At 70.8% G+C, this 54269-nt stretch carries 59 protein-coding genes, 1 tRNA gene and 1 pseudogene (1 of these 61 running past the window's edge); 34 read left to right on the top strand and 27 right to left on the bottom strand.

What is annotated here, in order from left to right:
• Together L107_RS03855 and L107_RS03850 are read left to right on the top strand one after the other, a co-directional pair.
• Positions 1–574, top strand: the 3' portion of a protein-coding gene (locus L107_RS03855; protein WP_159816532.1) for a hypothetical protein. It extends 20 nt beyond the left edge of the window; only the last 574 of its 594 coding nucleotides appear in the window; the start codon falls outside the window, past its left edge; the stop codon is at positions 572–574.
• Between the two features lie 52 nt (positions 575–626).
• Positions 627–1379 (top strand): hypothetical protein, encoded by a 753-nt coding sequence (locus tag L107_RS03850; RefSeq protein WP_159816531.1) that lies wholly within the window; start codon positions 627–629, stop codon positions 1377–1379.
• A 24-nt stretch (positions 1380–1403) separates the two neighbouring features.
• Here the strand turns inward: L107_RS03850 and kaiC are convergent, their stop codons facing one another.
• The 3 genes from kaiC to L107_RS03835 form a co-directional block, all read right to left on the bottom strand.
• Positions 1404–2948, bottom strand: a complete 1545-nt coding sequence (gene kaiC, locus L107_RS03845) for a circadian clock protein KaiC (protein ID WP_106220338.1) — start codon at positions 2946–2948, stop codon at positions 1404–1406.
• A 104-nt stretch (positions 2949–3052) separates the two neighbouring features.
• The gene (kaiB, locus tag L107_RS03840; protein ID WP_106220339.1) at positions 3053–3412 is read right to left on the bottom strand and encodes a circadian clock protein KaiB; all 360 of its coding nucleotides are present in this window, start codon (positions 3410–3412) and stop codon (positions 3053–3055) included.
• A 9-nt stretch (positions 3413–3421) separates the two neighbouring features.
• Positions 3422–4267, bottom strand: a complete 846-nt coding sequence (locus L107_RS03835) for a circadian clock protein KaiA (RefSeq protein WP_159816530.1) — start codon at positions 4265–4267, stop codon at positions 3422–3424.
• Positions 4268–4416: 149 nt separating this feature from the next.
• Between L107_RS03835 and rplU the strand changes: the two genes are divergently transcribed.
• Positions 4417–4809 (top strand): 50S ribosomal protein L21, encoded by a 393-nt coding sequence (gene rplU / locus L107_RS03830; protein WP_159816529.1) that lies wholly within the window; start codon positions 4417–4419, stop codon positions 4807–4809.
• Positions 4810–4861: 52 nt separating this feature from the next.
• The gene (rpmA, locus tag L107_RS03825) at positions 4862–5128 is read left to right on the top strand and encodes a 50S ribosomal protein L27 (RefSeq protein WP_159816528.1); all 267 of its coding nucleotides are present in this window, start codon (positions 4862–4864) and stop codon (positions 5126–5128) included.
• Here rpmA and L107_RS03820 read toward each other — a convergent pair.
• Entirely contained in the window at positions 5125–5886 is a 762-nt protein-coding gene (locus tag L107_RS03820) for a queuosine precursor transporter (protein ID WP_159816527.1), read from the bottom strand. The genes rpmA and L107_RS03820 overlap by 4 nt on opposite strands.
• Before the next feature lie 12 nt (positions 5887–5898).
• On the opposite strand from L107_RS03820, the gene truB reads away from it, so the two are divergent.
• Together truB and L107_RS03810 are read left to right on the top strand one after the other, a co-directional pair.
• Positions 5899–6822: a tRNA pseudouridine(55) synthase TruB gene (truB, locus tag L107_RS03815; protein ID WP_159816526.1), complete on the top strand. Its 924-nt coding sequence runs from the start codon at positions 5899–5901 to the stop codon at positions 6820–6822.
• 18 nt (positions 6823–6840) lie between these two features.
• Positions 6841–7617, top strand: coding sequence for a YebC/PmpR family DNA-binding transcriptional regulator (locus L107_RS03810; RefSeq protein ID WP_159816525.1), 777 nt, complete (start codon positions 6841–6843; stop codon positions 7615–7617).
• 20 nt (positions 7618–7637) lie between these two features.
• Here the strand turns inward: L107_RS03810 and L107_RS03805 are convergent, their stop codons facing one another.
• Both L107_RS03805 and L107_RS03800 read right to left on the bottom strand, forming a co-directional pair.
• Positions 7638–8390 carry a glucosamine-6-phosphate deaminase gene (locus L107_RS03805; protein ID WP_159816524.1) on the bottom strand — a complete coding sequence of 251 codons (753 nt, stop codon included), beginning with the start codon at positions 8388–8390 and terminating at the stop codon, positions 7638–7640.
• A complete protein-coding gene (locus tag L107_RS03800) occupies positions 8387–9688 on the bottom strand; it encodes a SpoIID/LytB domain-containing protein (RefSeq protein WP_370515358.1) in 1302 nt (433 codons plus the stop codon). The genes L107_RS03805 and L107_RS03800 overlap by 4 nt, the downstream gene beginning before the upstream one ends.
• 114 nt (positions 9689–9802) lie before the next feature.
• On the opposite strand from L107_RS03800, the gene rnz reads away from it, so the two are divergent.
• Both rnz and psbV read left to right on the top strand, forming a co-directional pair.
• On the top strand, positions 9803–10750 hold the full coding sequence (gene rnz, locus L107_RS03795) for a ribonuclease Z (protein WP_159816522.1): 948 nt from the start codon (positions 9803–9805) through the stop codon (positions 10748–10750).
• 96 nt (positions 10751–10846) lie between these two features.
• A complete protein-coding gene (gene psbV, locus L107_RS03790) occupies positions 10847–11404 on the top strand; it encodes a photosystem II cytochrome c-550 (protein ID WP_159816521.1) in 558 nt (185 codons plus the stop codon).
• 67 nt (positions 11405–11471) lie between these two features.
• Here psbV and L107_RS03785 read toward each other — a convergent pair whose 3' ends face one another.
• The 4 genes from L107_RS03785 to serA all read right to left on the bottom strand — a co-directional run bounded on the left by L107_RS03785 (position 11472) and on the right by serA (position 14925).
• The gene (locus tag L107_RS03785) at positions 11472–11873 is read right to left on the bottom strand and encodes a hypothetical protein (RefSeq protein WP_159816556.1); all 402 of its coding nucleotides are present in this window, start codon (positions 11871–11873) and stop codon (positions 11472–11474) included.
• A gap of 79 nt (positions 11874–11952) precedes the next feature.
• A complete protein-coding gene (locus tag L107_RS03780; protein WP_015110648.1) occupies positions 11953–12252 on the bottom strand; it encodes a ferredoxin in 300 nt (99 codons plus the stop codon).
• Positions 12253–12394: 142 nt separating this feature from the next.
• The gene (locus tag L107_RS03775; protein ID WP_159816520.1) at positions 12395–13339 is read right to left on the bottom strand and encodes a 50S ribosomal protein L11 methyltransferase; all 945 of its coding nucleotides are present in this window, start codon (positions 13337–13339) and stop codon (positions 12395–12397) included.
• Complete coding sequence (gene serA / locus L107_RS03770; protein WP_159816519.1) at positions 13339–14925, bottom strand: phosphoglycerate dehydrogenase; 1587 nt, start codon at positions 14923–14925, stop codon at positions 13339–13341. Before serA ends, L107_RS03775 begins: the two co-directional genes overlap by 1 nt.
• Positions 14926–15012: 87 nt before the next feature.
• Here serA and L107_RS03765 point away from each other — a divergent pair, with 87 nt between their 5' ends.
• From L107_RS03765 to L107_RS03745, 5 genes are all read left to right on the top strand, one after another.
• A complete protein-coding gene (locus tag L107_RS03765; protein WP_159816518.1) occupies positions 15013–15516 on the top strand; it encodes a hypothetical protein in 504 nt (167 codons plus the stop codon).
• A gap of 13 nt (positions 15517–15529) precedes the next feature.
• Positions 15530–16303: a photosystem II S4 domain protein gene (locus L107_RS03760; protein WP_159816517.1), complete on the top strand. Its 774-nt coding sequence runs from the start codon at positions 15530–15532 to the stop codon at positions 16301–16303.
• Positions 16304–16499: 196 nt separating this feature from the next.
• Positions 16500–16571 (top strand) — tRNA-Val (locus tag L107_RS03755).
• Positions 16572–16678: 107 nt separating this feature from the next.
• Entirely contained in the window at positions 16679–18097 is a 1419-nt protein-coding gene (gene murD / locus L107_RS03750) for a UDP-N-acetylmuramoyl-L-alanine--D-glutamate ligase (protein WP_159816516.1), read from the top strand.
• 12 nt (positions 18098–18109) lie between these two features.
• Entirely contained in the window at positions 18110–18577 is a 468-nt protein-coding gene (locus L107_RS03745) for an EVE domain-containing protein (protein WP_159816515.1), read from the top strand.
• A gap of 29 nt (positions 18578–18606) precedes the next feature.
• Here the strand turns inward: L107_RS03745 and L107_RS03740 are convergent, their stop codons facing one another.
• The 3 genes from L107_RS03740 to L107_RS03730 form a co-directional block, all read right to left on the bottom strand.
• On the bottom strand, positions 18607–18861 hold the full coding sequence (locus L107_RS03740) for a DUF2811 domain-containing protein (RefSeq protein WP_159816514.1): 255 nt from the start codon (positions 18859–18861) through the stop codon (positions 18607–18609).
• 294 nt (positions 18862–19155) lie between these two features.
• Positions 19156–19581, bottom strand: coding sequence for a DUF1818 family protein (locus L107_RS03735; RefSeq protein WP_159816513.1), 426 nt, complete (start codon positions 19579–19581; stop codon positions 19156–19158).
• A gap of 19 nt (positions 19582–19600) precedes the next feature.
• Positions 19601–19828 carry a DNA-directed RNA polymerase subunit omega gene (locus L107_RS03730; RefSeq protein WP_015110657.1) on the bottom strand — a complete coding sequence of 76 codons (228 nt, stop codon included), beginning with the start codon at positions 19826–19828 and terminating at the stop codon, positions 19601–19603.
• Positions 19829–19941: 113 nt separating this feature from the next.
• Between L107_RS03730 and L107_RS03725 the strand changes: the two genes are divergently transcribed.
• From L107_RS03725 to L107_RS03715, 3 genes are all read left to right on the top strand, one after another.
• Complete coding sequence (locus tag L107_RS03725) at positions 19942–21495, top strand: Hsp70 family protein (RefSeq protein ID WP_159816512.1); 1554 nt, start codon at positions 19942–19944, stop codon at positions 21493–21495.
• A 123-nt stretch (positions 21496–21618) separates the two neighbouring features.
• Complete coding sequence (locus L107_RS03720) at positions 21619–22446, top strand: hypothetical protein (RefSeq protein WP_106220356.1); 828 nt, start codon at positions 21619–21621, stop codon at positions 22444–22446.
• Between the two features lie 40 nt (positions 22447–22486).
• The gene (locus L107_RS03715; protein ID WP_159816555.1) at positions 22487–22705 is read left to right on the top strand and encodes a ferredoxin-thioredoxin reductase variable chain; all 219 of its coding nucleotides are present in this window, start codon (positions 22487–22489) and stop codon (positions 22703–22705) included.
• A 33-nt stretch (positions 22706–22738) separates the two neighbouring features.
• On the opposite strand, the gene pyrR is transcribed toward L107_RS03715, so the two are convergent.
• On the bottom strand, positions 22739–23299 hold the full coding sequence (gene pyrR, locus L107_RS03710) for a bifunctional pyr operon transcriptional regulator/uracil phosphoribosyltransferase PyrR (protein ID WP_159816511.1): 561 nt from the start codon (positions 23297–23299) through the stop codon (positions 22739–22741).
• Positions 23300–23498: 199 nt separating this feature from the next.
• On the opposite strand from pyrR, the gene gpmI reads away from it, so the two are divergent.
• From gpmI to msrB, 3 genes are read left to right on the top strand one after another with little or no spacing between them, the layout of a single operon-like run.
• Positions 23499–25061: a 2,3-bisphosphoglycerate-independent phosphoglycerate mutase gene (gpmI, locus tag L107_RS03705; protein ID WP_159816554.1), complete on the top strand. Its 1563-nt coding sequence runs from the start codon at positions 23499–23501 to the stop codon at positions 25059–25061.
• A gap of 31 nt (positions 25062–25092) precedes the next feature.
• The gene (gene secG / locus L107_RS03700) at positions 25093–25323 is read left to right on the top strand and encodes a preprotein translocase subunit SecG (protein WP_015110663.1); all 231 of its coding nucleotides are present in this window, start codon (positions 25093–25095) and stop codon (positions 25321–25323) included.
• 5 nt (positions 25324–25328) lie between these two features.
• Positions 25329–25832 carry a peptide-methionine (R)-S-oxide reductase MsrB gene (msrB, locus tag L107_RS03695; protein WP_159816510.1) on the top strand — a complete coding sequence of 168 codons (504 nt, stop codon included), beginning with the start codon at positions 25329–25331 and terminating at the stop codon, positions 25830–25832.
• Between the two features lie 84 nt (positions 25833–25916).
• On the opposite strand, the pseudogene L107_RS16585 reads toward msrB, so the two are convergent.
• From L107_RS16585 to groES, 7 genes and pseudogenes are all read right to left on the bottom strand, one after another.
• Positions 25917–26261, bottom strand: a pseudogene (locus tag L107_RS16585) (DUF4070 domain-containing protein); the annotation flags it as partial.
• 95 nt (positions 26262–26356) lie between these two features.
• Positions 26357–27193, bottom strand: coding sequence for a hypothetical protein (locus tag L107_RS16580; RefSeq protein WP_236550495.1), 837 nt, complete (start codon positions 27191–27193; stop codon positions 26357–26359).
• 337 nt (positions 27194–27530) lie between these two features.
• The gene (locus L107_RS03685; RefSeq protein ID WP_159816509.1) at positions 27531–27839 is read right to left on the bottom strand and encodes a hypothetical protein; all 309 of its coding nucleotides are present in this window, start codon (positions 27837–27839) and stop codon (positions 27531–27533) included.
• Between the two features lie 3 nt (positions 27840–27842).
• The gene (locus L107_RS03680; protein WP_159816508.1) at positions 27843–28109 is read right to left on the bottom strand and encodes a Txe/YoeB family addiction module toxin; all 267 of its coding nucleotides are present in this window, start codon (positions 28107–28109) and stop codon (positions 27843–27845) included.
• Entirely contained in the window at positions 28106–28381 is a 276-nt protein-coding gene (locus L107_RS03675) for a type II toxin-antitoxin system Phd/YefM family antitoxin (protein ID WP_159816507.1), read from the bottom strand. The genes L107_RS03680 and L107_RS03675 overlap by 4 nt, the downstream gene beginning before the upstream one ends.
• A gap of 215 nt (positions 28382–28596) precedes the next feature.
• Positions 28597–30234, bottom strand: coding sequence for a chaperonin GroEL (gene groL, locus L107_RS03670; RefSeq protein ID WP_015110666.1), 1638 nt, complete (start codon positions 30232–30234; stop codon positions 28597–28599).
• Between the two features lie 53 nt (positions 30235–30287).
• Positions 30288–30599, bottom strand: coding sequence for a co-chaperone GroES (gene groES, locus L107_RS03665; RefSeq protein ID WP_015110667.1), 312 nt, complete (start codon positions 30597–30599; stop codon positions 30288–30290).
• A gap of 247 nt (positions 30600–30846) precedes the next feature.
• On the opposite strand from groES, the gene atpD reads away from it, so the two are divergent.
• From atpD to L107_RS03650, 3 genes are read left to right on the top strand one after another with little or no spacing between them, the layout of a single operon-like run.
• The gene (gene atpD, locus L107_RS03660) at positions 30847–32313 is read left to right on the top strand and encodes a F0F1 ATP synthase subunit beta (RefSeq protein WP_106220361.1); all 1467 of its coding nucleotides are present in this window, start codon (positions 30847–30849) and stop codon (positions 32311–32313) included.
• Positions 32314–32326: 13 nt separating this feature from the next.
• Complete coding sequence (gene atpC, locus L107_RS03655; RefSeq protein ID WP_159816506.1) at positions 32327–32734, top strand: ATP synthase F1 subunit epsilon; 408 nt, start codon at positions 32327–32329, stop codon at positions 32732–32734.
• A gap of 31 nt (positions 32735–32765) precedes the next feature.
• A complete protein-coding gene (locus tag L107_RS03650) occupies positions 32766–33869 on the top strand; it encodes a rhomboid family intramembrane serine protease (protein WP_159816505.1) in 1104 nt (367 codons plus the stop codon).
• A gap of 18 nt (positions 33870–33887) precedes the next feature.
• Here the strand turns inward: L107_RS03650 and L107_RS03645 are convergent, their stop codons facing one another.
• Complete coding sequence (locus L107_RS03645; RefSeq protein ID WP_159816504.1) at positions 33888–36230, bottom strand: transglycosylase domain-containing protein; 2343 nt, start codon at positions 36228–36230, stop codon at positions 33888–33890.
• A 59-nt stretch (positions 36231–36289) separates the two neighbouring features.
• Between L107_RS03645 and L107_RS03640 the strand changes: the two genes are divergently transcribed.
• The 6 genes from L107_RS03640 to L107_RS03615 are packed head-to-tail and all read left to right on the top strand — an operon-like array spanning position 36290 to position 41445.
• A complete protein-coding gene (locus L107_RS03640; RefSeq protein WP_159816503.1) occupies positions 36290–36574 on the top strand; it encodes a hypothetical protein in 285 nt (94 codons plus the stop codon).
• The gene (locus L107_RS03635; protein ID WP_159816502.1) at positions 36571–37299 is read left to right on the top strand and encodes an FHA domain-containing protein; all 729 of its coding nucleotides are present in this window, start codon (positions 36571–36573) and stop codon (positions 37297–37299) included. The genes L107_RS03640 and L107_RS03635 overlap by 4 nt, the downstream gene beginning before the upstream one ends.
• Positions 37296–38651, top strand: coding sequence for a protein kinase (locus L107_RS03630; protein ID WP_159816501.1), 1356 nt, complete (start codon positions 37296–37298; stop codon positions 38649–38651). Before L107_RS03635 ends, L107_RS03630 begins: the two co-directional genes overlap by 4 nt.
• A 3-nt stretch (positions 38652–38654) precedes the next feature.
• Positions 38655–39392, top strand: a complete 738-nt coding sequence (locus L107_RS03625) for a VWA domain-containing protein (RefSeq protein ID WP_159816500.1) — start codon at positions 38655–38657, stop codon at positions 39390–39392.
• Positions 39389–40777, top strand: a complete 1389-nt coding sequence (locus L107_RS03620) for a protein phosphatase 2C domain-containing protein (protein ID WP_236550494.1) — start codon at positions 39389–39391, stop codon at positions 40775–40777. The genes L107_RS03625 and L107_RS03620 overlap by 4 nt, the downstream gene beginning before the upstream one ends.
• Before the next feature lie 5 nt (positions 40778–40782).
• Complete coding sequence (locus L107_RS03615) at positions 40783–41445, top strand: transaldolase family protein (RefSeq protein WP_159816498.1); 663 nt, start codon at positions 40783–40785, stop codon at positions 41443–41445.
• A 10-nt stretch (positions 41446–41455) separates the two neighbouring features.
• Here L107_RS03615 and L107_RS03610 read toward each other — a convergent pair whose 3' ends face one another.
• On the bottom strand, positions 41456–41938 hold the full coding sequence (locus tag L107_RS03610) for a 30S ribosomal protein PSRP-3 (RefSeq protein WP_094585638.1): 483 nt from the start codon (positions 41936–41938) through the stop codon (positions 41456–41458).
• Between the two features lie 48 nt (positions 41939–41986).
• Between L107_RS03610 and L107_RS03605 the strand changes: the two genes are divergently transcribed.
• Positions 41987–42784: a TIGR01548 family HAD-type hydrolase gene (locus L107_RS03605; RefSeq protein WP_201295797.1), complete on the top strand. Its 798-nt coding sequence runs from the start codon at positions 41987–41989 to the stop codon at positions 42782–42784.
• Here L107_RS03605 and L107_RS03600 read toward each other — a convergent pair.
• A complete protein-coding gene (locus tag L107_RS03600; protein WP_159816497.1) occupies positions 42756–44087 on the bottom strand; it encodes an aminopeptidase P N-terminal domain-containing protein in 1332 nt (443 codons plus the stop codon). The two genes, L107_RS03605 and L107_RS03600, sit on opposite strands and share 29 nt — an antisense overlap.
• 103 nt (positions 44088–44190) lie before the next feature.
• Between L107_RS03600 and L107_RS03595 the strand changes: the two genes are divergently transcribed.
• The 5 genes from L107_RS03595 to ald all read left to right on the top strand — a co-directional run bounded on the left by L107_RS03595 (position 44191) and on the right by ald (position 50041).
• The gene (locus tag L107_RS03595; protein ID WP_159816496.1) at positions 44191–45204 is read left to right on the top strand and encodes a CNNM domain-containing protein; all 1014 of its coding nucleotides are present in this window, start codon (positions 44191–44193) and stop codon (positions 45202–45204) included.
• Positions 45201–46538: a DUF697 domain-containing protein gene (locus tag L107_RS03590; protein ID WP_236550492.1), complete on the top strand. Its 1338-nt coding sequence runs from the start codon at positions 45201–45203 to the stop codon at positions 46536–46538. The genes L107_RS03595 and L107_RS03590 overlap by 4 nt, the downstream gene beginning before the upstream one ends.
• A gap of 23 nt (positions 46539–46561) precedes the next feature.
• Positions 46562–47131, top strand: coding sequence for a nicotinate-nucleotide adenylyltransferase (locus L107_RS03585; protein ID WP_236550491.1), 570 nt, complete (start codon positions 46562–46564; stop codon positions 47129–47131).
• Positions 47131–48849 carry an NAD+ synthase gene (locus tag L107_RS03580; protein WP_159816494.1) on the top strand — a complete coding sequence of 573 codons (1719 nt, stop codon included), beginning with the start codon at positions 47131–47133 and terminating at the stop codon, positions 48847–48849. Before L107_RS03585 ends, L107_RS03580 begins: the two co-directional genes overlap by 1 nt.
• Positions 48850–48928: 79 nt before the next feature.
• Positions 48929–50041 (top strand): alanine dehydrogenase, encoded by a 1113-nt coding sequence (ald, locus tag L107_RS03575; RefSeq protein WP_159816493.1) that lies wholly within the window; start codon positions 48929–48931, stop codon positions 50039–50041.
• A 23-nt stretch (positions 50042–50064) separates the two neighbouring features.
• Here ald and L107_RS03570 read toward each other — a convergent pair whose 3' ends face one another.
• From L107_RS03570 to L107_RS03560, 3 genes are all read right to left on the bottom strand, one after another.
• Positions 50065–50793 carry a bifunctional 2-polyprenyl-6-hydroxyphenol methylase/3-demethylubiquinol 3-O-methyltransferase UbiG gene (locus L107_RS03570; protein WP_159816492.1) on the bottom strand — a complete coding sequence of 243 codons (729 nt, stop codon included), beginning with the start codon at positions 50791–50793 and terminating at the stop codon, positions 50065–50067.
• A gap of 448 nt (positions 50794–51241) precedes the next feature.
• Entirely contained in the window at positions 51242–51853 is a 612-nt protein-coding gene (locus L107_RS03565; protein ID WP_236550490.1) for a YdcF family protein, read from the bottom strand.
• 551 nt (positions 51854–52404) lie between these two features.
• A partial coding sequence (locus tag L107_RS03560) for a bluetail domain-containing putative surface protein (protein ID WP_201295795.1) occupies positions 52405–54269 on the bottom strand: 1865 nt, incomplete at its 5' end.

Here is a 54269-nt window from a genome sequence, read left to right as displayed (position 1 = left end):
GTTGCGTCTGGCCGACAGCTCCCCGAGCCTGCGCAGGGCTGTCATCAGCAGCGAGGATTTCTGCTGTCTGGTGGAGAAGCCGGATGCGCTGCGTCGCCTGGAATCGACCCTCCGGCGGGAGGGACATACGTTGACCTGGGTGATGTTTCTGCGCCGCGTCGACGACTATTCGGAATCCCTCTACACCACCCTCTGGGGCTGTGGGGTGCGCCCCCGCTTCGGCTATCCGGGGTTCGTTCTCTCCATTCTGGCCTCGGGAAGATATCGACAGATGCAGCGATTCGGAGGTTCGGCCCATTACTTCGATTTTGTGGCCTTTGCCCGCCGCTGGCGCCAGCTGTCGGCCTCCCGGCTGCTGCTGCGCGACTACGATCAGGCCGTGGCCACGCAGGGCGTCCTGCCCTGTTTCCTGACCATTCTGGGTGCTCCTGAGGCCCTGATCGCCACCGCAGGCTCTGAACAGCCCCGCCTCAACAGCCGGTTGGAGCACGTCACTCGCCGCTACCGAAGGTGCCTGCGGCCGCTGTTGATGGCCCGCTTCCAGCGCGGCAATCTGGGTGTCATCAATGGCTGAACCATCCCCGGCATGACGCGTAGGATCGGGCCCCCGGCGCCATCCCCCGTCGATGCATCTGTTCCTCCATATCGGTGACCACAAGACGGGGAGCACATCCATCCAGGCCTTCCTCCGGCGGCGGGCGCCGGACCTCGGGGCCGTGGGCATCTACGTCCCGACAGCGGGAACCTATTCCGCGGAGTCCGGTCACCATCAGCTTGCTTTTGAACTGCTCGAAGACAGGCGCTCAAACCCGGCCCACGGCGGACTGGCGGAGCTCCTGGAGGAGTTGCGGCGCTGCCCGCTGCCCCGGGCGGTCATCAGCTGCGAGGATCTCAGTCTTCTGGTCGCGCGGCCCGATCGACTGAGACGGCTGGAGGCAAGCCTGCTTGCGGAGGGGCACACCGTGAGTTGGCTGATGTTTCTGCGTCGTGTGGACGATTATCTGGAGTCGTTGTACTGCGAGCTGAGGCGATCGGGGGTACGGGCCCGCCTGGGCTATCCCGGTTTTGCCCTCCCTTTTCTTCTGTGGGGAAGGCGTTATTCCAAGTTCTGCGATCATCGTGCCTTCGTTCGCAGGTGGCGACGCCTTTCGGATTCTCCCCTGCAGCTCCTCGACTATGACCGGGCGGTGGGAGAGGAAGGGTTGCTGCCCCGCTTCCTGCAGGCGATCGGAGCACCGGCATCCCTGATGGAGGGGCACCATGCCGCACCGGTCCTGAATCAACGCCGCGAACAGATCACGCGCCACTTCAGGAGCGTGCTGGGCCCCCTGCTGATGGCCCGCTTCCACCGCTCCAACCAGCGGGCGCTGTACGGCTGAGGAGGCGGGGCCGGCTGCGGCGGTTCAGCTCTCCCCATCCATGCTGCGCATGATCCGGCCCAGGTCCGCCCGTTCGTCGGTGGTGATGCGATGGGGGACGCCACTGATGATGCGCTCGAAGTTGGCGAAGGAATCCTTGATTTCCGGCCCGTTGCCGGTGATTACGAATTCCCGGATGCCCTTGTCGTGCCAGGAGCCGCGCATCTTGAACACATTCAGGGCCCGAGCCATTTCGCCGCGAATTTCCACATACTGCAGCAGCAGAATGGTGTCGGTGATGGTGGAGATGTGGGAATCGGTGATCGAATGGCTTCCCATGAATTCTTCCGACGTATTGGTGAAGAATCCAGCGATCTCCTCCTGTTTGGCATAGCCCGTCACCCCGATCACAAACTGCCGGAAGGCGTTGTGGCTGACACCCCGAGCCAGGGCGGAGAGGGAATCGATCGCCATCCGGGACGGCTTGAACTGGCTGATCTCGGTCTTGATGATCTGCAGGTGATCCTCGAGGCCGGTGGATTCCGGATAGGCGCAGATGATCTTGAGCAGTCCGTCCTGCTCCATCTGCTCGAAATCGATGCCCCAGCTGGTGGCGTTGCGCAGCAGCTGGGAGCGGGATTCCTCGTAGGCGAACAGGATCGCCCGCTCCTTGCTGCGGCAGGCGTCCTCCACGAACTTGCTGACCAGCAGGGTCTTGCCGGTGCCGGTGGCGCCGGTCGCCAGGATGATGGAGTCCTTGAAGAAGCCACCCCCGCACATCTCATCGAGCCGGGGCACGCCGGAGCTGAGGCGCACGTTGGAGGAACGCTGGGTGAGGCGCATCGCCCCCAGCGGGAAGACACTGATGCCGTGGCTGCCCATGGTGAAGGGGAATTCCCCCTTCATGTGGGTGGTGCCGCGCAGCTTGAGCACCTCCACCGTGCGCCGCCGCCGCTCCCCCTCCAGCACGTTGCGCAGGATCACCACGTTGTCGGAGACGAATTCCTCGACGCCGTAGCGGGCGATGGCCCCATACTCATCGACCCGTTCGGTGGTCATCACCGTGGTGACACCGATCTCCTTGAGCCTGGCGATCAACCGGAAGATCTCGCGCCGCACCACGGAGATGGCGTCGTACTGCTGGAAGACGGCGGTGATGGAGTCGATGGCCACGCGCCGCGCCTTGTATTTGCGGATCGCATAGTGGATCCGCTCGATCAGGCCGGAGAGGTCGAAGCTGCCGGACACCTCCTGGCCATCGGGATCCGGGGAGGCATCGAGAACGAACAGCTTGTTCTGCTCGACCATCTCCTGCAGGTTCCAGCCGAAGCTGGAGGCGTTGCGCAGGATGTCGAGGGGGGATTCCTCAAAGGTGACGAAGATGCCGTGTTCGTTGAACTGACGGATGCCGTTGCAGAGAAAATTCAGGGAGAAGACGGTCTTGCCGGTTCCTGATGTCCCGCTGATCAGGGTCGATCGGCCGATCGGCAGCCCGCCATGGCAGATGTCATCGAAACCTTCGATCCCGGTCGGAAGTTTCTGCATCTGCATCCGATTGGCAGCGGCGGCGTGGTCGTTGGGATCCTGCATCGAAGAGATGGAAGAGGGGCGTGGGGTCGGAAGGAAGTCGGAGTCGCGCCTGGGATCGCTGGCGGGGAGGGGGGCAGGGGCCTGCATCGGGCCCTGATCGGGGCTCAGGAGGATTCCGGTGTGGAGGGCACACCGCCGGCTTCGAGATCGTCGACGTCGAGCTGGAAATCCTCGGTGAGCTCTTCATAGAGGAGATCGAGGCCGATCAGCACCCGCTCCCGGTCGGAGAGATCGCCGATGATCCGGCGCACCGGCGGGGGAAGAATCTTGGCCAGGGTCGGGGTGGCCAGGATCTTGTCCTCTTCCGCCAGCTGGGGATTCTTGAGCACATCGATCACCTTCAGGGCGTAGACGCCTCGGAACTCCGACTCGAGGATGTCGCGCAGCGTCTTGAGGGCCCGCATCGAATTGGGCGTGTTGCCGGCCACGTAGAGCTTGAGGATGTAGGTCTTGCGGAAGGTCATGGCTCGGGCTCAGGTGGTGGGGCTGGAGGATTCGGCGGTGGCGGGTACGATCGGCAGGTCGGGAGGGATGGAGCGTCGATACATTTCGCAGAGGTGCGCCATGACATCGAGCAGGGCCAGACGGTAGTCCTGGAGAAAATCGTTCTTTTGTCCCTTGAGCATCAGCAGTTTGCGAAACTCCTCAATCAGATTCACGTGGATCTCGACCATCTTGGTGATCGGCAGGTCGGCGAAGAAGGCTGTGTTCACGAAGCTTTCAATCGCCTGATTGGCTGCCGCGGGGTTCTTGAAGTAGCTGATCAGCAGGTCCCGGTAGGTGCGCCGCAGGGAGTCCAGCAGCTCGTTCCGTTCCCCGTCCTCCAGGTTGCGCAGGAAGCGGGAGGGATCCCGCTTGTAGTAGACGCCCAGGTACCCGAGCCGCCCGTTGAGCCGGTTCGGCAGTTTCCAGCCCTCGTGCGTCGCCGTTTTGGCCTCGCTGTCGGCCGGCAGGGTGTTGCTGCGCAGGAATCGGGAGACGGCCGCGTCCAGGCTGTAGCTCAGCTGCTCCAGCTGGTCGGGGGGCAGGCGGACCTCCGCCTCGTGGAACTTCACCGCGCCGTCCACCGGGCCGATCAGCACGGCCGGCAGCTCCAGGCCCTGGTCGTGGAGGCTGCCGAAGAAGCTGCCATCGACGGCGCCCTCCTCCAGCAGGATGCCGTCGAAGTCCTCGCGGCGCTGCTCGAGCTGCTCAAGGGGGGCCGCGGCGGGGTCCACCGGCACCAGCTGGTAGCGACCGCCCCTGAGCCATTGCCCACAGGCCTCGGCGAGCGCCGGGGTCTGGATGAGGGACAGGATGTTGAGAACCGGCTGGGGCATCGACCGCTGCGGCGGGGAGCTCCCCTGACCGGGCTGATTCTTGACGGAAGGGAGGCCCGGACGGGAGGATCTTAGTTCTGTCTTTCGATTCCGTGCGTCCAGGCCCAATGGTGGCTTCCAGCCGCCAGCCTGGCCACGCCCCCTGAGCGATGACCCAAGCCCCCCAGAAGGAAGCTCCCCAGAAGGATCCCGTCAGCGCGGACGCCACCGGCGCCTACGCCATCGTCGAGGCGTCCGGCCAGCAGTTCTGGCTCCAGCCCGACCGCTACCTCGACCTCGACCGCCTCAACGCCGACGTCGACAGCACCGTGACCCTGGAGAACGTGCTCCTGGTCAAGGACGCCTCCGGCACCACCCTCGGCCAGCCCTACGTGGCTGGAGCCACGGTGGAGCTCAAGGTGATGGCCCATCGCCGCGGCCAGAAGATCATCGTCTACAAGATGCGCCCAAAGAAGAAGACCCGCCGCAAGAACGGCCACCGCCAGGAGCTCACCCGGGTGATGGTCCAGTCGATCAAGGTCGGCGGCAAGTCGATCGTCTGATCGGGCCCCAGCCTCCTCCTCCCCCCTCCCGTTCCCCCGTCTCCCCGTTCCCATGGCCCACAAGAAAGGCACAGGCTCCACCCGCAACGGCCGCGACTCCAACTCCAAGCGCCTCGGCGTCAAGCGCTACGGCGGTGAGTCCGTCAGCGCCGGCTCGATCCTGATCCGCCAGCGCGGCACCTCGGTGATCCCGGGCGTCAACGTGGGCCGCGGATCCGACGACACCCTGTTCGCCCTGGTGGATGGCGTCGTCAGCTTCGAATCGATCAAGCGCGGCCTGCGCAACCGCAAGCGCATCAACATCGCCGTCGGCGCCTAGTCGCCTGCCTGGGGGGCGTCCGCCAGTTCGGCGCCGTCCCCCGGCACCTCCAGATAGCGCCGGAGCCAACCCACCAGCAGGTAGAAGGGCAGGGTGTCGGCCAGGGCCGCCACCAGCTTGAACACGTAGCCGCTGGCGATGAACACGCCCAGCTGGGGCAGCACGGGCTCGTCCGGCCGGATCGGCAGCACATGGGCGGCGTAGTGGCTGATCAGCACCACCGCCGAGGTGTCCACCACCTGGCTGATCAGGGTGGAGCCGTTGTTGCGCAGCCAGAGGGCCTTGCCGTTGCTGACGCGCTTCCAGAAATGGAACAGGCGAACGTCGGTGAACTGGGCGGCCATGTAGGCGGCCATGGAGGCCCCCACGGCGCCGAAGGCCAGCCGGCGCACCTCGAAGAACACCGGCACCCCGGCGGCGTGGGTGTCGGCCGGCAGGCCCACCACCCCACCGAATCCGTCCAGGCCCGGCAGGATGCCACCGAGCCAGAGCACCAGGACGATCCAGCCGTTGAGCATCAGACCCACCCACACCACCTGGGAGGCGCGCCGTTCGCCCCAGATCTCGCTGATCAGGTCGGTGCACAGGAACGTGACCGGATACGGCAGGGCCCCCACCGCCACGATGATCGGGAACGACCCGATGCTGCCCAGGTGGAGGAACCGGGTCAGCCCCAGGATGTTGAGCATGCCCATGGTCCCCAGGAAGATGCCGGCCAGCACCAGAAAGGTGACCTCGCGCCGGTCCTGCAGCGTCATCGGCGCCTGAGCATGGGAGAAGGTCCCTCCAGGCTGCCGCCATCGCCTCCGTCGCGCCACGGCTGCGGCTTCCTGGTGCTCGACAAGCCCGCCGGCCTCACCTCCCACGACGGCGTCGCCCGGGTGCGGCGGGCCTACGGCCTGCGGCGGGTGGGCCATGGCGGCACTCTGGATCCAGCCGTCACCGGCGTGCTGCCGATCGCCCTCGGCCCCGCCACCCGGTTGCTGCCCTACCTGCCCGGCGACAAGACCTACCGCGGCACCGTCCAGCTGGGCGTGCGCACCGGCACCGACGACCTGGAGGGGGAGGTGCTGGAGCGCACGGCCGTGCCGCCCCTCGGCCCCGAGGACCTGGAGCGGGCCCTGGAGCGCTTCCGGGGCGAGATCCTCCAGGTGCCTCCCCAGGTCTCGGCGGTGCACGTGGAGGGCCAGCGGGCCTACGCCCGGGTCCGGGCGGGGGAGCAGCTGGCCCTGGCGGCGCGGCCGGTGCGGATCCATGGCCTCGACCTGCTGGGCTGGGACGCCGAGCACGGCCGGCTGGAGCTGGAGGTGCGCTGTTCCGCCGGCACCTACGTGCGGGCCCTGGCGCGGGACCTGGGGGACGCCCTCGGCTGCGGCGGCGCCCTGGCCAGCCTGCGCCGCACCGCCGCCCTCGGCTTCGGGCTGCACCAGGCCATCACCATGGAGCGGCTGGCGAGCGGCCCCCTGCCACCGCTGCTGGACCCCCTGGATGTGCTGGTGGACCTGCCGCGCCAGCGCCTCGACCCGGCCCAGCTGTCGCCGTGGCGCTGCGGCCGCTCCCTGCCCCGTACCGTGGAGCAGTTGCCTGAGGGGCCGGTCGCCGTGCTCACCCCGGATGGCAATCTGGCGGGCATCGCCCGGGCCGATGGCAAGGGCCTGCTCCTGCCCCGGCTGGTGTTCGACGCCGCCGGTTGACCCCCCTGCGACCTCGCGATGGCCGGCCACAGCAAATGGGCCCAGATCAAGCGCACCAAGGCGGTGGTGGATGCCCGGCGGGGGGCGCTGTTCACGCGACTGGGGCGGGAGATCACCGTGGCGGCCCGCGGCGGTGCCGATCCGGCCGGCAACTTCCAGCTCCGCACCGCCATTGAGAAGGCCAAGGTGGCCGGGCTCCCCAACGCCAACATCGAGCGGGCCGTGGCCAAGGGCAGCGGCCAGGGGGGGGGCGGGGCCGACCTGTTCGAGGCGGTGCGCTACGAGGGCTATGGCCCCGGGGGCGTGGCCGTGCTGATCGAGGCCCTCACCGACAACCGCAACCGCACCGCCGCCGACCTGCGGCTGGCCTTCGGCAAGCATGGCGGCAACCTCGGTGAGACCGGCTGCGTCAGCTACCTGTTCGAGCAGCGCTCCGTGGTGCGGCTGGCCCTGCCCGATGCCGATGAGGAGCGCCTCCTGGAGGACCTGCTGGCCCTCGAGGAGCGGGGAGGGCCGGCGGCGGCGGGCTACGAGATCGATGCCGAGGGCGTGGATGTGTTCGGCGCCTATGCCGACCTCGAAGCCCTCCAGGACGGCCTTCGGGACCTGCAGCTGCCGCTGGCCGGCTGGGAGCACCGCTGGATCGCCTCCCTGCCCTGCCGCCTCGAGGACGGCACGCTGCTGGCCGCCTGCCTGCGCATGCTTGATGTGCTCGAGGATCTCGATGACGTGCGCAGCGTCACCAGCAACCTGGAAGCGGACGAGGCCCTGATGGAGGCGGCCCTGCCCGGCTGAGGTTCAGCCCCGGCAGGCGCTCAGCCCATGGCCTCGGCGTCGGCGATCACCGTCAGGGCTGGATGGCGCTGCAGCCAGCTGGCGGGCAGCTCCGGCGTGGGGGGCTCCCCCAGGGCGCGGCGCAGGATCGCCGCCTTCGCCCCGCCGGTCACCACCAGCAGCACCCGGCGGGCCGCGAGGATCTCGGCCATCCCCGGGGTGATGGCCCGCCGGGGGACGGCGTTCGGGTCGCCGCCGAAGGCGCCGGCGTTCTGGCGGCGGGTGGGGGCGCTGAGGGCCACGCAGCGGCAGACCACCGCCGCGTCCGCGGGGGGTTCGTTGAAGCCCACGTGGCCATTGAGGCCCAGACCCAGCACCTGCAGGCCGATGCCGCCGGCGGCGCTCACCGCCGCGCCGTAGCGACGGGCCTCGGCCCCTGGATCGCCGGCCCGTCCATCGGGAAGCCGCACCCGCTCCGGGTCCAGGCCGAGGGGCTCCACCAGCTGGCGGCCCATGGTGGCGGCGAAGGAGGCGGGATCCTGGGGCCCCAGCCCCACGTACTCATCCAGGTTGAAGCTGCTCCAGCCCTGGCGCACCTGCGCCGCCAGGGCGGGCTCCAACCGCCCCAGCCGCCGGGCCAGGGTGGCATAGACGGGCTCCATGGTGCGGCCGGTGGCCAGACCCAGGGGCAGGGTCGGCCGCAGCCGATCGGCGAGCAGCAGGGCCGCCACCCGCTCCGCCACCGCCGCCGCATCGGCCAGCACCACCGGCGCGATGGTGGCGTTGGGCCTCAAAGGGAGGAATAGGGCTGGATCCGGGCCCCCTGGTAGTAGTGCTGGAGGATCTGCCGGTAGTCCTCGCCGCGCAGGGCCAGGGCGTAGGCGCCCCACTGGCTCATGCCCACCCCGTGGCCGTAGCCCCGGCCGCTCACCAGCAGGGTTGGTGCCGCCGGCGGCCGGGGGGTCGGCCAGGGTGCCTGCACCAGGCCGGAGGCCAGGGAGCGGATCCCCTCGGCGGTGAAGACGCCCTGCAGGGACGGCAGCGGCGGCGGGAAGGGGAGAGCCTGGGGCGGGGCCTCGAAGTCGAAGCGGGCCAGGGTGCTGCGCAGGCCCAGCCGCTGGCGCAGCTCGGCGCCGGAGAGCAGCAGCGAGCCACCGGGGCCCGTCACCCGGGCCTGGCGGATGCGGCCGGAGCTGGTGGTGGAGAGCACCTCGATGCGGAAGGCCCCGTCGATCTCCCGGAAGGCCCGGGCCAGCTTGTCGGGCTCGACCCGCAGCTGCCAGACGTGCACCGGGCTGGACTGGTCGAAATCGGGCACGCTCACCAGGTAGGGCAGCTGCTGGCGCCAGATCTCGCCGCTGTTCTCCGTGAGGCCGCCACTGCTGCTGTGGAAGACGGCGTTGATCAGGGCGGAGCCGTGCACCAGCACCTGGGAGCGGGTGCTGCGCACCGCTTCACGGGTGGAGTCGGTTTCCGCTTCCACCCCCTTGTACACCTGGCTGGCCACGGTGGCCTTGAGGTCGAAGGGCTCCGCCGGCCGCCGCTGGCGCAGGGCGTAGGTACGGGCCGCCACCGCCTGGGCCCGCAGGGCCGCCAGCGGCCAACTGGCCGGCATCTCGCTGCCCACCACGCTGGGCAGGTAGCTCTCGACATCGATCAGGTTGATCGCCTGCAGCCGATCGCCCTCGGCGCGCACAAGCAGCCGGCCGCGGTAGCGGCGCTGCTGCAGGGTCAGCAGGGCCTCACCGCCGGTCCCCCGTCCCGGTGCCGGATCGATCCAGGCCTGGCCTGAGGGCAGCGCCACCCGCCGGGGCGGGCCGGTCGGCCCCTCCAGCCGGGCCTCCAGGGTCGGCCCGCTGCGCATCAGCTGCAGCCGTGCCCCCGGGGCCAGCTCCGCCAGGGTGCGCCCCGTGGCGTCGCCGAGACGCAGCACGGTGCTGCCCGCCTCCAGCTCCAGGGTGGGGGCCTCCCGCAGCAGCACCCGCACGACGGGTGCCGGGGCCCTCGCCTCCGTGGGGACCGGCGCCGCGACGGCGGCGGGAAGCAGGGCCAGCGAGAGGCCGGCGCGCCATCCGAAACGGAGGAGGGTCACGAGGGTGCGCGAGCGACAACGGCTCATTCTGGACGGGTCATCCTGTCGATGCCACGGCGCCAGCCAGCGCACCGGCCGGCGCCGTGGCAGCATGCGCTCTGAGGCAGCCAGGGTGTGCAGGTCACCTTCCTGGGAACCAGCTCCGGCGTTCCCACCCGCGCCCGCAACGTCTCCGCCGTGGCCCTGCGGCTGCCGCAGCGGGCCGAGCTGTGGCTGTTCGACTGCGGTGAGGGAACCCAGCACCAGTTCCTGCGCAGCGACCTGCGGGTGTCCCAGCTGCGCCGGATCTTCGTCACCCACATGCACGGCGACCACGTCTTCGGCCTGCCGGGGCTGCTGGCCAGCCTGGGGCTGGCGGGCAGCTGCGGGGGCATCGACCTCTACGGACCGGACCCGCTGCGCGACTACCTGGAGGGCGTGATGCGCACCTCCTCGACCCGCATCGGCTACCCCCTGCGCACCCACCGGGTCAAGGAGGCCGCCGCCCGCGGCACCCTGGTGCTCGACGACGACGACATCACGGTGCGCTGCACGGCCCTCACCCACCGGGTGCCGGCCTACGCCTACCGGGTGGATCAGAAGCCCCGGGCCGGCCGCTTCGACGTGGAGCGGGCCAGGGCCCTGGGCATTCCCCCCGGGCCGGTCTACGCCGAGCTCAAGGCCGGCCGCAGCGTCACCCTCGACGATGGCCGGGTGATCCGAGGCGAGGCCCTGTGCGGGCCGCCCCGGCCCGGCTGCAGCGTCGTCTACTGCACCGACACCGTGTTCAGCGAGGCGGCGGTGGCCCTGGCCCGCGGCGCCGACCTGCTGATCCACGAATCCACCTTCTCCCACGGCGAGGCGGAGCTGGCCATCGCCCGCCAGCACTCCACCAGCACCATGGCCGCCCAGACCGCCCTGGAGGCGGGAGTGAAGCAGCTGGTGCTCACCCACCTCAGCCCCCGCTACGTGGCGGGGAACCCCATGACCCCCGATGACCTGGTGGCCGAGGCCCGGGCGATCTTCCCCGAGACGGTGGTGGCGAAGGACTTCCTCAGCCTCTCGGTGGGGACGGCGGGCTGAGCCTGCAACAGTTCGCGTGATTCCGTTCCGGGGGACCCGTCGCCCGTGATACAAGGTCTCAGTTGCGGTCCGACCGCCATTCCGCCGGCTTCTCCCATGGCCCCCCTCCTTCGCTCAGCCGCCCCGCTGTCAGCCGCCTGTCGCCCCGCTCCGCTTCGCACCGCCCTCCGTGCCGTGGCCCGGGCGCTGCTGATCCTCCCCCTGGCCCTGCTGGTCTGTTTCGCGGGCCCCGCGGCCGCGGCCCAGTGGAGCGCCGAGGACCTCACCGTGCCGGTCTCCCCCGACGGCACCCCGGTGACCTTCAGCGAGAAGGAGGTCAAGACCGGCCGCAAGCTCTTCAACGAAAGCTGCGGCACCTGCCATGCCGGTGGCATCACCAAGACCAACCAGAACGTGGGGCTCGATCCCGAGACCCTGGCCCTGGCCACGCCGGCCCGGGATTCGGTGGAGGCCTTGGTCGACTACATGAAGGACCCCACCTCCTATGACGGGGAATACAGCATCGCGGACGTGCACCCCAGCCTGCGCAGCAGCGACGTGTTCGTGAAGATGCGCGATCTGGATGACGAGGACCTGCGCCTGATCGCCGGCTACATCCTGGTGGCCCCCAAGGTCCAGGGCGTCCAGTGGGGCGGCGGCAAGATCTACTTCTGATCGCCCGGCCCATCTCCGCCGGCCGGCCCTGGGCCGGCCGGTTTTTTTGTGGCTGGACGCGGGCGGCTCAGGGGGCCGGGGCCGGGAGAGGTGGCGGCGGCGGTGGTGGAGGGGCCAGGTTGCCCGCCTCCAGCGACGCGGGCAGCTTGCTGTACCACCACTCCTGCAGGGCGGGGGCCAGACGCTGGGGGAACAGGGTGATCACGGTGCGGGTGGGGCGGGCCCCCGGCTGCAGCAGTTCCACGGCGTAGGAGGGGCAGCGGCGGGCGGCCAGGTCGGGCACGAAGCGGCGGCCGACCCGGCGCCAGCTGGGTTCCTTGCTGCGCCAGGCCAGCCGGCAGCACGGCCAGGGCAGCTCCTCCCGATCGAACAGGCGGCAGCAGGGTCCCAGGACCCGGTAGCTGTACTGGCCGCCGGGGCTGGGATGCTCGCTGCCGGAGGCCAGCACGGTGTCCACCTGAAGTGCCATGAAAAAGCCACCCCTGAGGGTGGCGGAGAAGAACGCGGGGTTCAAGGGGGTGATCCCACCGGACCGCCCGGCGAGGAGCTCAGTAGAGCTCTTCTTCGGTGTGGGTCTTGATGGTGCAGTCGGAGGTGGGGTAGGCGACGCAGGTGAGCACGAAGCCGGCCTCGATCTGGTCGTCGTCGAGGAAGCTCTGATCCGACTGGTCAACGGTGCCGGAGGTGAGCTTGCCGGCGCAGGTGGAGCAGGCGCCGGCGCGGCAGGAGTAGGGCAGGTCGATGCCCTGCTCTTCGGCGGCGTCGAGGATGTACTGGTCGTCAGGAACCTCGATGGTCTTGTTCAGGCCCTCGCTCTCATTGACGAGGGTGACCTTGTAGGAAGCCATGGAAGAGATTGGAGCTCACAGACACCCGGCAGCCAGGGCCTGTAGGACCCGCCCTTCCTACATCCGACAGGGGGCTTTCCCGGCGATCTTGGGCTCGCAGGCCGGGAAGCCCAATCAAAGCCAGGACACAGATCAGCGTGCCTTATGCAACATCCGATGCCGAACGGATCCGCAGCAGGCCCCAGCGGTCCTGTTCCACCCGCCCCTCCACCCGCCAGCCCGCTGCCGCCAGATCCCGCTCCAGGCCTGGGGCCTGATCCACCAGCAGGCCGCTGAGCAGGCCCACGCCGCCGGGGCTCAGCAGGTGCTCGAACCAGGGAATCAGGGCCTCGATCACCGGCGCCAGGATGTTGCACAGCAGCAGATCCGCCGGACGGCCGTCCAGCAGCGCCACCAGGGCCTCGGCCGACCCGGTGGTCACCGTGAGGCCGCGGGTGCCGTCCAGGCCGTTCAGGGCCGCGTTCTGTCGGGTCGCCCGCTCCGCCAGGGGGTCGGTGTCGGCGGCGGCCACGCCCGCCGCCCCCAGCCGCAGGGCGGCCAGGCCCAGGATGCCGCTGCCGCAGCCCAGATCGGCCACCCGCAGCCCCTCCAGGCCCGCCCCCCGCCCCGCCCGTTCCCGCTCAGCGGCGAGGGCCTCCAGGCCCTCGAGGCAGAGGCGGGTGGTGGGGTGGCTGCCGGTGCCGAAGGCGCTGCCCGGATCGATGCGGATCACCAGCCTCCCGGCCTGCTCGGGCGGCACCTCCAGCCAGGCCGGCAGCACCAGCAGCCGCTCCCCCACCGGATCGGGCCGCCAGTGGCTCTTCCAGCTCAGGCTCCAGTCCTCATCGGCCTGCCGCTGCCAGCGGATGGGTGGCAGCGCCATCGCGAAAGGCTCCCCCAGCGGCGCCAGGGCCCGCTCCAGCTCCCGGCGCTGGTCGGCGGGCCAGTCACTCTCCGGCAGCCAGGCCAGCAGCTGCCGCTGCTCCGGCACCTCGGGGGGGTGCTGGAGCGCCACCCGGGGCACGCCGAGGAGCGGCAGCTTCCAGAGCAGGGATTCCTCCAGTTCGGCCGGGGCGGCCATCTCCAGCCGCCACCAGACCAGGCCCATCAGAGGGTGACCGGGTGGGCGGCCTGGATGCCGTTGATGCCGTGGATCACCGCCAGCAGGCTGGGGGGGATCGGGTCATCGAGGCTCAGCACCATGACGGCGTCGCCGCGGACGATGCGGCGGCCCACCTGCATCGAGGCGATGTTGACGTTGTGCTCGCCGAGCAGGGAGCCCAGCTGGCCGATGATGCCGGGCATGTCCCGGTGGCGGGTGAAGAGCATGTGGCGGCTGGGCGTCACGTTCACCGGGAACTCGTCGATGGTGGTGATGCGCAGTTCGCCGTCGGTGAACACCGCCCCGGTGACGCTGTGGTTGCCCCGGGGGCTGCGGGAGCTGAGCTGGAGCGAACCGCCGGCGAAGTCGCGGCTGGCGTCGTCCTTCACCTCGAGCACGTGGATGCCGCGCTCCTTGGCCTCCAGGGTGGCGTTGACGTAATTGATGCTGTCGCCCAGGGCGGCCGAGAGGATGCCCTTGAGGGCGGCCACCACCAGGGGCTGGGCCGGGTGGGAGGCGAATTCGCCCTGCAGGCGCACCTCCAGCTCGCTGATCTGGCCACCGGCCAGCTGGCTGAGCAGCAGGCCCAGGGTTTCGGCCAGCTGCAGATGGGGCTTGAGCAGCTCCATCACCTCGGGGGTCAGGCCGGGGATGTTGACGGCGCTGCGGGCCGGCAGGCCGAGCAGCACGTCCCGGATCTGCTCGGCCACGTCGATGGCCACGTTCTCCTGGGCCTCCTCGGTGGACGCGCCCAGGTGGGGGGTGAGGATCAGCCGCTCCTTGACCAGGCGCAGGGGGGAATCGGCCGCCAGCGGTTCCTTGGCGTAGACGTCCAGCGCCGCTCCGGCGATGACGCGGTTCTCGACCGCATCGGCCAGGGCCTGCTCGTCGATGATGCCGCCGCGGGCGCAGTTCACCAGGCGGGCGGTGGGCTTCATCGTGGCCAGCAGCGCCGCGTTGACCAGGTTCTCGGTGTCCGGCGTGCGGGGCAGGTGCAGGCTGACGTAGTCGGCTTCGGCGAACAGCTGGGGCAGGGGCAGCAGCCGCACCTGCAGCAGCTGGGCGCGCTCGGCGGAGATGAACGGGTCGTAGGCGGCCACGTCCATGCCCAGGGCCCGGGCGACGCGGGCCACATGGGAGCCGATCTTGCCGAGGCCCACCACGCCGAGGGTCTTCTTGTAGAGCTCGTTGCCCACGTAGGTCTTGCGGTCCCAGCCGCCGGCCATGGTGCTGGCGTGGGCATGGGGCACGTGCCGCGACAGGGAGAGCATCAGCGCCAGGGCGTGCTCGGCGGCGGCGATGGTGTTGCCCTCCGGGGAATTGACGACGATCACGCCGCGGCGGGTGGCGGCGGGCACGTCGACGTTGTCGACGCCCACACCGGCCCGGCCGATGATGCGCAGACGGCTGGCGGCCTCGATCACCTCGGCGGTCACCTGGGTGCCGGAGCGGATCATCAGCCCCTCGTACTCACCGATGCAGCCCACCAGCTGCTCCGGGCTCAGGCCCGTGCGTACGTCCACCTGGGCGACCTGGGAGAGGATGTCGATCCCCGCCTGGTCGATGGGATCGGAGACCAGAACCTTCGTCATGTCCGGCAGCGGTGGGGAGGGCGGGGGGTGCGCCCCCAGGGGGGCAGGCCGGAGGTGCAGTGTAGAGAGCGGTGCGGAGACGAGCCCATGTCCCTGAGTGTGGTGGTCGTGCTGGACGACCGCGATCGCCTGCGGGCCCTGCAGGAGCGCTTGCTGGCGCTGGTGCCGCCCCCGACCCGGGTGCTGGCGATCGGCAAGGGCGAGGCGACCATGTCGGACGTGGAGCGGCTGGATCCGGCCACGGCCCGGCGGCGGCGCCAGCAATCGATGGTCCGCTGGCTGCTGCCCTTCGGGTTCCTGGCCGGGCTCACCTTCACCCAGATCACCGATCTGCACACCTTCAGCTTCGCCGGGGCCTACGGCGAGCCCCTGATCGGCGGCCTGCTCGGCATGGGCTCCGGCTGGATGGGCAGCTTCGCCGCCGCCGCCAGCGTCAGTTCCGAGGAGGACGACCGCATCCGCATCCTGCGCAACCGGCTCGATGAGGGCTGCTGGCTGCTGCTGCTCGAAGCCCCCGTCGGCCGGGAGATCCCCTGGACCACCATCCAGCTGGCGCGACCGACGGCGGTCGTGCGGCTGGACGACACCTGAGGCCGCAGGACCCATGCTTCCACGACGGGACCTGCTGGAGGGGAGTCGCCACCCGGAGGCGCTCGGGGCCCTGTTCAGCCTGGCGGAGACGGCCCTGCGCACCTGGGAGCCCCAGGTCAGCGGTTTTCTCGAGGCGGCGGTGCGGGAGGAGGCCGAGGACCGGCTCGGTGCCCTCAGCGAGCTGAGCCTCGCCAGTGAGGGCGGCCACCCCGGGGCGGAGCGCCGCTGCCTGCTGCTGGCACGAACCGGACAGGAGCCGGCGGCCCCCGCCCTGCTGGGGCTGGAGATCAGCGGCAACTTCCTCTTCGATCCCGCCTCGGCGGCCGACATGGCCGAGGGGCTGGCCCGCTCCGGGGCCATGCCCCAGGAGCGGGGAGACCTGTGGCTGCGGGGCGATCGGGGCGCCCAGGCGATCGTCAGCGAGGCCCTGGCCCGGCGGCTGGACGGCACCGAGGGCCTGGTGCGCACGGTGCCGGTGCGGTTCGAGGCCCGGCCCATCGAGGCCCTTCAGCTGCCGGCCCGCCGGTTGCCCCGCCAGCTCACGACGGTGGAGGCCTCCTTGCGGCTGGATGCCCTGGCGTCGGCCGGTTTCGGGCTGTCCCGCAACCGCATGGCCACCCTGATCCGGCAGGGGGCCGTCCGCCTCGACTGGACGGTGGTCAGCAGCCCCAGCCAGCCCCTGGCGGTGGGGGCGCGGGTCCAGCTGGAGGGGCGGGGGGAGCTGGAGGTGCTGGCGATCGAACCCACCAAGCGGGAGCGGTTCCGGATCCGGCTGGAGCGCCATTGAGGGCCGGCCGGTGCAAGTTGACAGGAGGGAAGGCCGGCGAGTAGGAAAACCCTGGGTGAAAACAGAATCCCGATCGTCCTCCCGTTGCAGTTCGCCTGTGACAGACCGGCATCAGGTGAAGGTTTTTGTCCTGGGGATGACCAGCCATCCCGATCACCACCTCCGAATTCGGTGCCGCTTCGGTGATGCCGAGCTCGGGCGATTAGCTCAGAGGTAGAGCACTACCTTGACACGGTAGGAGTCACTGGTTCGATTCCAGTATCGCCCATACATCGCGTCCATTGAAGATTGCTCAAATCCTGGATCTGAACTCCGTTGGGTGCAGTGGTCCCTTCACTGCTACCCTCACTCGATCCTGAACATGAGCCTGCCAGCGTGAGTCCCGCCGAGGCCGTCGCACCTCCCTCCAGCACGGTGGTGGTGGGTCTGGGCCGGTCCGGTCTGGGGGCCGCCCGTCTGCTGCAGTCCCGTGGTGAGACGGTGGTGGTGATCGAAAGCGCCGACACGCCGGAGCACCGGGCCCTGGCGGATCAGCTGGAGAGGGAGGCCATCGCGGTGCGGCTCGGCGTGCCCCTGAGCCTGGAGGCGTTCCAGGACCTCCCGCTGCCGCCGGCGGCCGTGGTGGTCAGCCCGGGCATCCCCTGGAACCACCCGGTGCTGGAAGCGCTCCGCACCCAAGGGGTGCAGGTGCAGGGGGAGATCGTGCCCGCCTGGCAGGCCAGCCGCGACGTGCCCTGGATCGGCATCACCGGCACCAACGGCAAGACCACCGTCACCTGCCTGGTGCAGCACCTGCTCCACCAGGCAGGCCGGGACGCGCCCCTGTGCGGCAACGTCGGCATCTCCGCCGCCGAGGTGGTGCTGCAGCGGCGTCTGGAGCAGGGGCCGCGGCCGGACTGGCTGGTGGTGGAGCTGAGCAGCTACCAGATCGAGGCCGCCCCCGCCGTGGCGCCGGCGATCGGCGTCTGGACCACCCTCACCCCCGACCACCTGGAGCGCCACGGCACCCTGGCCGCCTACCGGGCCATCAAACGGAGCCTGCTCGAGCGTTCCCGCATCCGCATCCTCAACGCCGACGACCCCGACCTGCGCCACCACGCCGCCAGCTGGGACGAGGCCGAGTGGATCACCGCCGGCCCCAGGGAGGCCCTGCCTCCGGGTCTCGATCCGCTGCTCTGGATCGACGCGGACGATCAGGTGCGGGGCCGCCAGGGCCCCCTGTTCCCGGCCTCCGCCCTGGCCATGCCCGGTGCCCACAACCGCCAGAACCTGCTGCTGGCCGTGGCGGTCGGGCTCCATGCCGGGCTGGAGCCGGCGGTGATGGAGGCCGCCTGCCGCTGTTTCCCCGGTGTCCCCCACCGGCTCGAACGCCTCCGCAGCCTCAACGGCATCACCTGGTTCAACGACAGCAAGGCCACCAACTACGACGCCGCCGAGGTGGCCCTGCGGGCCCTGGAGGGCCCCCTGGTGGTGCTGGCCGGTGGCCAGTCGAAGCAGGGGGAGGCCGGGGCCTGGCTGGAGCAGCTGCGGCAGCGGGCCGCGGCGGTGGTGCTCTACGGCGCGGCGCGGCAGGAGTTCGCCGCCCTGCTGGAGTCCAGCGGCTACGGCGGCGTGGTGAAGCAGGAGCAGGGCCTGGAGGGTGCGGTGGCCCTGGCCGCGACGCTGGCCCCCGCCCTCGGCTGCCGGGGGGTGCTGCTCTCCCCGGCCTGTGCCAGCTTCGACCAGTACACCAGTTTCGAGGCTCGCGGCGACCATTTCCGCCGGCTGGTGCTGGCCCTCGACACCGACAGCTGAGGCGGACGCTCCATGGCCTGGTGGTTGATGAAGAGCGAGCCGGACGTCTACGGCATCCACCATCTGCAGGCGGAGGGCAGCACCCTCTGGGACGGCATCCGCAACTACCAGGCCCGCAACTTCATGCGCGCCATGCAGATCGGTGATCGGGCCTTCTTCTACCACTCCAACACCAGCCCCCCCGGCATCGTCGGCCTGATGGAGGTGATCGAGACGGGGCTGGTGGATCCCAGCCAGTTCGATGCCGCCTCCAAGTACTTCGACCCGGCCTCGAAGCCGGAGGCCCCGCGCTGGGACTGCGTCCGCCTCGCCTACCGCGCCACCTTTCCGGCGATGCTGAGCCTGGAGGCCCTGCGGGAGCAGTTCAGCGTCGAGGACCTGGCGGTGGTGCGCCGGGGCAATCGCCTCTCGATCCTGCCGGTGAGCGATGCCAGTGCCGTCCGACTGTTCCGCCTGCTGGGGGTGGAGCCGGACGCCTGAGACCTGGACCTCCTGACGCGGGCCCGGCCTCAGGCCGCCGGCGCCGAGAAGGCCTGGTGGCCCGGAAACAGGTTGGCCAGGTAGCAGCGGGTCACCCCGCGGTTGCGGATCCCGTTCTGCACCAGAAACCCCGCCAGGGCGGCCTGGAACAGCCGGTACTGGTCCCAGTTGGGGTGCTGCTCGATGAACTCCCGCATGGCCTCCAGCAGCGGCGCGGGCACCTCCGCCCGCAGACTCACCAGAGACTCGGCCCCATCCAGTGGCAGTGTTCTCGGGTGGGGCATCGCGGGGGGCGGGCAGAGCGTGAGCCAGTTCTCCACACCCGAGGGGCCACGTCAAACGCCGCCGCCGGCGGCCCGGCACCCCCCGTCCCAGCCTGAGACATCAGCCACCGCAGGGGCTTCGGGGCTTCTCCGGGGCCACTCCGGCCGTTCAGGAATGGTTGCCTTCCCCTGTCAAGCGGCGGCGGCGCCGCCGGCAGCTTCTCCCCATCCGGGGCCTCTGGCCAGCGGCGATCGCCGCCGGCCTGGGGAGAAACGGTGCAAAACCGGGGGGCCGGCTGGGGAATCCGCCAACGATCACCAATCCTGATCCCCACCCCCTGGCTCAGCGGGTCTCAGGCGCTCCAGCGCGGCGCTGAACGCCTCACTGGCGGCGGCCCCCCAGCCCCCCTCAATGCTCCGGCCACCGGGGGCGGCGGTGAGCACCAGCTGCAACGTCCAGTGGTGCCGGTCACCCTCCAGGCCCAGCCACAGGGATCCGGCGTCGCCGGCACCGGAGTCCCCGATCGGCAGCTCCACCTCCATGGCCACGGCCTCCTCCGCCAGGAGCACGTCGGCCATGGCCCGGTGCTGGGCGGTGAGCCGCGCGGCGGCCACCTGCAGGGCGCTCAGTTCGGCGGCGGTCAGTTCACTGGCCCAGCCATCACCCCCGATCAGGGCGATGAAGGGAGCGCGGGCGGGATCCACCACCAGCCGCCAGCCCGGGCCCTCGCAGACGTCCACGGCGGCGTGGCGCGGACTCTCAGCCGGGCAGCAGGTCGGGCTGGTCCTGCTCGTCGCTGAGTTCGATGATGGCCCGCTGGACCGGCTTGATCATCGAGTCGTCGAGCAGGCCGTCGAAATCGTCGAAGCGACGCTGCTTGGCCCGAAAAGCGATGCGAACGGTGGTCAGGTAACGGTTGGAGGAGTGACGGATCAGGCTCTCCCCCCGCTGGGCCAGTTCCTTGGCGTTGAGTTCGCTGCTCGGCATGCTGGCCTGATCATCAGTCTCAACACCCTAGATCAGCCCATCGGCCCGCCCTTTCCTGCCGGCACCGGCCTAGAAGGGGAGCCAGCCATTGACCCATGGGCGGAACCCTCGCCATGAGCGGAACCCTCGCCATCGACCTGGGCAGCAGCACCACCGTGGTGGCCTGGCAGGACCGCCAGGGGCCCCCCGGTCTGCTGCCCCTGCCGCCCTACAGCTGTGGTGACCCCTGCGTGGTGCCCAGCCTGCTGTGGCTGGAGGCTCCCGACGCCGAACGGCCCCTGATCGGCCGGCAGGTGCTCGAGGCTGCCCTGGCCGATGGCGATCACCCCGGCCTGTGCCGGGACTTCAAGCGCCGGATCGGCGGGCCGGCGTCCGCTCCGCAGCCGGGCTGGCTCAGTGCCGAGCGGGCCGGTTCCCTGCTGCTCGAGGGCCTGTGGCGGGCCCTGCCGGCGGGGCTGGTGCCGGAGCGGCTGGTGCTCACCGCCCCGATCGAGACCTACCGCGGCTACAGGGCCTGGCTGGAGCGGGCCAGCCGCGACCTGGCGGTGCCCGAGCTGGCGCTGGTGGACGAGCCCACCGCCGCCGCCATCGGCGCCGGCCTGCCCCCCGGCAGCCGGGTGCTGGTGGTGGACATGGGTGGCGGCACGATCGACCTCTCCCTGGTGGCCCTGGAGGGCGGCGAGGGGCGGGCGGCGCCGATCGCCCAGCTGCTGCGCTTCGCCGGCCGGGACCTGACCCGCAGCGGCCAGAGCCTGCGCTGCGCCCGGGTGATCGGCAAGGCGGGGGTGGCCCTGGGCGGGCGGGACATCGATCGCTGGATCGCGGCCCACCTCTGCCCGGAGGGACCCGTCGACGGCGCCCTGCTCCAGCTCGCCGAGCGGATCAAGTGCCAGCTCAGCGAGGCCCCCGAGGCCCGCCAGATCCAGCCGTCAGCCGGTTCCTTCCGCGAGCTCACCCTGACCCGGCCCGCCTTCGAGCGGCTGCTGGAGGAACGGGGGCTGCCGCAGCTGCTCGACGGCCTGCTGGAGGCGGTCCTGGCGGCCGCCCGCCGGGAGGGGCTGGGGCTGGGGGACATCGACGCCGTGCTGCCGGTGGGGGGCAGCAGCCGGATCCCCCTGATCCGGCGCTGGCTGGAGGTCCGCTGCCCCGGCGTGCCCCTGCGGGGCGAGCGGCCGGTGGAGGCCGTGGCGCTGGGGGCCCTGGCCCTCACGCCCGGGGTCCGTGTCCGCGACGTGCTGGCCCGGGGCGTCTCCCTGCGCTGCTGGGACCGGCGCAGCGGTGCCCACCGCTGGCATCCCCTGTTCGTGGCCGGCCAGAGCTGGCCCACGGAGCAGCCCCTGGAGCTGGTGCTGGCCTGCAGCCAGGACGGCCAGGAGGAGCTGGAGCTGGTCCTGGGGGAGCCCCTGCCCGAGGAGCGGGCCGAAGTGGTCTTCGAGGCGGGGCTGCCGGTGCTGCGGGAGCGGCCGGCGGGGGCGGCCCCGGTGCGGCCCTGGTCCGCCTCGCCGCTCACCATCCCCCTGGCCTCCCCCGGTCAGCGCGGCGTCGACCGGCTGCGGCTGCGCTTCTCCATCGATGCCCAGGCCCGGCTCCTGGTGGCCTGGGACGACCTGGAGGCCGCCGCCGACGGCGGCCGGAGCGAGCCGCGCCCCCTGGGTCCGGTGCGCTGAGCGCCCCGGGGACCGGGCCGTTGGCCGCCGCCGGGGGTGGACGCCGACCAGGCTGCCCCCGCGACCGGGCGCCGGTCGCCGCCGTTGCATACAACGGTGGAGAACCGCGCTGTTTCTCCCCCCTTGGCCCTCCGCCGGCACAGACTCCCGCGCTTCTGGCTGGCCATCACCCTGGGTTCGGTCGCCGCCGCCATCGGCCTGGGCTACTGGTGGGAGCGCCAGCTGCCCGTGCGCCTGGAGCAGGCGTCCACCAGCGGCCGGCTCGACGACTGCCTCCGCTACAGCGAGCAGCTGGCGGCCCTCAGCTGGCTGCCCGGCCGCACCCCCTTCGATCGGGGCCGCTGTCTGCGGGCCAAGGCCGACCAGCTCTGGGGGCAGGAGGAGTGGGGTGAGGCCCTGCGGCTGCAGCGCCAGGTGATCAATTCCCGGGCCGGCACCCCCTCCGACCGCGAGCGGCTGGCGCGCTGGCAGCGCCAGCTGCGGACCCTGGCCCGCACCCGCTTCCAGGCCGGGGATCTGCAGGGTGCCCTGGCGGCCCTGGCCCCCCTGGGGGAGGAGCGCAAGGACGACGGCAGCGCCATGGGCGACGACCTGCAGGCCATCTGGAACCGCAACCGCTCCCAGCTGGAGCGGGCGACGCTGCTGGTGAAGCAGAAGCGCTGGTGGGAGGCCCTCGACAGCCTCAACCGCATCGACCATCCCTGGTGGCGCCAGCAGAGCGAGCCCCTGCGCCAGGAGGTCAAGAAGGGCCTCGACCAGCTCCAGGGCAAGGACCGGGAGCACGACAGCCACGGTTCCCTGCCCCACACGGTGTCCGGGGAGAAGCTGGATGGCCTGGTGCAGCGCCGCATCGCCGCCGGCATGGACGAGTGGCAGGCCTTCCAGGAGGCCTGCAAGGAGCTGGGCGGACGGGTGGTGGAGGCCGGGCCGGAGAGCGCCTGCCAGCGCTGAGCCCCATGACAGGATGGCCGCGCAGAGCGTCCCGGTGGACATGCAGCCAGGTGATCAGGTCAGGGTGTGCCGCAGTGTGGTCGTCTACAACCACCCCCAGCATCGGGGTGAAGCCTTTGATATGGAAGGGCAGCAGGGCGAAGTGTTCAATGTGCTGAACGACTGGAAGGGACGCCCCATCAGCCCGACCCTGCCCGTGGTGGTGGCCTTCGGCAAGTTCCGGGCCCATTTCCGCGAGGACGAGCTCGCCGCCGTCTGAGGGCGCGGTGGGGTCGCCCCTCTCCCGCAGAAGTCAGTCCCGCAGCAGGTAGACCCCCTCCTCGCCATCGATGGCCTGGAGGCACAGCTGGATCGTCTCGTGGCGGGCGGTGGGCACCACCCGGCCGCAGAAGTCCGGCTGGATCGGCAGTTCCCGGTGCCCCCGGTCGACCATCACCAGCAGCCCCACGCGGCGGGGCCGGCCCCAGCCCTGCAGGGCCTCCAGGGCGGCCCGCACCGTGCGGCCGGTGAAGATGACGTCATCGACGAGCACCACCTGGCGCCCGTCCACCGGCACCGGCAGCTGGGTGGCCTCCACCAGCCGGGTGCCCACCCGCTCCAGGTCGTCACGGTGGAAGGTGGGGTCGAGGCTGCCGTGGGCGATCGGGTGGCCGCAGATCGCCTCCAGCCGCCCGGCCAGCACCCGGGCCAGGGCCACACCGCGGGTGGGGATGCCCAGCAGCACGAGGTCCCGGCTGTCGGCCACCGCCTCCAGCACCTGGGAGGCGAGCCTGTCGAGGGTGCGTCCCAGGTCCTGGGCGGAGAGCAGTTCCAGCCGGTCGGAGGCACCCGATCCGGCCTGAGTTCTGGCCACAAAGCGTATGGCGTGTAACCAAAGCCTGACGCATCCACGCCGGAAGAAGGTGATCTTGAAGGGGGGCTGTAGGTTGGCGTGGCGTTGAAACGTGCAGATTTTCTCGCTGGTGAAAGCAGCTCCCTCCCAGAAGCAGTCCGCCGGCGGCACCGGCGAACGCGTCCCCTGCGAGACGGCTGCCCCCGTCGCTCCCCTTGTTCTGGCCATCCTCGATGGCTGGGGATACAGCCCGGAGGCCGACCACAACGCCGTGAGGAAAGCGGACACCCCGGTGATGGATGCCCTCTGGCATGCCTATCCCCACACCCTGATCGAAGCCAGCGGCGCCGCCGTGGGCCTGCCGGATCACCAGATGGGCAACTCGGAGGTGGGGCACCTCACCATCGGCTCCGGTCGGATCATCCGCCAGGAGCTGGTGCGGATCGGCCAGGCGGTGCGCAGCGGCTCGATCACAGACAACCAGGCCCTCAACGAACTGGGTGACACCCTGCTGGCCAGCGGCCGCCCCCTGCACCTGATCGGCCTCTGCTCCGACGGCGGCGTCCACAGCCATGTCGACCACCTGGGCGGTCTGCTGCGCTGGGCCGCCGGCCGCGGCCTCACCGACGTGCTGATCCATGTGGTCACCGATGGCCGCGACTCGGCTCCCCACGGTGGCCCCGGGTTCCTGGCCCGGATCCAGGCCATGATCGAGGAGGCCGGCGTCGGCCGCATCGCCACCCTCTGCGGCCGCTACTGGGCCATGGACCGCGACCAGCGCTGGGAGCGGACCCAGAAGGCCTACCGGCTGCTGACCGAGCCGTCCGAGATCTGCCCCTTCACGCCGGAGGAGGTGCTGCAGGGCTCCTATGCCGCCGGCATCACCGATGAATTCCTCGAGCCGGTGCGGCTCAGCGAAGGGCTGCTGGAGAGCGGTGATGGCCTGGTCTGCTTCAACTTCCGCCCCGACCGGGTGCGCCAGATCATCCGTTCCCTGGTCCTGCCGGAGTTCGACGGCTTCCCCCGCGAGTGGCTTGGCCCTCTCCACGTGGTCACCTTCACCCAGTACGAGCAGGGCCTGCCGGTGCGGGTGGCCTTCCCGCCCGAATCCCTCGACGGCCTGCTCGGCCAGGTGGTCTCCGAGCACGGCCTGCGCCAGTTCCGCACCGCCGAGACCGAGAAGTACCCGCACGTCACGTACTTCATGAACGGCGGCATTGAGCAGGCCTTCCCCGGTGAAGACCGTCACCTGGTGCCCTCCCCCCGGGTGGCCACCTACGACCAGGCGCCGGCGATGTCGGCCGAGAAGCTCACCGACAGCTGCATCGCCGCCATCGGCAAGGGGATCTATTCCCTGGTGGTGATCAACTACGCCAACCCGGACATGGTGGGCCACACCGGCCAGATGGAGGCCGCCACCGAAGCCATCGCCACGGTCGACCGCTGCGTGGGGCGGCTGGTGGAGGCCACCACCCGCATGGGCGGCAGCCTGCTGATCACCGCCGACCATGGCAACGCCGAGGTGATGCAGGGCCCCGATGGCCTCCCCTGGACCGCCCACACCACCAACCCCGTGCCGGTGATCCTGGTGGAGGGGGAGAAGCGCAAGCTGCCGGGCCACGGCAACGACGTCAGCCTGCGGGAGCATGGCGGCCTGGCCGACATCGCCCCGACCCTGCTGGAGATCCTGGGCCTGCCCAAGCCCGCCCGCATGACCGGCACCTCCCTGGTGGTGCCCGCCTCCGTCCCCGCCGCCCGCATCCCCCAGACCCTCGGCGCCTGAGGCGGCGGGCTGCGGCGGCTAGGCTGGCCCCATGGTCAAGAACATCGTCTCCTCGCTCTGGATGCTCAGCGGCGCGCTGCTGATCGTGAGCGTGCTGCTCCACAGCCCCAAGGGGGATGGCATGGGGGGCCTGGCCTCCAGCGGCGGCTCGATGTTCAGCAGCGCCCGCAGCGCCGAGAACACCCTCAACCGCATAACCTGGACCCTGCTCTCCCTGTTCCTGGGGCTGGCCGTGGTGCTGAGCGCCGGCTGGCTGGGCTGATCCCGATGGAGCGCCGTCACTTTCTTTCCGGGCTGGTGGCCCGGCTGGGGGCGCCCCTGGCGGGGCTGCTGCCTTTCCTGCCGGCCGGCCGGGCCCTGGCGGCCGCCAAGGCCACCGATCCGGCCTGGCAGCTGAGTCCGGCGCAATGGCGGAAACGCCTCAGTCCGGCGGCCTATGCGGTGCTGCGCGATGAGGGCACCGAGCGCCCCTTCAGCAGCCCGCTCAACAACGAAAAGCGCAGTGGCACCTACGTCTGCGCCGGGTGCCGCCTGCCCCTGTTCAGCTCCAAGGCCAAGTTCGACTCCGGTACCGGCTGGCCCAGCTTCTGGCAGCCCCTGCCCAACGCGGTGGCCACGAAGACCGACTTCAAGCTGATCCTGCCGCGCACGGAGTACCACTGCCGCCGCTGCGGCGGCCACCAGGGCCATGTGTTCAACGACGGCCCCAAACCCACCGGCAAGCGTTACTGCAACAACGGCGTGGCCCTGGCCTTCGTGCCGGGCGGCTGAGCCATCTGCGGCGGCCCTGAGGCCGCGGTAGACGGCCAGCAGGCGCGGTTGCTGCCGTGCCATCTGCCCCAGCTGGCGCCAGAACGGGCCGCGCAGTTCTGGGCGTCGCACTCCCTGCTTCCCGACCAGCAGGGCCAGCAGCCGCACCGCCCGGCCTGGAGGCACGTGCCTCTGCTGGGAGCCGTGGCGATTGGGGGTGATGGCGTGGCAGTGGCGCAGGCAGCGCTCCAGAGAGGTGGCGGGCTCGTACATCCGCCAGAGGGCCTGCACGTACTCGCGGCCGATGTCCCGGGCCGGGCGGGAGGGCAGGACATTCATCAGGGTGTTCCGGTCGCCGCAGCCGCCATCGGCCTGCGGCAGCAGCCGTCCCTCCGGCTCCAGCCGGGTCCAGAGCGCCGTGTTGGGCAGAGCCTGCAGGATGCCCAGCATCGGCTGGGGTATGGCCGTCTCGGCGACGAACGCCTCGATGCGCTCTCCGGCCCCTGATCGTTCCCCGTCGAAGCCGGGAAGGAAACCGGGGTGGATCACGACTCCCGCCGCGTTGCTCTTGCGGCAGGCCTCCGTAAGGGGATGGCGGGTGTTCTGCTGCTTGCGGGTGAGCTCCAGACTGTCCTGGTCGGGCGTCTCGATGCTGAGGAAGACGCCGAAGAAGCCGGCCTGGGCCATTTTTCGAGAAGCTGGGGCTGTTCGGCCACCAGATCCACCGAGGCTTCGGTGAGGAGGTTGAACGGGCAGCGATGCTCACGCATCCAGGGAATCAGGTCGTTCAGCAGACGTTTGACGTTGTGCTGATTGCCGATGAAGTTGTCATCCACCATGCAGATGGAGCCCCGCCAGCCCAAGTCATGGAGGGTCTGCAGTTCCGCCAGGATCTGGTGGTTTTCCTTGGTGCGCGGCTTAGCCGTAGAGGCTGATGATGCCGCAGAACTCGCAGTTGAACGGGCAGCCGCGGGGGACTGCACCGCCATCATCAGGTAGGCATCCCGCTGCAGCAGATCGAAGCGGGGCCTGGGGCTGAGGCTGACGTCCGGCTTCTCGCTGGCCTGGAACATCCCGTTGCCGGCTCCAGTCTCAAGGGCCGCCAGGAAGGCGGGCACCGTGAGTTCCCCCCCATCCAGGATCAGGGAGTGGGCGCCGGATTCCAGCGCATGCCCCGGCACAGAGGTGGGATAGGGGCCACCGACCGCCACCTTCTTGCCCATCGCCACCGCCTTGCGGATCAGATGGTGAAAGTCTTCGCGCTGCACCATCAGCGCCGAGACGATCACGAGGTCGCACCACGGCCCGTCGTCCTCCGGCTCCTCGGCGACGTTTCTGTCGTGGAAGCGCAGCTGCCCTTCGGTCGGCAGCAGGGCGGCCACCGTGAGGATGCCCAGCGGCGGGATGAACGCCTCCACGCCGGCCATCTCCAGGAGCCGGTCGAACGGCCAGAACGTTTACGGGAAGTGGGGATGGAGGAGAAGGGCGTTCATCAGTTCGGTGGCAACGCTGCAATGGCATCCGGACAACGCAGCCGGAGTTTGCTTTTAACGTAGCCAGCGAATGAATGTGCAGGCGGCAGCTGTGATAGACAGCCATGGACTTTGATGCAGTTCAACTGCATTCCGCTGCGATAATGCTGATTACTCTTGTTGCATCTCTGACATCAAAGTGCGGACTTCCCCGGCATAAAGCAGCAATGGTCTTTGGGGCCACTCCCTATGCCATGGGCTGTAGGCCTCCCGGCGAGACCAGGACCTCCACCGCCGCCAGTTCTGCACTCTTGCGGGGTATGGCTTGGGCTCGATGAACGGCCTCGTTGCCGAGGCCCTTGAGCAGTTTGAAGCGGCTTAGCAGCTGGGGCCCAACGAGCAGGCGGAAATCGGAGGCATTGATCAGCTGGGAGAGGGATGGCTCCCCCAAGGGCCGCTGCAACTGGCTGTCGTCGTTGTCGATCCACTCCACACGCACGGCCACTCCCAGGAGCTCCGGCCACGGCTCGGCGATCAGGGCGTACTGGGAACTCATGGGCTAGTAGTGGTAGCGACCCTGGAGGAACTCCACACTGTCAGCTTTGGCGAGATAGACACAGCGGTGCTCCTGGGTGATCCGCCGCGACCAGATGCCTGCGCCGAGGTATTTGAGAGGCTCCGGTTTGCCGATGCCGCAGAAGGGATCGCGCAGCACAGCTTTCATCAACTCCAGCAGGCGGCGGGCCGTGCGCCGGTCGGTTTCGATCCAATGCTGCAGGTCCTCCAGAAACTCCGGATGGCATACCGCCTCCCGCTGGGGACTCATGCCTCCAGCTGCGCCTCGAGATCCGCGAGGCGCAGCGGGGGAAGGCTGTCGCTCTGGGCGCGCTCCAGGGCCTTGAGCAGGCGGGTGGCATTGCGGGGGGAGCGCAGCAGATGGGCGGTTTCCAGAAGCCCCTCCAGCTCCTCGGCCGCCACCATGGCCACGTCACCGCCTTGACGGCGCCGGACCAGCACCACCTCGCGATCGTCCACCACCTTGTCCATCAGGGCCTTGAGCTGGTCGCGGGCAGCGGTGTAGGTGGTCTCGATGGCCACGGGAGTCGTACAGGATGTCTGTGCATGTTAGTGGCGATCCGGTGACGTCATCCAGCTGCCGCTCGAGCGACTGGCGAATCAGCGCTGAGCAGACGATGAGTCTGGGCCGTTCATGCGAAAGATCAATGGCCTGGCAGCGCCAAAAAAAGCGCCCCCGCAGGGGCGCTTGGAACTGAAAGCGAAGGACCGGTGATCCGAGCTGACCGCCTTGGCGATCAGTAGTCGAAGTCGCCGCCCATGCCGCCGCCGCCACCGGCGGGAGCCGCTTCCTTCTTCTCGGGCAGGTCGGCGACGATGCACTCGGTGGTGAGCACCATGCCGGCGATCGAGGCGGCGTTCTGCAGGCCGGAGCGTGTCACCTTGGCGGGGTCAACGATGCCGGCGGCCAGCATGTCGACGTATTCGCCAGTGGCGGCGTTGTAGCCCTCGTTGAAGGGCTTGTTGCGCACGTGCTCGGCGACGACGGCGCCGTTGACGCCGGCGTTCTCAGCGATCCGCTTGAGCGGGGCGGTGAGGGACGAGGCCACGATGGTGGCGCCGATCAGCTCCTCGCCGGAGAGATTGGCAGCCGCCCACTCCTCGAGGGCCGGGGCCAGGTGGGCCAGGGTGGTGCCACCGCCGGGGACGATGCCTTCCTCAACGGCCGCCTTGGTGGCGTTGATGGCATCTTCCAGGCGCAGCTTCTTGTCCTTCATCTCGGTCTCGGTGGCAGCGCCCACCTTGACCACGGCCACACCGCCGCTCAGCTTGGCCAGACGCTCCTGCAGCTTCTCCTTGTCGTAGGAGGAGTCGGTTTCGTCCATCTGCTTGCGGATCTGCTCGCAGCGGGCCTTGACCGCCGCCTCGTTGCCTTCGGCGACGATGGTGGTGGTGTCCTTGTTGATGGTGATGCGGCGGGCGGTGCCCAGCATCTCCAGCTTGGTGTTCTCCAGCTTGAGGCCGGCGTCCTCGGTGATCAGCTGACCGTTGGTGAGAACGGCGATGTCCTCGAGCATGGCCTTGCGGCGGTCACCGAAGCCGGGAGCCTTGACGGCGGCGACGTTCAGGACGCCACGCAGACGGTTCACCACCAGGGTGGCGAGGGCTTCCTTCTCGATGTCCTCAGCGATGATCAGCAGGGGCTTGCCGGTGCGGGCGATCTGCTCGAGCACGGGCACCAGGTCCTGCACCAGGCCGATCTTCTTGTCGGTGAGCAGGATGTAGGGCTCGTCGAGCACCGCTTCCATCCGCTCGGTGTCGGTGGCGAAGTAGGGCGAGATGTAGCCCTTGTCGAAGCGCATGCCTTCGGTGACCTCCAGTTCGGTGGTCATCGACTTGCCTTCCTCGAGGGAGATCACGCCCTCCTTGCCCACCTTGTCCATGGCGTCCGCGATCATGCGGCCCACCTCTTCGTCGTTGCCGGCGGAGATGGTGCCCACCTGGGCAATGGCGTTGGAATCGGAGATCGGCTTGGCATGCTCCTCGATCTTGCCGACGAGGAACTCGGTGGCCTTGTCGATGCCCTTCTTGAGGGTGATGGCGTTGGCGCCGGCGGCCACGTTGCGCAGACCCGCCTTGACCATGGCGTGGGCCAGGACGGTGGCGGTGGTGGTGCCGTCACCGGCGGCGTCGTTGGTCTTGCTGGCGGCCTGGCGGATCAGGGCCACACCGGTGTTCTCGATGTGATCCTCCAGCTCGATCTCCTTGGCGATCGTGACGCCGTCGTTGATGATCTGGGGAGCGCCGAATTTCTTCTCCAGCACCACGTTGCGGCCCTTGGGACCCAGGGTGACGGCAACGGCTTCGGCGAGGATGTCGATGCCCCTTTCGAGCGCCCGGCGGGCTTGCTCGTTATAGATGATGCGTTTGGCCATGGAAGAAAAGAGATTGCTTGGTTATGGGTGATGCCGACGGACACGCCGTCAGATCAGTTGACGACGGCCAGGATGTCCTTCTCGGACAGGAGCACGTACTCGTCGGTGCCGAGCTTGATGTCGGTGCCGGCGTACTTGCTGTAAAGCACCTTGTCGCCGACGCCCACTTCAGGGGCCTGACGGGAGCCGTCGTCGTTGCGCTTACCGGGGCCGATCTGGACCACTTCGCCCACCTGGGGCTTTTCCTTGGCGGTGTCGGGCAGAAGGATGCCACCGGCGGTTTTCTCCTCCGATTCGGACACCTTGATGAAGACGCGATCTCCGAGGGGTTTGACCGTGGAGACGCTGAGAGAAACGGCAGCCATGAATTGACGCGATGGATGGACGCGAAGGCAGCGACGGATGACGACCGGGGCCGGCGCGTCGCTGGGATGGGGCGAGTTAGCACTCGCGCCCTTCGACTGCCAACCTAGGTGGCGCCCCGGCTCTGACGCCATCCCCGGGCTGTGCGGGTGACCGAACCCCAGACCGTCAGGCCCCCTGCGGTGGTAAGGTTGCGCCGCTTCAGACGGGTGCAGGATCCCGCTGGCACCCCTCCTTCCTTCCTTACCTATGGCTGCTGCCGCTCCCGCCGTCCCTGGTACCAAAGGCACCGTGCGCCAGGTGATCGGCCCGGTCCTTGACGTGGAATTTCCTGCGGGCAAGCTGCCCAAGATCTTCAACGCCCTCCGGATCGAGGGCACCAACTCCGCCGGCCAGCAGGTGGCCCTCACCGCCGAGGTGCAGCAGCTGCTGGGCGACCACCGGGTCCGCGCCGTGGCCATGAGCAGCACCGACGGCCTGGTGCGCGGCATGAGCGCCCTCGACACCGGCGCCCCCATCTCCGTCCCCGTGGGTGAGGCCACCCTGGGCCGCATCTTCAACGTCCTCGGTGAGCCCGTCGACGAGCAGGGTCCGGTCACCAGCACCATGACCGCCCCGATCCACCGCCAGGCCCCCAAGCTCACCGAGCTGGAGACCAAGCCCCGGGTCTTCGAGACCGGCATCAAGGTGATCGATCTGCTGGCCCCCTACCGCCAGGGCGGCAAGGTCGGTCTGTTCGGTGGCGCCGGTGTCGGCAAGACCGTGCTGATCCAGGAGCTGATCAACAACATCGCCAAGGAGCACGGCGGCGTTTCGGTGTTTGGCGGCGTGGGTGAGCGCACCCGCGAAGGCAATGACCTCTACGAGGAGTTCAAGGAGTCGGGCGTGATCAACGCCGACGACCTCTCCAAATCGAAGGTGGCCCTTTGCTACGGCCAGATGAACGAGCCCCCCGGCGCCCGCATGCGCGTGGGCCTGTCGGCGCTCACCATGGCCGAGCACTTCCGTGACGTGAACAAGCAGGACGTGCTGCTGTTCATCGACAACATCTTCCGCTTCGTGCAGGCCGGCTCCGAAGTGAGCGCCCTGCTGGGACGCATGCCCTCGGCCGTGGGCTACCAGCCCACCCTCGGCACCGACGTGGGTGAGCTGCAGGAGCGCATCACCTCCACCCTGGAGGGTTCGATCACCTCGATTCAGGCCGTCTACGTCCCCGCCGACGACCTCACCGACCCGGCGCCCGCCACCACCTTCGCCCACCTCGACGCCACCACCGTGCTGAGCCGCGGTCTGGCCTCCAAGGGCATCTACCCGGCGGTGGATCCCCTCGATTCCACCAGCACCATGCTCCAGCCCGCCGTCGTGGGCGACGAGCACTACCGCACCGCCCGGGCCGTCCAGTCCACCCTGCAGCGCTACAAGGAACTGCAGGACATCATCGCGATCCTGGGTCTGGACGAACTCTCCGAGGACGACCGCCGCACCGTGGACCGGGCCCGCAAGATCGAGAAGTTCCTCTCCCAGCCGTTCTTCGTGGCCGAGATCTTCACCGGCCAGTCCGGTGAGTACGTGAAGCTCGAAGACACCATCAAGGGCTTCAACATGATCCTCGCCGGTGAACTCGACGACCTGCCGGAAGCCGCCTTCTACCTGGTGGGCAACATCGATCAGGTGAAGGCCAAGGCTGCCAAGATCCTCGCCGACGCCAAGTCCTGATCCGGGAAACCCCATGACCCTCACCCTGCGCGTCCTCGCCCCCGATCAGAGCGTCTTCGACGGCACCGCCGACGAAGTGATCCTGCCCGGCACCACCGGCCAGCTCGGCATCCTCACCGGCCACGTCTCCATGCTCACCGCCCTCGACAGCGGTGTGCTGCGGGTGCGGGAGGGTGCCAACTGGCAGTCGATCGCCCTGATGGGCGGCTTCGCCGAGGTGGTGGCCAATGAGGTCACCGTGCTCGTCAATGGCGCCGAGCTGGGCAGCAGCATCGATGCGGCCGCTGCCCAGAGCCAATACGAGGCGGCCCAGCAGGCCGCCGCTGCGCTGGAAGGCTCCGAGCCCAGCCCCGAGAAGGTGAAGGCCCAGCAGGCCCTGGCCCGCGCCCGCGCCCGTCTCCAGGCCAGCACGGGCGCCTGATCGCGCCCCTGCGGACAGGGACGCCGCGGCCATGGGCAAGGGTCGGGAGCTGGGTCTGCAGCTGCGGGAGTGGATCGCCACCGGTTCCGTCAGCCTGGACAACCCCCAGGCCCTGGCCAACCGACTGATCGACGCCCTCGGGGCGGAAGAAACCCTGCGTGGTCCCTTGCGGGACCTGGCCACCCAGCCCCTGCTGCAGCGGGTGCTGCAGCTCCAGGGTGGTCCCCAGCGCAGCGCCGTCGCCTCCCTCAGCAGCCACTTGGCCGGGATCTATGCGCCCGGTGTGCTGGCCGAACTGCTCGACCTGATCGAGGCCAGCTCCGGTGTGGCCCCCTCCAGGTCCGCCTCCGCCGCGGCTGGTGCCGGTTCTCCGGCCGCCGCCCTTCCCTTTCCCCTGGGCCGGCTCGAGGCCCTGCGCCCCCTCGGCCCCGGCCTGGCCCTGGCCGCCGCGTCGGCCCCGGTGCTGTTCTGGGCCGGCGGCGAGCTGGAGACGTGGTTCTTCGATCCCTGGGGCTGGGGCAGCGGTCCGGTGCTGGTGGTGGCCCTGGCCCTGATCCAGGCCCTGGCCCTGGGCCCCCTCAAGGGCCTGCGCCGCCGCTGGCCCCTGACCCTGGAGGCCACCGGTGACCCCCACCGCGCCTGGTGCTGGATCACCGCCCCCTGGATCCACGCCGCCAACGGCGAGGCCCTGCTCAACCTGGGGATGCTGGTGATCGTGCTGGGCGGCACGCCGCTGCCGCTCTCCTCCCTGCTGCTGCGCTTCGCGCTCACCGCCCTGGCCACCACGGCGCCGGCGGTGCTGGTGGCCCGCCGGGCCCGGGTGCTGCGGCAATGGGACGGCGCCTCCGGGCCCATCGCCGCCCTCATCGCCCTGGCCTGCAGCCTCAGCCTGCTGCACTGGAAGGTGCATCCCTTCCCGGTCGGTGAGGTCGACTTCCCGGCCTGGGTGCTGCTGGTGGTGTACGGGGCCCTGCAGCTGGGCTGGCAGCTGCCCCGCCGCGATCCCCAGGACACCAGCCCCCCCCTCGCCCGGCTGCTCAGCAGCCCCTGGTGCTGGGGTACCCTGGCCGGCGTCGCCTGGGCCCTGGTGACCCGCGCCCAGGAACTGGGCCGGAGCCTGGGCTGGCTGGGCTGAGGGCCTGCTCGGCGTCCTTCAGCCCGCCAGGGCGCGCATGTACTGCCCCCAGAGCTGGGCCACCAGCGCCCCGGAGGCGGCCTCGGCGGGGCGGTTGTCGTCGTTGCCCATCCAGATGCCGGTGAGGATGCGGCTGGAGGGGGAGTAGCCCACGAACAGCACATCGACGCCGTTGTCGGTGGTGCCGGTCTTGCCGCGGGCATCGGCCACCACCCCGGCGGCCCGGCCGGTGCCGTTGCTCACCACCCCTCGCAGCAGGGCATCCATCTCGGCGGCCACCGCCGGATCGATCAGCTGCTGGGGCTTCTCGCCGATCGGGGTGGTGACGCCGGTGGGCGGACAGGTGGCCAGGGAGCGCACCGAGCCGCAGATGCCCAGGTCGTAGATGCGCGTCACGCCGTGCAGGGGCACCGAGCGGCCGCCGTTGGCCACCACCGCATAGGCCTCGGCCAGCTCGTAGAGGAAGGTCTCCTTGCCGCCCAGCACCATCGAGAAGCTCTCCTCCATGGGGGTGCTGATGCCGAGCTGGCGGGCCTTGGCCACCACCTTGTTCAGGCCGGCCTGCTGGGCCAGGCGCAGGGCCACCACGTTCTCGGAGCTGGCGAAGCCCGCCGCCACGCTGGTGCTGCCACCCCCGCCCCGGCAGCCGGCCACATAGGAGAGGGGGGCGCAGGAGACGGCATCGCCGGGCTTCGCTCCGGCCTCCAGGGCCGCCAGGAAGGCGAACAGCTTGAAGGTGGATCCGGGCTGGCGCAGGGCCTGCACCCGATCGAAGCTGGAGCGGCTGTAGTCGCCGCCGCCGACGTAGGCCAGGATCGCGCCGGTGGCGTAGTCGATCGAGATCAGGGCGCCCTGGGTGAGCCCGGCCCTCGCCCCCGGCCCCTCGAGGAACGCCTTCAGCTGCTTCTGGGCGATGGCCTGCAGGCGCGGATCGATGCTGCTGATCACCGCGTAGTTGCCCCGGGCCTCCGGGCTGCTCAGGTCGAGGGCGAAGCGCCGACCCTCCAGCTCGCCGATCACGTAGTCGCTGAAGAAGGGGTAGCTGGAATAGGTGGATTCCCGGCAGGCGGAGGGGTCGATGTTGAGCGGCCGGCGGCGGGCGTCGATCAGCGCCTGGTCGGAGAGGTAGCCCTCGGCGTGCATCCGCCCCAGCACCAGGTCGCGGCGCTCCCGGCCCCAGGTGGGGTTCTCCCGGTTGCAGGGGCTGTAGCTGTTGGGGCTGGGCAGCAGGCCCACCAGGAACGCCGATTCGGCCACGTCGAGGTCGCTGGCTGATTTGCGGAAGTAGAGCTGGGCCGCCTGCTCGAAGCCCTCCGCCCCCAGCCCCAGGTAGGCCCGGTCGAGGTACATCTTGAGGATGCGGTTCTTGCTGAAGCCCGCCTCCAGCTGCCAGGCCACCCACAGCTCCCGCAGCTTGCGGGCCACCGACACGTCGGTGCCCACCGCCGGGTAGACCATCCGGGCCACCTGCTGGGTGAGGCCGCTGCCGCCGCCGGTGCCCTGCACCAGGGAGCGCAGGGTGCCGAACAGGTCGATGCCGCTGTTCCAGCCGAAGCGCGAATCCTCCGAGGCGATCAGGGCCTGGCGCAGGTGCAGGGGGTAGTCGGCCAGGGTCGGCAGGGCGGTCGAGGAGCCCTCGGCCGCATCGATCTGGCGGCCGTCGGTGGAGAACACCTTCACCGGTCCGCTCACCGAGCGGATCGCGGAGCCGCCGGCGACGGTGGTGGCCAGCAGCAGGCCCCCCAGGGCGACGCCCGAGCCCACCAGGGCGCCGATGGCCCCCCAGTGCACCAGCTGCCCCAGGGGGCTGCGGGGATGGCGATACACCAGGGTGGGCGCCTCCCCCTTCAGCGGCGAGCCGAGCTGGAGCCGGTCCCCGTCCCGCAGCCGGATGGTGCGGATGCGGCGATCCCGGTGGAACAGGCCGTTGGCGGAGCCGAAGTCCTCGCCCACGTAGTCCCGATCGCCGGGCCGTTCCTGCTCCACGATCACGTGCACCCGGCTGACGCCGGTGGCCTCGGCCTGCAGCTCGCAGAGGGGGTCCCGGCCGATGCGGTAGCGGCCCCCCTCCAGCGCCAGCCGCCGGCGGCACTGACCGCCGATCCAGAGCTCCAGCCAGGCGTCATGGTGCCTCAGCCCCCCCAGGGCCCCCGCCAGGTCCCGGCGGCGGCCGCCCGCCGAGGGGGCTCTCAGGGCCCGCCAGAGGCTGGCCCAGCCGCCGGGTCCGGAGCGGGGGCCGGACGACCCGGTGTCCCCGGAGGTGGCGGGTGCGGTGCCAGGGGCGGCGCTGGCTGCGGTGCTGGCTGCGGTGCTGGCTGGGGTGGAGGCACCAGCCGACGCCTGCTCCGTCGTCCCCCCCATCCCCGGCCCGTCCGCCTTGCTCCCATACGCTACCCGCAGCGATCGGAGCGGCCGGCCAGGTGGAGCAACGGCGGGATCCATGGGCACCCTTCCGCATCTGGACCGCCCTGACCATCGGGGTGTATGCGCTGCGGGCCAGCTTCGCCGCCACCTGGGTGGGGGCGATCCCCGGCTGGGTGCTGCTGCTCCTGCTGCTGGTGGCCCTGGCCCTGGCCACCTCGGCGCTCCTCTCCCCCGGGCGGATCGTCCCCTTCCGGGAGGGGGAGCCGGTGGGCTGGTGGGGCCGGTTCCTGGCCGACCGCCGCCTCGGCCGCCGCGGCGGTGCGCTGGAGGATCCGCCATGAGCGCCCTGCCCCGCCTGGTGCTGCGGGACGATGCCGGCCGGAGTGTGCCGCTGGATCCCCGCACGCCCCTCTCCATCGGCCGCGATCCGGCCTGTGGCCTCTGCCTCGCCGAGGCCCGGGGCGTCTCCCGCCACCATGCCCTGGTGCGGATGTCGCGCACCCGGGCGGGCCAGTGGCTGCTCTGTGACACCGGCAGCGCCAACGGCACCTGGCTCGAGGGCGCCCGGCTGAAGGACTGCCGGCCCCTCTCCGACGGCGATGAGATCCGCCTGGGCCTGAACGGGCCGGTGCTCCAGTTCCGCGCCGGCTCCCCCAGCGCCCCCCCCGCGGCCCCTGCCGCCGCCACCCGCGGGCGTCCGGTTCCGGTGCCGACGGCGGTGGCCGGCCAGCTGGATTTCGCCGGCCGTTCCCTGCCGCTCGATCGGATCCGCTCGGCCTACGTGCGCAGCCGCCGGCGCCATCCCCAGGCCTTCAGCTGGTGGCTGCTGCTCTGTCTGGGCGGGCTGCTGCTCCTCCCTTTCCCCTGGCTGTTCTGGCCGCTGCAGGCGGGGGCGCTGGCGGGCTGGATCGTGCTGGGCTCCCGCTGGGAGCACCTGCTGGAGGTGACGCTCCAGGACGGCCTGGCCTACCGGCACCGCTTCGACAGCCTGCCGACGGCCCTGGCCCACCGCAACGGCATCCGCCGGGCGATGGCGGCGGCGGTCCCGGCCGGGAGGCGGCCATGACCTGGATCCTGCCGGAGGGGGCCAGCCTGGGCTTCGAGGGGCTGGCCGCCCCGCTGCGGATCGTGCGCGGCCTCGGGGGCGGCACCCAGGGCCAGGTGTATGAGGTGGAGCTGGAGGGGGAGCGGCTGGCCCTGAAGTGGTACCTGCCGGCCTGCATCGCCCGCGACGGCGGCCTCGAGCGGCGCCTGGCGGCCAGCATCCGGGCGACGGCGCCGAACGACGCCTTCCTCTGGCCGATCGCCCTGCTGCGGGTCAGCCCCGCCAGCCGGTCCATGATCCGCATCCGCGAGGAGAGCTTCGGCTACCTGATGCCCCTGCGGCCCGCCGCCTACGTGGGCGCCAGCGAGCATGCCGCCGGCCGGCTGGCGATCGGCCTGCGCCAGGTGCTGCGGGCCTGCTTCGGTCTGGCCGACGCCTTCCCCGCCCTGCACCTGGCGGGCCTCTGCTACAAGGACGTCTCGCTGGGCAACCTCTTCCTGGAGCCCGCCAGCGGCGGCATCCTCATCTGCGACAACGACAACGTCGCGGTGGACGGGGCCGAGCCGGGCGCCGTGCTGGGCACCCCGGGCTTCATGGCCCCCGAGGTGCTGCTGGGGCAGGCCCGGCCCGGGGCCGACAGTGACCTCTTCTCCCTGGCGGTGCTGCTGTTCCGTCTGCTCACCCGCCACGATCCCCTCAAGGGCCAGATGGAGCTGGCGATCCGCTGCCTCGACGAGCCGGCCCGCCGGCGGCTCTACGGCGAGGACCCGGTGTTCATCTTCGATCCGGTGGACTCCCGCAACCGGCCCGACCCGATCGAGCACGCCGCGGCCCTGATCACCTGGCCCATCTACCCCCGCCCCCTCCAGGCCCTGTTCGAGCAGACCTTCTGCCGCGGCATGACCCAGCCCTCGCGCCGGGCCCTCACCGGCCAGTGGAAGCAGGAGCTGGCCCGCACCCTCGATCAACGCACGCTCTGCCCCGCCTGCGGCCAGGAGAACTTCCAGGCCCCAGGCGCGCCGGCGCTGTGCTGGAGCTGCGGCAGCCCCCTGCCGGAGCCGATCACCCTGGCCCTGCCCCGGGGCCCGCTGCTGGCTGCCCCGGACAACGAGCTGCACCCCCACCACTTCGATGCCCTGGTCGGGGAGGATCTGCGCCGGCCGCTCGCCCGGGTGGTGGCCCATCCCCGGGAGCCCCGTCGGCTGGGGCTGTGCAACCTGTCGGCCGCCGCCTGGAGCGCCGAGGCCGCCGATGGCCGCACCTGGCCGGTGGGGCCTGGCGAGAGCTGTAGCCTCGCGGCACTCAGCCGGATCCTCACCCCGGCCGGTCCGATCGCCGTGCAGCGCCCCCTCCCGCCAGCCCCCGCCGCCTGAGCGATGCCGTTTCCCGACGTCAAGCTGGCCAACCGGCCGCTCCATTTCCTCTACCTCTGCGACTGCTCCGGCTCCATGGCCGCCGCCGGCAAGATGCAGGCCCTCAACCAGGCCATCCGCCAGTCGCTGCCGGGCATGGCGGCGGTGGCCCGCGACAACCCGGAGGCGCGGGTGCTGGTGCGGGCCGTGAGCTTCGCCGACCGTGCCGCCTGGCACATCGCGACCCCCACGCCGGTGGATCAGCTGGAGTGGCGGGATCTGCAGGCCGGTGGCATCACGGCGATGGGGGCCGCCCTGCAGCTGGTGGCGGCGGCGCTGCAGACCCCGCCGATGGAGGTGCGCGCCCTGCCCCCGGTGCTGGTGCTGATCTCCGACGGCCAGCCCACCGACGACTTCGCCGGTGGGCTCGAGGCCCTGTTGCGGGTGCCCTGGGCCCAGAAGGCGGTGCGGCTGGCGATCGCCCTCGGCCACGACGCCGACCTGGAGGTGCTGCAGCGGTTCATCGGCAGCGAGCCGGCGACGGCGGGCCGATCCCCCCGCCGTCCGCTGCAGGCGGGCAACGCCACCTCCCTGGCCCAGTACATCCAGTGGGCCTCCACGGCGGTGGTGGGGGCCGCCTCGATGCCCGCCAGCCGGGTGAGCGAGACGCCCCTGGAGCCCGCGGCGGGCAACATCCCCCTGCCGGATCTGCCCCCCACGGTGCTCGATCCCACCGACGACGTCGGTCCCGTGGTGTGGTGAACCGCTGGGTGGCGCCGATCGGTGCCAGCCGGACCGGGGCCGCCCACCGCCGCGCCGGCCGCCCCTGCCAGGACGCCGTGCTCTGCCGCGAGCTGCGGGGCCTGGAGGGCCAGCCGGTGATGGTGATGGCGGTGGCCGATGGCCACGGCGGGCGCCGCTACCGACGCAGCGAGGTGGGCAGTCGCCTGGCCTGCGACACGGCCCTGGGTGCGGTGCAGGCCTCCCTGGCGACCAGGCCCCTGGATGGGGGGGAGGAGGGCTGGCGCCGCTGGCTGGAGCGGGAGCTGCCGGAGGCGATCCAGCAGGGCTGGCTGGAGGCGGTGGCGGCCCACTGGCAGAGCGACCCCGGGGAGGGCGGCTTCGAGGCCCTGCTCTACGGCAGCACCCTGGGCCTGGTGGTGATGACCCCGAGCTGGTGGGGCCACACCGGCCTGGGCGACTGGGATCTGGTGCGGGTGGAGGCGGACGGCCAGGCCCGGCTGCTGGAGGAGGAGAACGAGCCCACCGCCCTCGGCGAGGCCACCTGCAGCCTCTGCCAGCCCCGGGCCGCCTCCCTGTTCGCCCGCCGGGCAGGCCTGCATCCGCTCGATGGCGATGCCGGCGAGTTCGCCCTGGTGCTCTGCACCGACGGCATCCGCAAGTCCTGTGCCACCGATGGCGACTTCCTCACCCTGGCGGCCTGGCTGGCCCGCGGCGACGCCGCCGCCGAACCGGAGGGGCCCGGCATCCTGGACGCGGCGCTCGATCGGATCAGCCGCGAGGGCAGCGGCGATGACGTGACCGTGGCGGTGGGTCGTGTCCGGGGCTCGGACGGCGGGCCGCCACCACCCCTGCCCCCCGTCGCAGCGTCCCCCCCCGTCGCCGAGGCTCCCCTGGCTCCTTCGGCGGCCCCCGGCCCGCCGGCCCCCGCACCGGCTCCCCCGCCCCGGCGGCGACGTCCGGCGATCGGCCGGGCGGTGGCGATCGGCCTGGCCCTGGCCGGGGTCGGCGGGGGCTGGCTGGCCTGGAACTGGCCCCGTACCCCCGCACCCCCGGTCGCGGCGCCAACCTCTCCGGGGCTGCGGGCCGCCCTCAGCGAAGTGGCACGGCTCTGCGGCCAGCCGGCCGCCATTCCCCTGGAGCTGCGTCGCCGCCGTGGGCTGTTCGTCGCCCTGCGCCAGGGCCGGCGGGATCCCGCCCCGCTGAAGGCCGCCGCCGCCGGCGATCCCCTCGCTGCCCTGATCGCCGCCGATCTCCCGGCGCTGCCGCCTGGGACGATGCAGGGGCCGGAGCCCGCCCAGCGGCCCGGGCCCCACCGACCGGTGCGGGCCCTCGGTGCCTGCCCCGCCCTGCTGGAGGCCCTCGACCGGCAGTGGGCCCTCACCCCGGCCGCCCCCACCCCCTGACCGCCATGGCCCTGCGTCTGCTGCTCGACTGCGCCGATCCCCTGGAGTGGGAGCGCTGGCTGCCCAGCGGCCTGTTCCAGGGCATCACCACCAACCCGACCCTGCTGCGGCGGGCCGGCCAGCCCTGCCGCCTCGACCACCTGGCCCAGCTGAGCGCGCGCGCCGCGGCCCTCGGCTGCCGGGAGATCCACCTCCAGACCTGGGGAAACGACGGTCCCCAGCAGCTGGCGAACGGCCGGGACCTGGCGGCCCTTGATCGCCAGCGGGTGTTCGTGAAGGTGCCGATCACCCGGCAGGGGGCGGCGGTGGCGCGGGAGCTGATCGCCGAAGGCGTCCCGGTCACCTTCACGGCCTGCTACGAGGTGGCCCAGGTGCTGGTGGCCGCCGCCCTCGGGGCCGATGGCATCGCCGCCTACCTGGGGCGGATCTGCGATCGGGGCCGCGACGGCCACGGCGAACTGATCGCCATGCAGCGGGCCCTGGAGGGGGTGGGATCGGGCACGCGGCTGCTGGTGGCCAGCCTGCGCCAGCCGCAGGATCTGGCCCGGCTGGCCGCCGCCGGCCTGGCCCACCACACCATCAGCCCGGCGATCGCCGCCGCCCTCTTCGACAGCCCGGACACCGCCGCGGCCGCCGAGGGCTTCGAGCGTGACGCCGAAGGGCCCTGAGGCCAGGGGATCAGGCGGTCCCGCAGAAGGTGACGTCGGGGAACTTGAGCTTGGCTTCCTCGAGGGATTTGCCGCGCCCTTCCTCCTGCCAGTAATTGATCACCTCGGTGGCCTTGTTGAGGATCTCGACGCGCTCGTTGTCGGTGATCCAGCTCTTGGCCTCCAGCTCGCCCTTGAGGGTTTCCCAGGCATCTTCCCGGGGCCAGAAGAAGTAGGCGGTGAGGGGGCTGGGCCCGCCGCCGACGATCTGATCCACCGCCAGGGCGACGTTGTCGGGCAGCCAGAGGATCTTCACCAGGAAGCGGCCCTCATCGGCCTTGGGGGTGTAGCCCGAAGGCACCCCGTCCTCGTCGATGGTGGCGGTGGCCAGGGCGGCACTGCCGCCGCGCAGCACCGGACGCCCTTCGGTCGTGTCGGCTGCGATGGCCGCCGGGATGGCGCTCAGGGCAGCGGCCTCGGCACTCTCAGGGGCTGTCACGGTTTCGGCGCTCAAGGAGAAACGGCAATTGCCTAACCTACCAGCCGATTCGCAGCAACCCCACTGGCCGCCTCCGCCACCCCCCGCGCCGTCCTGCTCTTCGACATCGACGGCGTGATCAGGGATGTGGCGGGCAGCTACCGCCGCGCCATCGTCGAGACCGTCCGCCATTTCAGCGGCTGGGCCCCGGAGAGCGCCGCGATCGACGCCCTCAAGGGGGAGGGCCGCTGGAACAACGACTGGCAGGCCTCGATGGAGCTGCTGCGTCGCCACGGCACCGATCCCCTGCCCGCCTGGGATCGGCTGGTGGCGGTGTTCAGCGACCACTACTTCGGCGGCGATCCGGAGGGGGACCCCGCCCTCTGGCGCGGCTTCATCGGCAGCGAGCCCCTGCTGGTGGACACCCCCTTCTTCGCGGCCCTGAGCGCCCGGGGGATCGCCTGGGGCTTCGTCAGCGGCGCCGAGCCCCCCTCGGCCCGCTTCGTGCTGGAGCGGCGGCTGCAGCTGGTGGCGCCGCCCCTGGTGGCCATGGGCCAGGCCCCCGACAAACCCGACCCCACCGGCCTCCTGGCCTTGGCGGCCACCCTGGCCGGTGTGCCCCTGGGGGCCGGAGCCCCGCCCGTGGCCTACCTGGGCGACACCGTGGCCGACGTGGAGACCGTGCGCCGGGCCCGCTCCGAGGCGCCCGGCCAGCGTTTCGAGGCCCTGGCCGTGGCGCCCCCCCACCTGCATCAGCCGGGCCGGGAGGCCGAGCGGCAGCGTTACGAGGCCCGGCTGCGGCAGGCCGGAGCCGACCGCCTCCTGGGTTCCACCCGCCAGGTGCTGGAGCTGTTCAGCGCTCCATCGCCGCCGGCGCCTTGAGGGCGGCGGCCGTGAGCACCTCGTGGCCGTGGTCGGTCACCGCCACGTCATCCTCGATGCGGATGCCGATCCCCTTCCAGCGCTCCCCGATGGCGGGCTGGCCCTCCGGCACCGCCAGCCGGTCGCTGACATAGAGGCCGGGTTCCACCGTGAGCACCATGCCCGGCTCGAGGGCCACGTGGTGCTCGCCCAGCCGGTAGGCGCCCACGTCGTGGACGTCGAGCCCCAGCCAGTGGCCGGTGCGGTGCATGTAGAGATGGCGGTAGGCCCCCTGCTCGATCAGCCCGTCCACCGCGCCGTTCAGCAGGCCCAGCTCCACCAGCCCCTCCACCAGCACCCGCACGGCGGTGTCGTGGACCCCTTCGGCGGTCTGCCCCGGGGCCACCGCCGCCACCGCCGCCTCCTGGGCGGCCAGCACCAGCTCGTACAAGGCCCGCTGCTCGCCGCTGAAGCGCCCGTTGACGGGGAAGGTGCGGGTGATGTCGCCGTTGTAGTAATCGCTGAGGCTGCAGCCCGCGTCGATCAGCAGCAGGTCGCCGTCCCGCAGCCGGTCACTGTTGGCGGTGTAGTGCAGGACGCAGGCGTTGTCGCCCCCGGCCACGATGGATCCATAGGCAGGCCCGCGCGCTCCCTGCTCAAGGAAGTGCTGCTCGATGACGGCCTGCACCTGCCGTTCGCTGAGGCCGGGACGCGCCACCTGCCGGGCCAGTTCATGGGCCTCGGCAGAGATGCGGGCGGCCTCCCGCAGGCGGGCCAGTTCCTCGGGCTCCTTGCGCAGCCGCAGCTCATGCAGCAGCGGGCAGGGGGCCACCAGCCCCAGGGCGGCCTTGCCGCTGCGGGGGGCCCGATCCAGCTGGCGGCCCCAGGCGGCCAGCACCAGGGGCTCCACACCGGGATGGCGGCCCACCCGGAAGGCGATCCCCTCGGCGCCGTCGAGATACTCCGGCAGCCGATCGGCCAGCTCGCTGCGGGGATGGGCCACATCGGCGCCGAAGTGGCTGACGGCCCCCTCACAGCCCCAGCGGAAACCGTTCCACACCTCCGCCCCCGGATCCTTCGCCTCGACGAACAGCACGAAGGGGGTGTCGGGCCGGTGGGGCAGGAACAGGGCCACGGCCCCGGGCTCGTCGAAGCCGGTGAGGTACCAGAAGTCGCTGTTCTGGCGGAAGCTGTGCTCCACGTCGGCGTGGTGCGTCACCAGCGCCGCCCCCGGGATCACCGCGGCCGCGCCGCCCAGCTGCTGCAGAAACCGCTGGCGACGGCGGGCCAGCAGGGCGGGGTCGATCGGGGGGGACGGGGGCATCGAAGCGAAGGGTTGAACAGCGAGAAGATGGCACAGCCGATTAAATACACGTGATTCCCCCGAACCTGCGCGTGCCGTTCTCCCCTGCTGCCCACCCCCGCGGATGAACGATCTCCTGCTCCTGGTGCTGGCGGTGGTCGGGATGCTGATGGGGTCCTTTCTGTGCTCGGGGGTGGAGGCGGCCCTGCTCACCGTCAACCCGGTGAAGGTGCAGGAACTGGCGAGCCGCCCCCGGCCGGTGGCGGGGGCCCGGCGGCTGGCGGCCCTGCGTCAGCGGCTCGGCCGCACCCTGGCGGTGCTGGTGATCGCCAACAACATGTTCAACATCTTCGGCAGCCTGATGGTGGGCGGCTTCGCCAGCGTCGTCTTTGCCCGCTACGGCGTCAGCGGCCCAGCCCTGCCCCTGTTCTCCGTGGCCCTCACCGTGCTGGTGATCCTGCTGGGGGAGATCCTGCCCAAGGCGATCGGCAGCAAGCTGGCCCTGCCCGTGTCCCTGGCGGTCGCCCCCGGGCTTGGGGTGTTCACCACGGTGATGCTGCCCCTGGTGCTGCTGCTGGAGCGGATCCTGCCGGCGATCACGGCCGAGAACGAGATCAGCACCGACGAGAACGAGATCCGCCTGCTGGCCCGGCTGGGTTCCCAGAAGGGGCAGATCGAGGCCGATGAGGCCGCCATGATCGCCAAGGTGTTCCAGCTCAACGATCTGACGGCCCGGGACCTGATGCTGCCGCGGGTCTCGGCCCCCACCCTGGCCGGCCACCAGAGCCTCGACGAGCAGCGCTCCACCCTGCTGCGCCACACCACCGCCTGGTGGGTGGTGCTGGGGGCGGAGGTGGACGAGGTGCTGGGGGTGGCCAGCCGCGAGCAGTTGCTCACGGCCCTGGTGGAGGGCCGCGGGGCCAGCCAGGCCGCCGACCTCTGCGAACCGGTGGAGTTCGTGCCGGAGATGATCCGGGCCGACCGGCTGCTCACCAGTTTCCGCCGCAACGGCTCCGGGGTGCGGGTGGTGGTGGATGAGTTCGGCGGCTTCGTGGGGGTGATCGGGCCCGAGGCGGTGCTGGCGGTGCTGGCCGGCTGGTGGCGCCGGCCCGCCTCCGCCGCGGAGAGCGCCCCGTGACGGCGTCGGCCCCTCCGGCGGCGATCGCCCCCCCCGCCGCCGAGCGCTGCCGCCAGCTGCTGGCCCGCTGGCGCGCGGGGCTGGTGCTGAGCGGCCGGGAGCAGGCGGCCCTGGCGCCGGAGCTGGCCAGCCTCGACCGCCAGCTGGAGCGCCTGCGGCGTCGCCGGCCCCGGGTGGCGGTGTTCGGCCGGGTGGGGGTGGGCAAGTCGAGCCTGCTCAATGCCCTGCTCGGCGAGGACCACTTCGCCACCGACGTGGCCCACGGCTGCACCCGTCGCCAGCAGCAGCGGGCCTGGGGCCAGCCCGTGGCCGGCCTGGAGGGGGTCGACCTGGTGGACACCCCGGGCATCGATGAGATCGCCGCCGCCGCCCGCTCCCGCCTGGCGGCCCGGGTGGCGGTGGGCGCCGACCTGGTGCTGCTGGTGATCGACAGCGACCTCACGGTGATGGACGCCCAGGCCCTCGACGACCTGCTGGCCTCCGGCAAACCCCTGCTGCTGGTGCTGAACCGCAGCGACTGCTGGCCGGAGGCCGAACGGGACGCCCTGCTCGCCAGCATCGGCCGTCGCCTGCCGCCGGGGGCCCGCCAGCTGCGGCCCCTGCCGGTGGCGGCCGCCCCCCGGACGGCCCGCCTGCGCCCCGATGGCCGGGTGCGCAGCGCAGCGGCTCCCCCCCGGGTGGAGCCCCTGCGCCGGGAGCTCACCGGCCTGCTGGAGCGCCACGGGGAGCTGCTGCTGGCCCTCAATGCCCTGCGGGCCGCCGACCGCTTCAGCCAGTCCCTGCACCGCTGCCGGCTGCGCCACGGCCGCCGCCAGGCCCAGGGCCTGATCGGCCGCTTCGCCGCCCTCAAGGCCACGGGGGTGGCGGCGAACCCCTTGCTGCTGCTCGATCTGGCCGGTGGTCTGGCCTGCGACAGCGCCCTGGTGGTGCAGCTCTGCCAGCTTTATGGCCTGCCGATGACCCGCAGCGGTGCCCGCGCCCTGCTGGCCCGTCTGGGTGGCCACAACGCCCTGCTGGGGGGCGCCCAGCTGGGCCTGCAGCTGCTGCTGGGTGGCCTGCGCCAGCTGCTGCTGGTGGCGGCACCCCTGAGCGGCGGCCTGAGCCTGGCGCCGGCGGCGCCGGTGGCCCTGGCCCAGGCGGCCCTGGCGGTGCACACCACCCGCCGCACGGGCCGGCTGGCCGCCGCCGAGCTGCTGCGCGCCGCCACCGCCGCGGGCCAGCCGGGGGCCCTGCTGCGCCGGCTGGTGCGGCAGGACCCCGAGACCCGCCGCTGGCTGAGCGAATGGCAGCAGCAGGGCGGGCAGGGCAGCGCCGGCGGCGGCCTGCAGCCGTGACGACCGCCGGCACGGACGCCCCGTTGACCCGTCTCGCCCTGTTCGGCACCAGCGCCGATCCCCCCACCCGCGGCCACCGGGCCCTGCTGGAGGGGCTGCTGGGCCTGTTCCCCCAGGTGCTCACCTGGGCCAGCGACAACCCGCTCAAGCAGCACGGCGCCCCCCTGGAGGTGCGCTCCGCCCTGCTGGCCGCCCTGGTGGCCGCCATCGGCGACCCCCGGCTCAGCCTGGAGCAGGACCTCAGCAGCCCCTGGGCGGTGGAGACCCTGGAGCGGGCCCGGGCCCGCTGGCCCGACCGGGAGCTGGTCTTCGTGGTGGGCAGCGACCTGGCCGGCCAGATCCACCGCTGGAGGCGGGCCGAGGAGCTGCTGCGCGGCTGCCGGCTCGGCATCGCCCGCCGCCAGGGCTGGCCTCTGCTGGCGGCGGATCTGGAGCGGCTGCGGGGGCTGGGGGCCAGCCTCGACCTGCTGCCCCTGGCCATTCCCCCCAGCGCCAGCTCCCGGATCCGGGAGCGGCCCGATCCGGCCCAGGTACCGTCCGAACTCTGGCCGGTGCTGCTGCAGCACAATCTCTACGGCCTCTCCGAGCCCTGATGCGCCTCGCCCTGGCCCAGCTCAATCCCCTGGTGGGCGACCTGGAGGGCAATGGCCGCCGGATCCTGGCGGCCGCCGAGCGGGCCCGCGCCGGCGGCGCCGACCTGCTGCTCACCCCCGAGCTGTCCCTGTGGGGCTACCCGCCCCGGGACCTGCTGCTGCGGCCCGCCCTGATCCAGCGCCAGGAGGGGGTGCTCGAGACCCTGGCGGCGGCCTGCCCCGGCGGACTGGCCCTGCTGGTGGGGGTGGCCGAGCCGCTGGCCGGCCGGCGCCAGCCGGGGCTGCACAACGCCCTGGCCCTGGTGGAGCGGGACCGCTGGCGGATCGTCTGCCGCAAGCGCCTGCTGCCCAGCTACGACGTCTTCGACGAACGCCGCTACTTCCTGCCCGGCGACGCCCCGGCGGTGCTGGAGCTGGAGGCGGGCGGCCGCCCCTGGCGCCTGGGGCTGACCATCTGCGAGGACCTCTGGGTGGAGGAGAACCTGCGCAGCCGCTGGCCGGATGCGGTGGATCCGATCGCCGATCTGGCGCCGCAGCGGATCGATCTGCTGCTCAACCTCTCGGCCTCCCCGTTCGGCCGCGGCAAGGGGGAGGTGCGCCAGGGGCTGGCGGCCCGGGCGGCGGCCCGGCTGGGGGCGCCGGTGGTCTACCTCAACCAGGTGGGGGGTAACGACGAGCTGGTCTTCGACGGGGCCAGCTTCGTGGTGGATCGGGCCGGCCGGTCCCTGCTGCGGCTGGCCTGCGCCGCCGAGGATCTGGGCCTCTGGGACGCGGGTCCCCCCCCGGCCGCCGACGGCCCCACGCCCCCCGGCTCCGCACCAGCGGCGCCGCCGCCGCCGCCGGACCCCTGGGAGCAACTGCTGCGGGTGCTGGTGCTGGGGGTGCGGGACTACGCCGCCAAGTGCGGTTTCCAGCGGGCCCTGCTGGGGCTGAGCGGCGGCATCGATTCGGCCCTGGTGGCGGTGATCGCCGCCGCGGCCCTCGGCCCCGACCGGGTGGAGGTGCTGCGCATGCCCTCCCCCTTCAGCTCGGCCGGTTCCCTCGACGATGCCGATGGTCTCGCCCGGCGGCTCGGACTGGCGAGCGCCACCCTGCCGATCGCGCCGCTGATGGAGACCTTCGCCGCCGCCCTTCCCCCCGCCCTGGGGGCGCCCCCGGCGGGGGTCACCGCGGAGAACCTGCAGTCGCGCATCCGGGGCACCCTGCTGATGGCGGTGGCCAACCAGAAGGGGGGGCTGCTGCTCTCCACCGGCAACAAATCGGAGCTGGCGGTGGGCTACTGCACCCTCTACGGCGACATGAACGGCGGGCTGTCGGTGATCGGCGATCTCTACAAGACCACCGTCTTCGGCCTCTGCGAGTGGCTGGATGGCGACGCCGCCGGCCCCTGCCGGGCCTCCCTGGGCCTGCCGACCGCCGGGGAGCTGATCGGCGCGGCGATCCGCACCAAGCCCCCCAGCGCCGAGCTGCGTCCCGACCAGCGCGACAGTGATTCCCTGCCCGACTACGGGGTGCTCGACCCCCTGCTGAAGGCCTCCATCGAGGAGCTGCGCACCCCGGAGCAACTGGTGGCCGAGGGGGCCGATCCGGCCCTGGTGGCCCGGGTGGCCGGCCTGCTGCGGCGGGCCGAATTCAAGCGGCGCCAGGCGGCTCCGGTGCTCAAGGTGAGCGACCGGGCCTTCGGCAGCGGCTGGCGGATGCCCATCGCCTCGGCCTAGGGTTCAGCGACGAACGCCTCCGGGCGGCAATCCTTCCTGCCCCATGCCAGCTCCCGGCCCGGCACCCCTGGCCTCTCCGATGGCGAGCATCGGTGTGCCCACCGAGATCAAGCGCGACGAACAGCGGGTGGCCCTCACCCCCGACGGCGTCCATGAACTGGTGTCCCAGGGCATGGAGGTGCGCGTCCAGGAGGGGGCGGGCCTGGGGGCCGGCATCAGCGACGACGACTACCGCGCCTCCGGCGCCCGCATCGTCAGCTGTGAGGAGGCCTGGGCCGCCCACCTGGTGGTGAAGGTGAAGGAACCGCAGCCGCAGGAATTCGCCTTCCTGCGCGGCGACCTGGTGCTGTTCACCTACCTGCACCTGGCGGCCTACCCCGAGGTGGGCCAGGCCCTGCTGGAGGCGGGCACCACGGCGGTGGCCTACGAGACGGTGCAGCTCGAGGACGGCAGCCTGCCGCTGCTGGCCCCGATGAGTGAGGTGGCCGGACGGCTGGCGGCCCAGGTGGGGGCCCACCTGCTGGAGAAGCCCCACGGGGGGCGCGGCGTGCTGATGGGCGGCTGCACCGGCGTGCGGCCGGCACGGGTGGTGGTGCTGGGGGCCGGCACCGTGGGCTGGAACGCGGCCCGCATCGCCGCGGCGATGGATGCGGAGGTGTTCCTGCTCGACCGCTCGCCCCACCGCCTGCGGGGCCTGGAATCCGACCGCCGCGGCCGGATGACGAGCCTGGTGAGCAGCCGCAGCCTGATCGAGCGGCTGGTGCCGGGCGCCGACCTGCTGATCGGCGCCGTGCTGCTGCCGGGCGGCCGGGCCCCCACCTTGGTGGGGGAGGAGCTGGTGCAGCGCATGCGGCCGGGTTCGGTGATCGTGGATGTGGCCATCGACCAGGGCGGCTGCATCGCCACCAGCCGCGAGACCACCCACACCGATCCGGTGGTGACGATCCACGGGGTGCAGCACTACGCCGTGGGCAACATGCCGGGCGCCGTGCCCTTCACCTCCACCGAGGCCCTGGTGAGCGTCACCCTGCCCTACATCCTGGTGATGGCGGGCCGCGGCCTGCTGGAGGCGGTCACCGACCGGCCCGAGCTGCTGAGTGGGCTGAACACCGTGGATGGGGCCGTGTGCCACCCGGGGGTGGCCAAGGCCCTGGGGGTGGCGCCACGCCATCCGATGGCCTGCCTGCGCTGAGCCGGCGGCCGGCCGGCGTCGCTTCAGACGGTGGCGCGGAAGATCACCGAGGCGGGCTGGCCGCTGAGGGGATCGATCGGTTCGCGCAGTTCCCGGACCACCAGACCGTGGCGCTGGAACAGCCGCACCCAGGATTCCAGCGTCCGGAAGAACCAGGGCGCCGGGGTGCGGAAGGCCGGGGAGAAGCCGGCCCAGGAGCCCTCCCGCCAGCCGTCCTCGTAGGGATGGTCGGCGCAGATCAGCATCGGGTGCAGGGTCTGGACCAGCAGGGATCCGCCGGAGGAGAGCAGCTCCGAGAGGGTGGCGAACAGCTCGTCGAGGCTGCGATCGCCGAGCAGGGAGAAGTTGGCCACCACCATGTCGAAACGCTGCTGGAGGCCCCCGGCGGCGATCTGCTGGTAGGTGAGCGTCCGGAAGCTGGCGCCGGCCGGGGCCCCTTCGGCGGCGATGGCGGTGAGCTCGGCCACCGCGTCGGTGCCCAGCACCGCGATGCCCTGCCGGGCGCAGTGGTGGGACAGCCAGCCCTCGCCACAGCCCAGGTCCAGCAGGGTGGCCGGAGCGCAGTCGGCGATCGCCTGCAGGATGGCTCCGTTGGTCACCCTCACGCGGCTGAGGATCTCGCCGCGGCGCACGGCCCGGGTCCAAGTGGCGGCATTGACAATCCACGACGCCAGGATCTGTTCCTCCATGCCCGGCGGCGCGGCTCCTGGAAGATAGGCCGTGTCATCAGCGGTGTCATGGGGAAGAAGCATGGGAGAAGGTGAGGAATGGGACAGAGAAGGATCGGTCTCAGCCCTTGGAGTCGAAAGCAAGTCACCCAGCCGTCGAAATCAGAACAGACCGAGGAATATGGACATCTTGAGTCCCATTCTATGGAGCGTTCCTCAGGGCCTGGGGGCGAGTCTGTCATGGGATCCCCTGCAGGCGACCACGACATCCCCCGCGATTGAACCGGTCAAGGGGGAGTGGTTTCAGTCAACAGAGTGGAGCCAGGAGATTCCAGAAGCGGCAACAACTCTGGCTGAACGGATGGAAGGAAAAGACCCATTCCTCTTTGGACGCGGTGGTGTCTCGGCCACGTCGCTATCGGCTGCATATTCACTTCATCTATGCAGTCGATGTCGACATGCGGCCATACGCGTTCAACCAGGTCCATGGGAGGGGGGTGATTCACGCCCTCCCCATTCGCCTGGGCGGCCTTCAGGTGCGCCGTTGCAATCGGTAGAGGAGAAGGGCCGCCGTCTCGCGCAGGGCAAGGCGGTTCTGGTCTCTGGCAGAGAGGTGATCGATGGGTGCGGCCATAGGCCTCACGGCAACACCTTGGCGCTGAAAGGCAAGGGTGGCCCGGGGCAGCTGCCAGGGGTCGGTGATCAAGGTGATGGCCGGGAGCGGTGCGCCTGGGTTCTCCTGGCGCAGCCAGGCCGTGGTGAGGGTGGCGTTCTCCCAGGTGGTGCGAGCGCAATTGTCGCCGGCTACCTGGGTCGGAGGCACGCCCAGGGCGACGAGCCGCTCCGCGGTGGCCCGCCCATCCCCCGACACATAGATCGTGTGAATCAGCCCCCGGCGCTCGAGGTCAGCAGCCAGGGTGGTGGTGGTGAGGGCAATCTGCGGGCCGCGACCCACCAGCACGGCCACCTCAGGCTGTGCAGTGACGGGATGGGGCACCTGAAGGAGCAGCCAGGAGCTGAGGAGCCGGGTGCCGAGGGGGGTGTAGGTCAGCCCAGCGATCAACAATGCGGCACCCAGAAGGCCGGCGCGTTGGAAACCGGTGATCGGAAGCAGGCCTGTGACAATCCAGAGCAGGCTCGCCAACAGGGGCAGGAGCAGCCCGGGCGTGGCGACGAGATGGAAGACAAGGTCGCGGATGCTGAACCAGACCAGCGGATGCTGGGATCCGCTGGTCCAACGGATCAGAGCGGAGGGGTCACTCAAGAACGGAAGAGGTGTGGTTCGGTGAGTTCCATCCAACTGCCCTGGCCGCGGACCGATCGCCCCGCCGGATCTCGACGGTCGGCTCGTCCGGCAGCCAGCTTCCGGGGCAAGGTCGTCATGTCCCGCTGGCCTTGATCGCCTTAGGTGGTGTGTGGCTCGCCTTCGGGATCCCGCAAAACCCTTCCTTAGTCGTGGCCGTCGGAGGCGTTTCTCGAACGGGGAAGCCCAACAGCTTCGTAGAAGCGTTCAGCTGCAGCCTGGCGTTTGCCTGCTCCAGCTCCTTGAGCCGCTTGGCCTCGGTGGCTTTCCTGCCCCCGTTCTGCTCAGGCGTATGGTGCTGGCGTCTCATGGGGGTCACGTCATTTGAGGCAACGGCTTCATGCATTCCCATTCCGGCACGAACTGCCTGATCAACGCACCAAAAAGCTGGCTCAGATGATCTGCAGGGTCTGGATAACGAGATTGCCGCCGGTATAGCCGGTGATGTCGATGACGGAATCGGTGCTGGCCTGGAAGCCCGCATTGGAGTCGTTGAGGGCCAGGAAGAAGCTGCTGCCGGAGGCGAAGGTGGCGGCGCCGTTGGCGGCAAATGTGGTTGACGTGAGTAGGGAAGCGATGGCGGTTTCGGTGAGGCTGGTCGCCACCCCGCGATAGGTTGCTGTGGCCACATTCGGCCCATCGATGCTGTCGGCGCTGATGTCCAGGTCCGTGATCCGATCCCGTGCGGATGTGGTGCCGGAGAGCAGGAGGGAGTTGGAGAGGGAGGAGAAGCGGAAAACGTCGGAACCCAACCCCCCGGTGAGTGTGTCCCTGCCCGCGCCGCCATCCAGAGTGTCGTTTCCACCCCCACCGCTCAGGCTGTCGTTACCAGCTAAGCCCGTGAGCAGATCGTTGCCGCCAAGGCCGGAGAGAGTATTGACGCCAGAGTTGCCGATAAGCACATTATCGAGCTCGTTGCCAGTTCCGTTGATCGCTGTGGTGCCCGTAAGGGTCAGATTCTCAACGTTGTTGCCTAGGGTGTAGGTGATGGAGGTTTGCACCAAGTCCGTTCCTTCTCCGGTTAGTTCGAGCACCTGATCGCCGGCGTTGTCGACGCCATAGGTGTCATTACCAAGGCCACCACTCATGGTGTCTGCACCCGTGCCGCCATTGAGTGTGTCGTTGCCATCCAGACCGGTGAGGCTGTTGGCGCCGGAATTGCCAGTGAGGACATTGTCCAGGTTATTGCCAGTTCCGTTGATGGCGGTGGTGCCCGTGAGGGTCAGATTTTCAACGTTGTTGCCGAGGGTATAGGTGACCGAGGATTGCACCAAGTCCGTTCCTTCTCCAGAGAGTTCGAGCACCTGATCGCCGCTGTTGTCGACGGTGTAGGTGTCATTGCCGAGGCCACCACTCATGGTGTCTGCACCAGTACCTCCATTGAGCGTGTCGTTACCGCCCAGGCCAGAGAGGCTGTTGTTGCCGGAGTTGCCGGTGAGCACATTGTCCAGGTTGTTGCCGGTTCCGTTGATGGCGGTGTTGTTGCCCGTGAGGGTCAGATTCTCGAGGTCTGCGCCGAGGGTATAGGTGATGGAGGATTGCACCAGATCCGTGCCTTGGCCGGCTGCTTCGATCACCTGATCGCCAATGTTGTCGATGGTGTAGGTGTCATTGCCCAGGCCACCGCTCATGATGTCGGCCTCGGTGCCGCCATTGAGTGTGTCATTTCCGCCATTACCGATCAGGGTGTCGTTGCTTGCCAAGCCACTCAGGCTGTCGTTTCCGGAACCACCGATGAGCAGGTCAGCGTTCGTTGTGCCATTCAGCGTCTGGTTGGCGGTGGCGCTGGAATCATCGTTGGTGATGGTGCCGGTGACGGCGGTGGCGGTGCCGATTCTGTAGCCGTTCCCAGAAGCGAGGGTGAGGGCCACCGTCTCATTCGCCTCAACGGTGGTGTCGGCGGTGGGATCGACAGTGACGACGGCGGTGGAGGAGCCTGCCGCGAAGGTGACGGTTTTGGTGGTGCCGGCTGGGTCGATACCGGTGTAGTCGGTGGCGTCGGCAGTGCCGCTGACGGTGTAGTTGACGGTCAGTGGTGCCGTGTTGGTGCCGGTGCGGGAGAAGGTGAAGATCAGATTGGGAGCTCCATCCTCCAGCACAGCAGTTGGAGAGATCGCCAAGGTGATGGTGGTAGGGACCAACACCGCAGGGACATTAATTGATTCATCAAAGCCCTGTCCATCGGTGTAGGTGACCAGGAGCCGGACCTGTTTGCCTTCTTCTGCCGGCGTCAGGGTCAGGGTGTTGGCATTGGTGC

It is taken from the genome of Cyanobium sp. Copco_Reservoir_LC18 (assembly GCF_009834675.1).
GTDB classification, from domain to species: domain Bacteria; phylum Cyanobacteriota; class Cyanobacteriia; order PCC-6307; family Cyanobiaceae; genus Cyanobium; species Cyanobium minutissimum.
Note: the sequence above shows the minus strand (reverse complement) of the source record. Positions and strands in the feature narration are given on the sequence as shown.

What these genes read in the sequence shown, in the direction of transcription:
- L107_RS03850 (WP_159816531.1), top strand. Translation starts at nt 627, where the DNA reads ATGCATCTGTTCCTCCATATCGGTGACCACAAGACGGGGAGCACATCC.
- kaiC (WP_106220338.1), bottom strand. Translation starts at nt 2,948, where the DNA reads ATGCAGGATCCCAACGACCACGCCGCCGCTGCCAATCGGATGCAGATG.
- kaiB (WP_106220339.1), bottom strand. Translation starts at nt 3,412, where the DNA reads ATGACCTTCCGCAAGACCTACATCCTCAAGCTCTACGTGGCCGGCAAC.
- L107_RS03835 (WP_159816530.1), bottom strand. Translation starts at nt 4,267, where the DNA reads ATGCCCCAGCCGGTTCTCAACATCCTGTCCCTCATCCAGACCCCGGCG.
- rplU (WP_159816529.1), top strand. Translation starts at nt 4,417, where the DNA reads ATGACCCAAGCCCCCCAGAAGGAAGCTCCCCAGAAGGATCCCGTCAGC.
- rpmA (WP_159816528.1), top strand. Translation starts at nt 4,862, where the DNA reads ATGGCCCACAAGAAAGGCACAGGCTCCACCCGCAACGGCCGCGACTCC.
- L107_RS03820 (WP_159816527.1), bottom strand. Translation starts at nt 5,886, where the DNA reads ATGACGCTGCAGGACCGGCGCGAGGTCACCTTTCTGGTGCTGGCCGGC.
- truB (WP_159816526.1), top strand. Translation starts at nt 5,899, where the DNA reads ATGGGAGAAGGTCCCTCCAGGCTGCCGCCATCGCCTCCGTCGCGCCAC.
- L107_RS03810 (WP_159816525.1), top strand. Translation starts at nt 6,841, where the DNA reads ATGGCCGGCCACAGCAAATGGGCCCAGATCAAGCGCACCAAGGCGGTG.
- psbV (WP_159816521.1), top strand. Translation starts at nt 10,847, where the DNA reads ATGGCCCCCCTCCTTCGCTCAGCCGCCCCGCTGTCAGCCGCCTGTCGC.
- L107_RS03785 (WP_159816556.1), bottom strand. Translation starts at nt 11,873, where the DNA reads ATGGCACTTCAGGTGGACACCGTGCTGGCCTCCGGCAGCGAGCATCCC.
- L107_RS03780 (WP_015110648.1), bottom strand. Translation starts at nt 12,252, where the DNA reads ATGGCTTCCTACAAGGTCACCCTCGTCAATGAGAGCGAGGGCCTGAAC.
- L107_RS03775 (WP_159816520.1), bottom strand. Translation starts at nt 13,339, where the DNA reads ATGGGCCTGGTCTGGTGGCGGCTGGAGATGGCCGCCCCGGCCGAACTG.
- serA (WP_159816519.1), bottom strand. Translation starts at nt 14,925, where the DNA reads ATGACGAAGGTTCTGGTCTCCGATCCCATCGACCAGGCGGGGATCGAC.
- L107_RS03765 (WP_159816518.1), top strand. Translation starts at nt 15,013, where the DNA reads ATGTCCCTGAGTGTGGTGGTCGTGCTGGACGACCGCGATCGCCTGCGG.
- L107_RS03760 (WP_159816517.1), top strand. Translation starts at nt 15,530, where the DNA reads ATGCTTCCACGACGGGACCTGCTGGAGGGGAGTCGCCACCCGGAGGCG.
- L107_RS03745 (WP_159816515.1), top strand. Translation starts at nt 18,110, where the DNA reads ATGGCCTGGTGGTTGATGAAGAGCGAGCCGGACGTCTACGGCATCCAC.
- L107_RS03740 (WP_159816514.1), bottom strand. Translation starts at nt 18,861, where the DNA reads ATGCCCCACCCGAGAACACTGCCACTGGATGGGGCCGAGTCTCTGGTG.
- L107_RS03730 (WP_015110657.1), bottom strand. Translation starts at nt 19,828, where the DNA reads ATGCCGAGCAGCGAACTCAACGCCAAGGAACTGGCCCAGCGGGGGGAG.
- L107_RS03725 (WP_159816512.1), top strand. Translation starts at nt 19,942, where the DNA reads ATGAGCGGAACCCTCGCCATCGACCTGGGCAGCAGCACCACCGTGGTG.
- L107_RS03715 (WP_159816555.1), top strand. Translation starts at nt 22,487, where the DNA reads ATGCAGCCAGGTGATCAGGTCAGGGTGTGCCGCAGTGTGGTCGTCTAC.
- secG (WP_015110663.1), top strand. Translation starts at nt 25,093, where the DNA reads ATGGTCAAGAACATCGTCTCCTCGCTCTGGATGCTCAGCGGCGCGCTG.
- msrB (WP_159816510.1), top strand. Translation starts at nt 25,329, where the DNA reads ATGGAGCGCCGTCACTTTCTTTCCGGGCTGGTGGCCCGGCTGGGGGCG.
- L107_RS03685 (WP_159816509.1), bottom strand. Translation starts at nt 27,839, where the DNA reads ATGAGTTCCCAGTACGCCCTGATCGCCGAGCCGTGGCCGGAGCTCCTG.
- L107_RS03680 (WP_159816508.1), bottom strand. Translation starts at nt 28,109, where the DNA reads ATGAGTCCCCAGCGGGAGGCGGTATGCCATCCGGAGTTTCTGGAGGAC.
- groL (WP_015110666.1), bottom strand. Translation starts at nt 30,234, where the DNA reads ATGGCCAAACGCATCATCTATAACGAGCAAGCCCGCCGGGCGCTCGAA.
- groES (WP_015110667.1), bottom strand. Translation starts at nt 30,599, where the DNA reads ATGGCTGCCGTTTCTCTCAGCGTCTCCACGGTCAAACCCCTCGGAGAT.
- atpD (WP_106220361.1), top strand. Translation starts at nt 30,847, where the DNA reads ATGGCTGCTGCCGCTCCCGCCGTCCCTGGTACCAAAGGCACCGTGCGC.
- atpC (WP_159816506.1), top strand. Translation starts at nt 32,327, where the DNA reads ATGACCCTCACCCTGCGCGTCCTCGCCCCCGATCAGAGCGTCTTCGAC.
- L107_RS03650 (WP_159816505.1), top strand. Translation starts at nt 32,766, where the DNA reads ATGGGCAAGGGTCGGGAGCTGGGTCTGCAGCTGCGGGAGTGGATCGCC.
- L107_RS03645 (WP_159816504.1), bottom strand. Translation starts at nt 36,230, where the DNA reads ATGGGGGGGACGACGGAGCAGGCGTCGGCTGGTGCCTCCACCCCAGCC.
- L107_RS03635 (WP_159816502.1), top strand. Translation starts at nt 36,571, where the DNA reads ATGAGCGCCCTGCCCCGCCTGGTGCTGCGGGACGATGCCGGCCGGAGT.
- L107_RS03630 (WP_159816501.1), top strand. Translation starts at nt 37,296, where the DNA reads ATGACCTGGATCCTGCCGGAGGGGGCCAGCCTGGGCTTCGAGGGGCTG.
- L107_RS03625 (WP_159816500.1), top strand. Translation starts at nt 38,655, where the DNA reads ATGCCGTTTCCCGACGTCAAGCTGGCCAACCGGCCGCTCCATTTCCTC.
- L107_RS03615 (WP_159816498.1), top strand. Translation starts at nt 40,783, where the DNA reads ATGGCCCTGCGTCTGCTGCTCGACTGCGCCGATCCCCTGGAGTGGGAG.
- L107_RS03600 (WP_159816497.1), bottom strand. Translation starts at nt 44,087, where the DNA reads ATGCCCCCGTCCCCCCCGATCGACCCCGCCCTGCTGGCCCGCCGTCGC.
- L107_RS03595 (WP_159816496.1), top strand. Translation starts at nt 44,191, where the DNA reads ATGAACGATCTCCTGCTCCTGGTGCTGGCGGTGGTCGGGATGCTGATG.
- L107_RS03580 (WP_159816494.1), top strand. Translation starts at nt 47,131, where the DNA reads ATGCGCCTCGCCCTGGCCCAGCTCAATCCCCTGGTGGGCGACCTGGAG.
- ald (WP_159816493.1), top strand. Translation starts at nt 48,929, where the DNA reads ATGGCGAGCATCGGTGTGCCCACCGAGATCAAGCGCGACGAACAGCGG.
- L107_RS03570 (WP_159816492.1), bottom strand. Translation starts at nt 50,793, where the DNA reads ATGCTTCTTCCCCATGACACCGCTGATGACACGGCCTATCTTCCAGGA.